This window comes from Streptomyces sp. NPDC001781 (assembly GCF_053596035.1).
On the sequence record NZ_JBSFFI010000022.1, the window covers coordinates 55,486 to 102,707 of the forward strand.

At 73.0% G+C, this 47,222-nt stretch carries 41 protein-coding genes and 2 pseudogenes (1 of these 43 running past the window's edge); 21 read left to right on the plus strand and 22 right to left on the minus strand.

Going from position 1 to position 47,222, the window contains the following annotated elements; all coding sequences use genetic code 11:
• The 7 genes from ACWCV3_RS20555 to ACWCV3_RS20585 all read left to right on the plus strand — a co-directional run.
• A protein-coding gene (locus tag ACWCV3_RS20555; RefSeq protein WP_451225930.1) for a VOC family protein crosses the window boundary here: on the plus strand, positions 1 to 103 show its end. It extends 380 nt beyond the left edge of the window; 103 of the gene's 483 nt are visible here — the last part of the coding sequence; the start codon falls outside the window, past its left edge; the stop codon is at positions 101 to 103.
• A 118-nt stretch (positions 104 to 221) separates the two neighbouring features.
• On the plus strand, positions 222 to 1,016 hold the full coding sequence (locus ACWCV3_RS20560) for a VOC family protein (protein ID WP_451225932.1): 795 nt from the start codon (positions 222 to 224) through the stop codon (positions 1,014 to 1,016).
• 33 nt (positions 1,017 to 1,049) lie between these two features.
• Positions 1,050 to 1,748: a ribonuclease H family protein gene (locus tag ACWCV3_RS20565; protein WP_451225934.1), complete on the plus strand. Its 699-nt coding sequence runs from the start codon at positions 1,050 to 1,052 to the stop codon at positions 1,746 to 1,748.
• A gap of 96 nt (positions 1,749 to 1,844) precedes the next feature.
• Positions 1,845 to 3,056, plus strand: a complete 1,212-nt coding sequence (locus ACWCV3_RS20570; RefSeq protein WP_451226055.1) for an FAD-dependent monooxygenase — start codon at positions 1,845 to 1,847, stop codon at positions 3,054 to 3,056.
• 107 nt (positions 3,057 to 3,163) lie between these two features.
• Positions 3,164 to 4,651: an MFS transporter gene (locus ACWCV3_RS20575; protein ID WP_451225937.1), complete on the plus strand. Its 1,488-nt coding sequence runs from the start codon at positions 3,164 to 3,166 to the stop codon at positions 4,649 to 4,651.
• Positions 4,648 to 5,214 carry a TetR/AcrR family transcriptional regulator gene (locus tag ACWCV3_RS20580; RefSeq protein WP_451225940.1) on the plus strand — a complete coding sequence of 189 codons (567 nt, stop codon included), beginning with the start codon at positions 4,648 to 4,650 and terminating at the stop codon, positions 5,212 to 5,214. Before ACWCV3_RS20575 ends, ACWCV3_RS20580 begins: the two co-directional genes overlap by 4 nt.
• A 355-nt stretch (positions 5,215 to 5,569) precedes the next feature.
• The gene (locus ACWCV3_RS20585) at positions 5,570 to 6,064 is read left to right on the plus strand and encodes a DUF6328 family protein (protein ID WP_451225943.1); all 495 of its coding nucleotides are present in this window, start codon (positions 5,570 to 5,572) and stop codon (positions 6,062 to 6,064) included.
• Between the two features lie 17 nt (positions 6,065 to 6,081).
• Here the strand turns inward: ACWCV3_RS20585 and ACWCV3_RS20590 are convergent.
• The 6 genes and pseudogenes from ACWCV3_RS20590 to ACWCV3_RS20615 form a co-directional block, all read right to left on the minus strand.
• Positions 6,082 to 6,714, minus strand: a pseudogene (locus tag ACWCV3_RS20590) (DUF2238 domain-containing protein); the annotation flags it as partial.
• 81 nt (positions 6,715 to 6,795) lie between these two features.
• Positions 6,796 to 7,044: pseudogene (locus ACWCV3_RS20595) on the minus strand (hypothetical protein); the annotation flags it as partial.
• Positions 7,045 to 7,160: 116 nt separating this feature from the next.
• Positions 7,161 to 8,159, minus strand: coding sequence for a polyprenyl synthetase family protein (locus ACWCV3_RS20600; RefSeq protein ID WP_451225946.1), 999 nt, complete (start codon positions 8,157 to 8,159; stop codon positions 7,161 to 7,163).
• Positions 8,156 to 9,196, minus strand: coding sequence for a tetratricopeptide repeat protein (locus ACWCV3_RS20605; protein ID WP_451225949.1), 1,041 nt, complete (start codon positions 9,194 to 9,196; stop codon positions 8,156 to 8,158). Before ACWCV3_RS20605 ends, ACWCV3_RS20600 begins: the two co-directional genes overlap by 4 nt.
• Positions 9,197 to 9,372: 176 nt before the next feature.
• Positions 9,373 to 10,050, minus strand: a complete 678-nt coding sequence (locus tag ACWCV3_RS20610) for an AIM24 family protein (RefSeq protein WP_451225952.1) — start codon at positions 10,048 to 10,050, stop codon at positions 9,373 to 9,375.
• A gap of 72 nt (positions 10,051 to 10,122) precedes the next feature.
• Entirely contained in the window at positions 10,123 to 11,334 is a 1,212-nt protein-coding gene (locus ACWCV3_RS20615) for a serine hydrolase domain-containing protein (protein WP_451225954.1), read from the minus strand.
• Between the two features lie 314 nt (positions 11,335 to 11,648).
• Here ACWCV3_RS20615 and ACWCV3_RS20620 point away from each other — a divergent pair, with 314 nt between their 5' ends.
• Together ACWCV3_RS20620 and ACWCV3_RS20625 are read left to right on the plus strand one after the other, a co-directional pair.
• The gene (locus ACWCV3_RS20620) at positions 11,649 to 13,445 is read left to right on the plus strand and encodes a M4 family metallopeptidase (RefSeq protein WP_451225957.1); all 1,797 of its coding nucleotides are present in this window, start codon (positions 11,649 to 11,651) and stop codon (positions 13,443 to 13,445) included.
• 227 nt (positions 13,446 to 13,672) lie between these two features.
• A complete protein-coding gene (locus ACWCV3_RS20625; protein ID WP_451225960.1) occupies positions 13,673 to 14,881 on the plus strand; it encodes an SGNH/GDSL hydrolase family protein in 1,209 nt (402 codons plus the stop codon).
• Positions 14,882 to 14,888: 7 nt separating this feature from the next.
• Here the strand turns inward: ACWCV3_RS20625 and ACWCV3_RS20630 are convergent, their stop codons facing one another.
• From ACWCV3_RS20630 to ACWCV3_RS20640, 3 genes are read right to left on the minus strand one after another with little or no spacing between them, the layout of a single operon-like run.
• Positions 14,889 to 15,239 (minus strand): UBP-type zinc finger domain-containing protein, encoded by a 351-nt coding sequence (locus ACWCV3_RS20630; RefSeq protein WP_451225962.1) that lies wholly within the window; start codon positions 15,237 to 15,239, stop codon positions 14,889 to 14,891.
• A complete protein-coding gene (locus ACWCV3_RS20635) occupies positions 15,236 to 16,705 on the minus strand; it encodes an ATP-binding protein (protein WP_451225965.1) in 1,470 nt (489 codons plus the stop codon). The genes ACWCV3_RS20630 and ACWCV3_RS20635 overlap by 4 nt, the downstream gene beginning before the upstream one ends.
• Complete coding sequence (locus ACWCV3_RS20640) at positions 16,702 to 18,378, minus strand: FAD-dependent oxidoreductase (protein WP_451225968.1); 1,677 nt, start codon at positions 18,376 to 18,378, stop codon at positions 16,702 to 16,704. The genes ACWCV3_RS20635 and ACWCV3_RS20640 overlap by 4 nt, the downstream gene beginning before the upstream one ends.
• A gap of 170 nt (positions 18,379 to 18,548) precedes the next feature.
• Between ACWCV3_RS20640 and ACWCV3_RS20645 the strand changes: the two genes are divergently transcribed.
• The gene (locus ACWCV3_RS20645; RefSeq protein ID WP_451225971.1) at positions 18,549 to 19,448 is read left to right on the plus strand and encodes a universal stress protein; all 900 of its coding nucleotides are present in this window, start codon (positions 18,549 to 18,551) and stop codon (positions 19,446 to 19,448) included.
• 3 nt (positions 19,449 to 19,451) lie between these two features.
• Here the strand turns inward: ACWCV3_RS20645 and ACWCV3_RS20650 are convergent, their stop codons facing one another.
• Complete coding sequence (locus ACWCV3_RS20650) at positions 19,452 to 20,198, minus strand: MBL fold metallo-hydrolase (protein ID WP_451225974.1); 747 nt, start codon at positions 20,196 to 20,198, stop codon at positions 19,452 to 19,454.
• 256 nt (positions 20,199 to 20,454) lie between these two features.
• Between ACWCV3_RS20650 and ACWCV3_RS20655 the strand changes: the two genes are divergently transcribed.
• The 3 genes from ACWCV3_RS20655 (at position 20,455) to ACWCV3_RS20665 (ending at position 23,279) form a co-directional block, all read left to right on the plus strand.
• Complete coding sequence (locus ACWCV3_RS20655) at positions 20,455 to 20,727, plus strand: SHOCT domain-containing protein (RefSeq protein WP_451225977.1); 273 nt, start codon at positions 20,455 to 20,457, stop codon at positions 20,725 to 20,727.
• Positions 20,728 to 20,933: 206 nt separating this feature from the next.
• Positions 20,934 to 21,335: a sulfocyanin-like copper-binding protein gene (locus ACWCV3_RS20660; RefSeq protein ID WP_451225980.1), complete on the plus strand. Its 402-nt coding sequence runs from the start codon at positions 20,934 to 20,936 to the stop codon at positions 21,333 to 21,335.
• Positions 21,336 to 21,713: 378 nt separating this feature from the next.
• The gene (locus tag ACWCV3_RS20665) at positions 21,714 to 23,279 is read left to right on the plus strand and encodes an MFS transporter (protein ID WP_451225983.1); all 1,566 of its coding nucleotides are present in this window, start codon (positions 21,714 to 21,716) and stop codon (positions 23,277 to 23,279) included.
• Between the two features lie 150 nt (positions 23,280 to 23,429).
• Here the strand turns inward: ACWCV3_RS20665 and ACWCV3_RS20670 are convergent, their stop codons facing one another.
• Entirely contained in the window at positions 23,430 to 24,965 is a 1,536-nt protein-coding gene (locus ACWCV3_RS20670; RefSeq protein WP_451225986.1) for a DUF1254 domain-containing protein, read from the minus strand.
• A 275-nt stretch (positions 24,966 to 25,240) separates the two neighbouring features.
• On the opposite strand from ACWCV3_RS20670, the gene ACWCV3_RS20675 reads away from it, so the two are divergent.
• The 3 genes from ACWCV3_RS20675 (at position 25,241) to ACWCV3_RS20685 (ending at position 29,147) form a co-directional block, all read left to right on the plus strand.
• On the plus strand, positions 25,241 to 25,855 hold the full coding sequence (locus tag ACWCV3_RS20675) for a TetR/AcrR family transcriptional regulator (RefSeq protein ID WP_451225989.1): 615 nt from the start codon (positions 25,241 to 25,243) through the stop codon (positions 25,853 to 25,855).
• A 26-nt stretch (positions 25,856 to 25,881) separates the two neighbouring features.
• Positions 25,882 to 27,555, plus strand: coding sequence for an FAD-binding dehydrogenase (locus ACWCV3_RS20680; RefSeq protein WP_451225992.1), 1,674 nt, complete (start codon positions 25,882 to 25,884; stop codon positions 27,553 to 27,555).
• Between the two features lie 155 nt (positions 27,556 to 27,710).
• Positions 27,711 to 29,147, plus strand: coding sequence for a M1 family metallopeptidase (locus tag ACWCV3_RS20685; RefSeq protein ID WP_451225999.1), 1,437 nt, complete (start codon positions 27,711 to 27,713; stop codon positions 29,145 to 29,147).
• A gap of 3 nt (positions 29,148 to 29,150) precedes the next feature.
• Here the strand turns inward: ACWCV3_RS20685 and ACWCV3_RS20690 are convergent, their stop codons facing one another.
• Positions 29,151 to 30,371: a saccharopine dehydrogenase family protein gene (locus ACWCV3_RS20690; protein ID WP_451226002.1), complete on the minus strand. Its 1,221-nt coding sequence runs from the start codon at positions 30,369 to 30,371 to the stop codon at positions 29,151 to 29,153.
• Between the two features lie 129 nt (positions 30,372 to 30,500).
• On the opposite strand from ACWCV3_RS20690, the gene ACWCV3_RS20695 reads away from it, so the two are divergent.
• Positions 30,501 to 31,223 carry a TetR/AcrR family transcriptional regulator gene (locus tag ACWCV3_RS20695; RefSeq protein ID WP_451226005.1) on the plus strand — a complete coding sequence of 241 codons (723 nt, stop codon included), beginning with the start codon at positions 30,501 to 30,503 and terminating at the stop codon, positions 31,221 to 31,223.
• Here ACWCV3_RS20695 and ACWCV3_RS20700 read toward each other — a convergent pair.
• Positions 31,189 to 32,073, minus strand: a complete 885-nt coding sequence (locus tag ACWCV3_RS20700; protein ID WP_451226007.1) for a LysR family transcriptional regulator ArgP — start codon at positions 32,071 to 32,073, stop codon at positions 31,189 to 31,191. The two genes, ACWCV3_RS20695 and ACWCV3_RS20700, sit on opposite strands and share 35 nt — an antisense overlap.
• 66 nt (positions 32,074 to 32,139) lie before the next feature.
• On the opposite strand from ACWCV3_RS20700, the gene ACWCV3_RS20705 reads away from it, so the two are divergent.
• The gene (locus tag ACWCV3_RS20705; protein WP_451226010.1) at positions 32,140 to 32,757 is read left to right on the plus strand and encodes a LysE/ArgO family amino acid transporter; all 618 of its coding nucleotides are present in this window, start codon (positions 32,140 to 32,142) and stop codon (positions 32,755 to 32,757) included.
• An 80-nt stretch (positions 32,758 to 32,837) separates the two neighbouring features.
• Positions 32,838 to 34,139 carry an MFS transporter gene (locus ACWCV3_RS20710; RefSeq protein ID WP_451226013.1) on the plus strand — a complete coding sequence of 434 codons (1,302 nt, stop codon included), beginning with the start codon at positions 32,838 to 32,840 and terminating at the stop codon, positions 34,137 to 34,139.
• Positions 34,140 to 34,146: 7 nt separating this feature from the next.
• Here ACWCV3_RS20710 and ACWCV3_RS20715 read toward each other — a convergent pair whose 3' ends face one another.
• Both ACWCV3_RS20715 and ACWCV3_RS20720 read right to left on the minus strand, forming a co-directional pair.
• Positions 34,147 to 34,602: a cyclic nucleotide-binding domain-containing protein gene (locus ACWCV3_RS20715; protein WP_451226016.1), complete on the minus strand. Its 456-nt coding sequence runs from the start codon at positions 34,600 to 34,602 to the stop codon at positions 34,147 to 34,149.
• Between the two features lie 260 nt (positions 34,603 to 34,862).
• Positions 34,863 to 35,120: a hypothetical protein gene (locus tag ACWCV3_RS20720; RefSeq protein ID WP_451226019.1), complete on the minus strand. Its 258-nt coding sequence runs from the start codon at positions 35,118 to 35,120 to the stop codon at positions 34,863 to 34,865.
• A gap of 149 nt (positions 35,121 to 35,269) precedes the next feature.
• Here ACWCV3_RS20720 and ACWCV3_RS20725 point away from each other — a divergent pair, with 149 nt between their 5' ends.
• Positions 35,270 to 35,707 carry an ATP-binding protein gene (locus ACWCV3_RS20725; protein WP_451226022.1) on the plus strand — a complete coding sequence of 146 codons (438 nt, stop codon included), beginning with the start codon at positions 35,270 to 35,272 and terminating at the stop codon, positions 35,705 to 35,707.
• 201 nt (positions 35,708 to 35,908) lie between these two features.
• A complete protein-coding gene (locus tag ACWCV3_RS20730; RefSeq protein ID WP_451226025.1) occupies positions 35,909 to 36,121 on the plus strand; it encodes a hypothetical protein in 213 nt (70 codons plus the stop codon).
• A gap of 340 nt (positions 36,122 to 36,461) precedes the next feature.
• Here ACWCV3_RS20730 and ACWCV3_RS20735 read toward each other — a convergent pair whose 3' ends face one another.
• The 7 genes from ACWCV3_RS20735 to ACWCV3_RS20765 all read right to left on the minus strand — a co-directional run.
• On the minus strand, positions 36,462 to 38,717 hold the full coding sequence (locus tag ACWCV3_RS20735) for an FUSC family protein (protein ID WP_451226028.1): 2,256 nt from the start codon (positions 38,715 to 38,717) through the stop codon (positions 36,462 to 36,464).
• A gap of 190 nt (positions 38,718 to 38,907) precedes the next feature.
• Positions 38,908 to 40,302: an NAD(P)/FAD-dependent oxidoreductase gene (locus ACWCV3_RS20740; protein WP_451226031.1), complete on the minus strand. Its 1,395-nt coding sequence runs from the start codon at positions 40,300 to 40,302 to the stop codon at positions 38,908 to 38,910.
• Positions 40,303 to 40,503: 201 nt separating this feature from the next.
• On the minus strand, positions 40,504 to 40,938 hold the full coding sequence (locus ACWCV3_RS20745; protein WP_451226034.1) for an ATP-binding protein: 435 nt from the start codon (positions 40,936 to 40,938) through the stop codon (positions 40,504 to 40,506).
• Between the two features lie 149 nt (positions 40,939 to 41,087).
• Positions 41,088 to 42,992, minus strand: coding sequence for an AMP-dependent synthetase/ligase (locus tag ACWCV3_RS20750; protein ID WP_451226037.1), 1,905 nt, complete (start codon positions 42,990 to 42,992; stop codon positions 41,088 to 41,090).
• Between the two features lie 254 nt (positions 42,993 to 43,246).
• Entirely contained in the window at positions 43,247 to 45,454 is a 2,208-nt protein-coding gene (gene glgB / locus ACWCV3_RS20755) for a 1,4-alpha-glucan branching protein GlgB (RefSeq protein ID WP_451226040.1), read from the minus strand.
• A gap of 3 nt (positions 45,455 to 45,457) precedes the next feature.
• Positions 45,458 to 46,822, minus strand: a complete 1,365-nt coding sequence (locus ACWCV3_RS20760; protein WP_451226043.1) for a maltokinase N-terminal cap-like domain-containing protein — start codon at positions 46,820 to 46,822, stop codon at positions 45,458 to 45,460.
• 31 nt (positions 46,823 to 46,853) lie between these two features.
• On the minus strand, positions 46,854 to 47,222 hold a 369-nt coding region (locus ACWCV3_RS20765), incomplete at its 5' end, for an alpha-glucosidase C-terminal domain-containing protein (protein ID WP_451226046.1).

Here is a 47,222-nt window from a genome sequence, read left to right on the forward strand (position 1 = left end):
CAACGACCCCGATCCGCAGAAGGCCGCCCGTGCCTTCGGCGCCATGATGAAGATGGGCAAGCTCGACCTCGCGGCCCTGGAGACGGCGTACGCGGGCGAATGAACGGACCCGGCGCGTCCTCGCGGCCGGCCGAGAAGACACACCGCATCCCGGGCGCCCCGCCCGCCCCGTCGCCGGCGTGGCGATCCGGGACCGACCGTCGAACACGAAAGGGCCGACCATGGCCGTGCAATCCGAAGGAACGCCCTGCTGGGCCGACGCGATGTTCACCGACCTGGAGGGCGCCAAGCGGTTCTACGGCGACGTCCTCGGCTGGACGTTCGGCGAATCGTCGTCCGAGTACGGCGACTACACCCAGGCGTACGCGGACGGGAAGGCCGTCGCCGCCGTCGTCCCGCCGATGCCCGGCCAGGAGAGCACCTCGCAGTGGTGCCTCTACTTCGCCTCGCCGGACGCCGCCGTCACCGCCGCGAAGGTCGAGGAGAACGGCGGCGAGGTGCTGATGGAGCCGATGCGGGTCGGTGACTTCGGCACGATGGCGATCGCCCGCGAGCCCAGCGGCGCCGTCTTCGGCATCTGGCAGGGCGACGCCCACGAGGGCTTCGAGGCGGTGGCCGAGCCCGGCGCCTACTGCTGGGCGGAGCTGTTCACCCGCGAGCCCGGGAAGGCGGACCCCTTCCTGGCGGCGGTCTTCCCGTACCGGATGAAGGACATGGCGGACGGGCACGTCGACTTCCGCCTCTTCGACCTGGGCGCCGACGCGGTGCTCGGCCGGATGCGGATGGGGGAGGAGTTCCCGCCCGAGGTCCCCTCCCACATCAACGTCTACTTCACCGTCGAGGACTGCGACGCGGCCGTGGCCCGCGCCGCCGAGCGGGGTGCCGTGCTCCGGTTCGGCCCGATGACCAGCCCCTTCGGCCGGTTCGCCGCCCTCACCGACCCGCAGGGAGCCGCCTTCTCGGTGATCGACGTCACCACGGCGGAGGGCGACATGCCCGAATTCAAGGACGCCTGACCCGGCCGGTCGGACCCCCCGCGCGGCCATGGCATGATCGGGCGCATGCGTGAACGTGTGGTGGCCGCGTGCGACGGGGCTTCGAAGGGAAACCCCGGACCGGCCGGATGGGCATGGGTGGTCTCCGACGACGAGCGGACCCCGGCCCGCTGGGAGTCGGGCCCGCTCGGCCGGGCCACCAACAACGTCGCCGAACTCACCGCGCTCGAACGGCTGCTGACCGCAGTCGAGCCGGACGTGCCGCTGGAGGTCCGGATGGACTCCCAGTACGCCATGAAGGCCGTCACCACCTGGCTGCCCGGCTGGAAGCGCAACGGCTGGAAGACCGCCGCCGGCAAGCCGGTCGCCAACCAGGACCTCGTGGTCCGCATCGACGCACTGCTCGACGGCCGCTCGGTCGAGTTCCGGTACGTCCCCGCCCACCAGGTCGACGGCGACCCGCTGAACGACTTCGCCGACCGCGCCGCCAGCCAGGCCGCCGTGGTGCAGCAGGCCGCGGGCAGCGCCCACGGCTCGCCCGAGCCGCCGCCCTCGCCCGGCACCCCGGCCGCGTCCGCCCGCCGCAAGTCGCCCCGGCGTGCCACCGGTGCCTCCGGGTCCGCCTCCGCGCGGACCATCAAGGCCAAGTTCGCCGGCCGCTGCCTGTGCGGCCGCTCCTACGCGGCGGGCGAGCCCATCGCCAAGAACGGGCAGGGCTGGGGCCACCCGGAGTGCCGTACCGCTGCCGGCTGACCACCCCCGCCGGATGATTCCGGGCCCGGACGTACGTCATCGCTGCTACCCTGCGAGGCCGATCGACTACTTCCGGTGACTTCCAGGGGTGTGCGTGTGAAGGTCGTCTGCGTCGGGGGCGGGCCGGCCGGCCTGTACCTCGCCATCCTGCTCAAGCGGCAGAACCCGTCCCACGACGTCACCGTCCACGAACGCGCCCCCGAGGGCTCCACGTACGGCTGGGGCGTCACCTACTGGCAGGGGCTGATGGAACGCCTCCGCGCCCACGACCCCGAGTCGGCGGACGCCGTCGCGGCCGAATCGGTCCACTGGTCCGAAGGCGTCGCCCACGTGCGGGACCTGACCACCCGTCAGCCCGGGGACCAGGGCTTCGGCATCGGCCGCCACCGCCTGCTCGCACTGCTCGCCGAACGCGCCCGGACCCTGGGCGTACGGCTGGAGTTCAACAGCGAGATCACCGAACCCCCCGCGGGGGCCGACCTGGTGGTGGCCGCCGACGGCATCGGCAGCGCCCTGCGCACCCGGTACGCGGACACGTTCGGCACCCGGGTGACCCACGGCCGCAACCACTTTTTGTGGCTCGGCACCACCAAGGTCTTCGACGCCTTCACCTTCGCCTTCGTCGAGACCGCCCACGGCTGGATCTGGGCCTACGGCTACCCCTACGACACCGGGCACAGCACCTGCGTCATCGAGTGCTCGCCCGAGACCCTCACCGGACTCGGCCTGCACGCCGCCGGCGAGGGCGACGGGCTCGCCGTGCTGGAGCGCCTCTTCGCGGACCTCCTCGACGGCCACCCCCTCATCGGCCGGGCGTCCGACGGCGCCGGCGTCCCCTGGCTGAACTTCCGCACCCTCACCAACCGCACCTGGCACCACGACGGCCTCGTCCTGCTGGGCGACGCCGCCCACACCACCCACTACTCCATCGGAGCCGGCACCACGCTCGCCCTGGAGGACGCCATGTGCCTGGCCACCGCCCTGCGCGAGCATCCCGCCCTCCCCGACGCCCTCGCCGCCTACGAGAAGCGCCGCCGCGCCGAGCTGCTGTCCGCGCAGAGCGCCGCCAGCTACAGCGCCCGGTGGTACGAGAGCCTGCCCCGCTACATCGAACTGCCCCCGCACCGCATGTTCGCCCTGCTCGGCCAGCGCCATTCCCCACTGCTGCCCCATGTGCCGCCCCAGCTCTACTACGGACTCGACAAGGCCGCCGGACAGCTCGAACCACTGCGCCGGCTCAAGCGCTGGCTCGGCCCCCGCGCGGCCCGCGCCCTGCACGCCGCGCGCACCCCCGGCCGCTCCCGCTGACCTCCGCCGCCCCGGCTCGGGGCAGGGCACCTGTTGGTGAATGGCCATTCACCGCATAGAGTGAATGACCATTCACCAGCCACGCACATTCATCCGCAGGAGCGTCCATGGACCCCTCCGCCCCCATACCCGAGCCGTCCGGCACCCTCGCGGCGCCGCCCCGGCTGCGGGAGCGCCTCACCATCCCCGTGCTGGCGTCGGGCGGCATCCTCATGGCCGTCATGCAGACAGTCGTCGTCCCGCTCCTGCCGGACCTGCCCCGGCTCACCGGGTCCTCACCGGCCGCCGTCTCCTGGACGGTCACCGCCACGCTGCTCTCCGGTGCCGTGCTCACCCCGGTCCTCGGTCGCGCGGGTGACATGTACGGCAAGCGCCGGGTGCTGACCTCCGCGCTCGCCCTGATGACCGTCGGCTCGGTGCTGTGCGCGCTGTCCTCGGACATCGCCGTACTCATCGCCGCCCGCGCCCTCCAGGGCGCCGCCGCCTCCGTCGTCCCGCTGTCCATCAGCATCCTGCGCGACGAACTCCCTCACCAGCGGCGGGGATCGGCGGTCGCGCTGATGAGCTCCACCGTCGGCATCGGAGCCGCCCTCGGTCTGCCGCTGGCCGCGCTCGTCGTGCAGTACGCCGACTGGCACACCATGTTCTGGCTGACCAGCGCCCTCGGCGCGCTCGGGGTCGCGGCCACCTGGTGGGCGGTCCGGGAGTCGCCGGTGCGCGAGTCCGGCCGGTTCGACGCCGTCGGGGCGCTCGGCCTGGCCGTCGCGCTGGTCTCCCTGCTGCTCGCCGTCTCCCAGGGCGGCCAGTGGGGGTGGACGAGTCCCGCCGTCCTCGGGCTGTTCGCCGCCTTCGTGGTGGTGCTCGCCCTGTGGTGGCGCCAGCAGCTGCGGACCGCCCGGCCGCTGGTCGACCTGCGGCTGGTGACCCGGCCGCGGGTGGGCCTGTCGCATGTGGCGGCCCTGCTCACCGGCTTCGCCTTCTACGCCAACTCCCTGGTCACCGCCCAGCTCGTGCAGGCGCCCGAGTCCAGCGGCTACGGACTCGGGCTGTCCATCGTCGCCACCGGCCTGTGTCTGCTGCCCGGCGGTGTCACCATGCTGCTCCTCTCGCCGCTGTCCGCGCGGATCTCCGCCCGGCGCGGGCCCAGGATCACCCTCGCGCTCGGCGCCGCCGTCATCGCCTGCGGCTACGCGCTGCGCATCGCCGACAGCCGCGACCTGTGGATGATCATCCTCGGGGCGACCGTGGTCGCCACCGGCACCACCCTCGCCTACTCCGCGCTGCCCACCCTGATCCTGCGCGCCGTACCGGCCGCCCAGACCGCGTCCGCCAACGGCGTCAACGTCCTGATGCGGACCATCGGCCAGGCCGTCTCCAGCGCCGCCGTCGCCGCCGTGCTGGTCCACCACACCAGCCTCGCCGGCGGGCTGCCCGTGCCCACCCTGCACGGCTATCTGCTCGCCTTCGCCATGGCCGGCGCCGTCGCGCTCGCCGCCTGCGCGGCCGCGCTCACCATCCCCGGCGACAGCGCCCCCGGCGGCACCCCCCGCGCCGAGGGCGCCACCCCGGGGGCTCGCGCCCTGGAGGAGGCGTGAGCACCGCGCCCGCTCCCGCGCGCCGGGACGCCGAGGCCACCAAGGCGGCCATCCTCAAGGCCGCCCGGCACCTCCTGGCCCGGCACGCGCACGCCGACATCACCCTCAGGGCCGTCGCGGAGCGGGCCGGGGTCAGCCCGCCGCTGGTGGTGAAGTACTTCGGCAACAAGGACGCCCTGTTCGCCCGTGTCATGTCCTTCGACACCGACGCCGACGACCTCCTCGACGCGCCCCTCGCCGGCCTCGGACGGCACATGGTCCGCCACGTCCTCGCCAGTCAGCGCGAGCGGGGCGCCGACCCGCTGCTGCGCATCGCCTTCGCCCCGCTGCACGGCGACCACGGCGACATCCTGCGCGCCAACTTCCGCGCCCAGGTCACCGATCGCCTCGCCGCCCGCCTCACCGGCCCCGACGCCGGCCTGCGCGCCGAACTTGCCGTCGCCGCGCTCATCGGGGTCGGCGTCATGTACGGCATCGCCCGCGGCCCGCATGTGCGCGAGAGCGGACCGGACCAGGTGGCCGACCGCTACGGGCCGCTGGTGCAGGCTCAGTTGACGCCCTGACTCACCCCTGGGAGCGTCTCGTCGATCACGCCGGGCCGGCCCCCGGTGGCACGCGGCCACCGGCCAGAGCGTGCCGTTCCGGGACCTCAGGGAGGTCGTCGGCCGGTACCCCGACCTGCACGTGGTGGGTGGACCGCCGGAGCGGGCGGGGGAGCACTCCGGGTTCCTCGGCCGGTGTTCGCGGGGTGGACAACCCCACCTCCGGTGCCACGACCCGCGAACGGCTCCGCCGGCGGCCCACCGGGCCGTGTTTCCTGGCCGATCCGGACGAGGATCACCACTTCGAGTGAGCCCGCACAGCAAGACCGATCAAGTGAGCGGTTTGAAAGAACGTTTGCGTGGTTAATTGCACCGCATGACCGAGCAGGCACCGCGCAGGGGGCGGGACGAGACCAGGGAAGAGCGGGCCGATCGCAAGTGGGGGGAGCTGATCCAGGAGGTACGCGTCGCGCAGACCGGCGTGCAGATCCTGTTCGGCTTCCTGCTGACGGTGGTCTTCCAGCCCAAGTACGCCCAACTGTCCAGCACCGACCAGATCATCTACATCGTCACCGTGGTCCTGGGGGCCTGTGCGACCGGCGCCCTCATCGGGCCCGTCTCACTGCACCGCCTGGTCTCCGGACGGCGGGTGAAACCGGAGGCGGTACGGCTGGCAGGGGGACTGACCTTCGTCGGTCTGGTGCTGCTGCTGGCCACCATGGCCTGTTCGCTGCTCCTGATCCTGCGGGTGGCCACCCACAACGGCTACGTGCCCTGGCTGGTCGGCTCCGTCGTCTTCTGGTACCTGCTCTGCTGGTACGGCCTGCCGATGTGGGCCCGCTTCCGGCACACCGACCCCGAGGACCGCTGACGCCCGTTAGGGCTCGCGAGGACCGCCAGCGAGCGGTCGTGGACCCGGCTGAGCAGCAGCAGGGAGAGCACGGAGCCGATCAGGGCGCAGAACATGTCCCACTGGGTGTCCCACACGTCGCCCTGGGTCGCGAGGAACGCGTCGGCTCCGTGCCCGCCGATCACGGCGGCCAGCCACTCCAGCATCTCGAAACAGGCGCTGAAGGCGAGGCAGGCGCAGACCGTCAGCGGGGCCAGCCAGCGGCTGCCGCGCAGCGGCGAGGTGCGGGTGAGCAGCTCCCGTACCAGGATCGCCGGGACGAAGCCCTGCATGAGATGCCCGAACCGGTCGTACGGATTGCGGCTCAGGTGCAGGGTGTCCCGCACCCAGTCGCCCGCCGGTACCTGCGCGTACGTGTAGTGGCCGCCGACCGCCAGGACCAGCGAGTGCGCGGCGAGCAGAGCGCACAGCAGGCCGGTGAGCGGGAAGCGCCGCCGGAGGAGCACCACCAGGGGCAGCCCGATCAGCACCCAGAAGGTCTCCAGGAACCAGGTCGTACGGTCCCGCGCGCCCCACGCGGAGACGGCCAGGCCCGCGGCGGACACGCCCGCGAACACGGCGGGCGGCACCGTGCGGCGGACGATCGGCCGGTCGGGGTGGACTGCGGTCATGGCGGGCTCCAGAGGCTGGACGGTGTCGGTCGCCCCATCGTCCGGCCACCCGGCGCGCGGGGGCATGAGTACCGGTACTCATGCCCAGTAGTGGCGCACGACCCGCTCGGGGGAGCACTCAGCCGGCTCCGCGAACTCCTTCGCGGAGATCCTCGGGGTCTCCCCGGCCGCCTGCCCGCCCGGCCGTACACTGCGCGCCACCATCAGCGCGGGCGCCCAGCCGCCGGTGCGCGCGTACACCCCGAACTCGCGGGCGTCACGCGCCACGAGGTCGGACACGGGCGCCGGAGCGACGGCGGTCGTCTCGGAGGGCTCGACGGCCAGGGTCACGCATGACTCTCCTGTCTGCGGGGGCTCGATGGTGCGGCCACCCGGCGGGCCGCGCGCCGGGGGGCAGCCTGTATGGCCCGACAGGTGATGTTCGGCCCCCGCCGGGGCCGGTTCCCTCAGCGCTCGCGGTCCGCGAGCCCGTCCAGCAGGACACGCAGCCCGGCCGCCGCACCCGGCTCCAGCGGCAGCCCGTCGAGCAGCTCACGGGCGGCGGCCATGTGCGAGCGGGCCTTTGACAGGGCCGCTCGCCGGCCGCCCGCCGCCTCGATCAGCGCCGCCGCCTCCGACGTGCGGTGCCGCCGGAGCAGATCGGGAAGGCACGCTCCCTCGGGGGCGGCGAGGGCGGCCACCACCGGGTACGTCCTCTTGCCCTCGCGCAGGTCGCCCCCCACCGGCTTGCCGGTGACCTCGGGGCGGCCCCATATGCCCAGCACGTCGTCGGCGAGCTGGAAGGCGACCCCGGCGTGCCGCCCGGCCCGGTCCAGCGCGGCGACGACCGGACGCGGCGCCCCGCCCAGCATCGCGCCGAGCGCGAGCGAACAGCCCAGCAGAGCACCGGTCTTGCCCTCCGCCATCACCCGGTACTCCCCGGGTGTCACCGCTTGCGGGCCGGTCCACGGCCGGGAGGCGAACAGCAGGTCGTCGGCCTGCCCCCGCAGCACGTCGGCCAGCGCGCCCGACAGCAGCCGCACCCCGCCGGGAACGTCTGCCAGGACACCGACGGCCAGCGCGAACAGGGCGTCCCCGGCGAGGACGGCGGGACCCGTGCCGTACGCCTTCCACAGCGCCGGGCGACCGCGCCGCACGGCGTCGCCGTCCATGATGTCGTCGTGCAGCAGCGAGAAGGCGTGGACCAGTTCCACCGCGACCGCACCCGGCACCCCCGCCCCGGCGTCCGCGCCGGCCGCCCGCGCCCCGAGCACCGCCAGTGCCTGCCGCACCCCCTTGCCGCCGGCCTCCGCGCCCTCGCGCCAGCCGAAGGAGTACGCGGCCATCTCGGCCAGCCACGGATGCAGCCCGGCGACCGCCTCCCGCAGCGCGGGACGCACCAACTCCCTTGTCCCGGACAGGATGTGGGCCGCCGTGGTCCGCTCCTCGCGGAACACCGCCGTCACCGGGCACCCTCCGCCCCGGGCGCGAACTCGGCCTGCGCGCGGGCCACCATCTCCCGTGCGTGCCGCAGCCCCGAGCGCTCCAGCACGACCGCCAGTTCGGCCAGTTCGGCCGCCGTCTCCTCAGGGTCACGGCCCAGGCGGGCCAGGGACTTGGCCAGGCCCAGCCGGGACAGTGCCTCGCCGCGCGGTTCGTCCATCGTGCGGAACTCGGACAGCGCAAGGACGTACAGGTCCCGCGCCTCCTCGTGACGCCCGGCGCGGTACAGGACGTTGCCGCGCATCTTGTGGTTGTAGGCGAGCGCGCTGGACAGGTTCATCGTCCGGCACGTCTCCTCCGCCCGCGACAGCAGCTCCAGCGCCCGGTCGGTGTCCGAGTCGCGGGCCGAGAGGATGTCGGCGAGCCCGCGCAGCGCCCAGGCGTGCCCGCGCCTGTCGTCGGCGCGCTCCGCTATCCCGGCCGCCTCCTCGAAGAGCGCCCACGCCCGGTCGAAGTCGCCGGTGTTGCGGTGCATCTGGGCGATGCCCTCCAGAGCCCACACCGTGTGCCGGGCCTCTCCCCGACGGCGGGCCTCGGCCAGCAGTTGTTCGTGCAGCCGGCCGACCGCCGCGTAGTCACCCTGGATGCGGCCGGTCTCCGCGAGCCCGGCCAGCGAGTAGCCCCGGACCACGATGTCGCCGCCGCGCTCGCCGAGTTCGGCCGCCAGCCCCAGCAGCCGCCAGGCGAGCGGGAACGCCCCGCGCTGGCGGGCCAGCGTGCCCCCGCTCCACAGCGCCCAGGCCATCGCCCCGGTGTCCCCGGCGGTACGGGCCGCGCGGTAACTCGCCTTCCACGCGCGGTCGGCCTCCACCGTGCTGCCGAGCCGGCGGTTCGCCTCGGCCACCGCGAGACCGCAGCGGGCCACCTCGGCGGCGTGCCCGGCCCGCTCGGCCTCGCGCAGCCGCTCCAGCCCCTCGGCGAGCACGTCGGTCAGCGAGGAATTGACGGACAGGGTGGTCAGGGCGCCCTGGTACTCCGGGGCGAAAGCCTTGCCGTACATGTGAACCCTTCTATACACCACGTGTATACGCGCCGCGTATACCACGCGGGCGAATCGCCCCGGTCCACCGGGGGTCCGGGGCGGGGTCGGTCGTGGGGCAAGACGCGGGTACGGCGACGGGGGTTGCCCGTGCGACGCGGATCACTCCGGGTGGCACGGGCAACCCCCGCATGGAATCAGTGCTGTTGGGTCTTCTGCGGCGTGGCCTCGCTGGGCCGGACCACCACGACGCCCTCGCCCTGGAGCATGAGCTGGACGGCTTCGCCCGAACCGCCCCGCAGCATCGACCCTATGGACTGCGAGCGGTGCAGCGAGGTGCGCAGGTTCGCCGTCCAGCCGACCACCGCGTCCGTGTCGACGTACACCGGCGCCTGCTCGGAGACCGGTATCACCAGCGGTTCGCCCTCGCAGATCAGGCCGAGTCTGCCGTGCCCGCTGAAGACGCTGTTGAACAGCCCGCCGCCCGCGATGCCGGAGCCCTTCACCGTCTTGATCTCGTACGACAGCGATGCGTCGAAACACAGCACGTTGCGGCCGTTGACGGTGAACTGGTCACCCGGCTCCACCTCGACGACGAAGCAGTTCTGCGCCTCGTGCGCGAACCAGGCCTCGCCCCGCCCGCGCACCGACATCAGCGGCAGTCCCTCGCCGGTCACCGCGCGCTTGAGCATGCCGCCCACGCCCTGGCCCTTGCGCTCGAACTGGAGACTGCCCCGGTGGGCGATCATCGCGCCCTGACGGGCGAGCATCTCACCATCCACCGCGTACCTGACGCACTTGCCGTTCTGCATCGTCATTCCCGGCTCGACGGCCGGACGCACCATGTGCCCACTGGAAAAGAGTTCGCCCTTCATGAGCGCATGGTGTCCCGGACGGAACCGTTCCGCCAAGATCACCGCACTGACGGGCCGGCCGGGACGCGGAGTTCAGCGTGCCGGGGCCGGGGCGACGTCCGCGTTGCGCTCCACCAGGGCCGCCCCGCGCCGCTGCTCGGCGCCCTTGCCGCAGAAGGCCGGCTCCAGGGCGCCCGCCAGCGTGTTGAGCACCTTGCCGTTGTTGGAGGTGGTGGCCACCGCCGTCAGCGCCCGCTTGCCGTCCTTCGTGGCGAACGCGTAGGTGTAGTAGCCCTGTACGGCGCCCGTGTGTCCGTACACCGACACCCCGCAGGACAGGTCCCTGCGGCGCAGGCCGAGGCCGTACGCGGTCGTCGCGTCGACCTTGGTGAAGCGCTCCATCTGGGCGAGCCGGGCGGCGGAGAGCAGCTTGCCGCCCAGCAGCGCCGCGTAGAACGTGTTCAGATCCTTGGCGGTGGAGATGACGGCGCCCGCGCTCTGCGCCCAGGACACGGTCTGCTCGGTCGCGTCGACCAGTGGGTCACCGGACCGGTCCGGGGTCAGATAGCCGCGCGCGAACCGGCCGGGGATCCTGGTGTCGGGGTGGACGTAGAAGGTGTCCCGCAGCTTCAGCGGGCCCGTGATCCGCTTCTCGTACGCCTCCTTGACCGGGCGTCCGGTGAGCTTCTCGATGAGCATGCCGGCCACCACGAAGTTGGTGTTGGAGTACGAGTAGGCCGCGCCGGGCGCGTTGACGCGCGGCTTCCTCAGGGAGAGCGCGATCAGCCGGGGGTAGGTGAACACCTTCTTCCGCACGGCCTCGAAGCCGGAGACGCTCTCGGCGAACATGTCGTTGGTGTAGTCGTACAGGCCGCTGCGGTGGCTCAGCACGTGCCGCACGGTGATGGCGTCGCCCGGCAGCAGCTCCGGCAGGTACCGGTTGACCGGTGCGTCGAGGTCCAGCCGCCCCTCGTCGGCGAGTTGGAGCAGGACGACCGAGGAGAAGGTCTTGGTCACGCTGCCGATGCGGAACCGGTCGGCGGTGCTGGCCGCGCGGCCGGTTCCCCGGTCGGCGACACCCCGGCTGATCAGATGGCTGCGGCCCTGGTCGTCGATCCGGGCCAGCGCGGCCGGGGCGCCCTGGGTGCGGACCGCGCGCAGCACCCCGTCCACCCCCGCCGTGTCGGGTGCGGGAAGCGCGGCAGCCGCGCCCCTCTCCCCGGTCGCCGCCCGTGCCGGGACGACGAGCAGCGACAGCGCCACCGCTCCCAGTACCGCGCTCCTGCCCGCCGTTGCCGAGACCATCAGGTCACCACTCCCGTCCACACAGCCGTTGATGCGACGTGCGTCACATTCCGGCCTGGAACCTAGGGGATTGACGGCCCGTCTCCCCAGTCGACACACAGTCGGCCAGGTGGTGATCACTCCGGGGTGTCCTTTGGGTAAAGGATTGTCCCGGAGTGCAGCGAAATAGATCATTCCTTCTTTACGTGGCCATGACTCATCCGAAAGGGTGAACCTTCGGGGCGCGACCCGCCTGCCCCGATGGTCGCCCAACGGCGCCATGTGCCACGACGGCCGGCGTGTCCGGCCGTCGTCGAACGAAGGAACAACCCCTGGTGCGCAGACCGCACATACGCAGTGTGGCCGTCGCCGTCGCGGTGGCGACGGCGGCCACGGGCCTGGCCGGCACGGCCTTCGCCCGCCCCGCGCCCTCGAAGGCCCGCACGGCCGCCGAAGGCGTCCGGACCGCCGCACGGACCGCCCCCGTGGTGAACGCCGCCCGCGCGGCCGCCGTCGCCCACGCCGACGCCTCCGGGGTCGGCACCGGTGACGAACTCCGTGTGCAGGACGTCATGTTCGACCCCGAGGGCGGCCGTCACGTCCGCTTCCAGCGAGCCCACAGCGGCATGCCGGTGCTCGGCGGCGACCTCGTCGTCCACCTCAACCGGCAGCTCGCCTACACCGGCGTGACCACCGCGGCCGGCCGGGCCGTGCAGGCCACCGCCTCCGATGCCCGGATCACCCCCAGGCAGGCAGCCGCCAAGGCGGCCGACGCCGCCGAGGGTGACGCCGGCACCGCCGAACTCGTCGTCGACGCGCGCGACGGCGAGACAGCTCTCGCCTACCGGGTCACCGTGACCGGCAGTGCCCTGGACGGCGCGAGCGGTACCCGCACGGTCGTCGTGGACGCCGTCACCGGCGAGGTCCGCAGCAACGCCCCGGACGCGGACGAGTTCCTCTCGCCCAAGCTCCGCAAGACGCTGCGGGCGCGCGGCGAGACGCTCACCCCGTCCACCTCCGCCCAGAGCGCGCCCGGTCTCCTCACGGGCATCACCTCGGGCGCCTCGGGCTACCCGGCGACCGCCCGCGGCACCGGCAAGACCCTGTTCGCGGGCAGCGTCCCGCTGACCACCACGCAGACCTCGCGCGGCCACTTCCAGCTCAAGGACCCCACCCGGTACAACACCGAGACGCGGGATGCCAAGGGCAAGTACTCCGAGTCCTTCGGCAGCGGCACCGCGATCACGGGTACCAGCAACGTCTGGGGCAACGGCAGCACGGGCAACCGCAACAGCGCGGCCGCCGACGCCCAGTACGGCGTCACCAAGACCCTGGACTTCTACAAGAAGACCTTCAACCGGTCGGGCATCGCCAACAACGGCAAGGCCGCCCGCGCGATGGTCCACTGGGGCCGCGGGGTCGGCAACGCCTTCTGGGACCCGGCGTGCGGCTGCATGCTGTACGGCGACGGCGACGACATGATCAAGAAGCCGCTGGTCGTCCTCGACGTCACCGGTCACGAGCTGACCCACGGGGTCGTCGACGCCACCGCCAAGCTGGAGCCGACCTACGTCGACCGCGACGGCAACCAGTACGGCGAACCGGGCTCGCTCAACGAGTCCCTCGCCGACATCTTCGGCTCCAACGTGGAGTTCTTCGCCGCCAACGCGAAGAACCCCCCGAACTACCTGCTGGGCGAGAAGCTTGGCCTGAAGCAGAAGTTCCTGCGCCGCCTCGACCGCCCCTCCCTGGACAAGCTGGAGGGCACCGTCGACTACTGGTCGAAGGCCACGTACGACACCGAGGTGCACGCCGGTTCCGGCGTCTCCTCGCACGCGTACTACCTCCTGGCCGAGGGCAGCGGCAAGAAGAAGATCGGCGGCGTGTCCTACGACTCGCCGACCTACGACGGCGGCGCCGTCAAGGGCATCGGCCGGGCCAGGGCCACGGCGATCTTCTACCGCGCCCTGACCCGCTACATGGTCTCCACCACCGACTTCCACGACGCCCGCGTGGCGACGCTGAACGCGGCCAGGGACCTGTACGGCGCGACGAGCACCGAGTACCGGACCGTCGACCGGGCCTGGGCCGCGGTCAACGTCAAGGCCGCCAACACCCCGGCGAACCGCTGACGTACACCGGCTCCGGCCGGGCCCCGTCCCGCCTCCGGGCGGGGCGGGGCCCGTGGCGTGCCGGCGAAGGCCCGCGCCCTGCCCACGGCGTCCGGTTCCGCGCACCCATCCGGTCCTACGGACGAGACACCACCCGGTACGCGGGCGGACACGCACCGTACCGAGGTGCGGCGCGCGGATGTCGGCGGGACCATCGCAGGCATGGGCCACACGAAGGAACCAGGCAGGTGAACGGCCGGGGGAGAGCGTGCCGGGCGGCCGCCGTCCTGCTGCTCACCCTCACGGGCCAGGCGACGCCGGCCCTGGCGGTGACCCCGCCCGCCGGAGTCACCGTGCGCGGCTCCGGCGTGGTCACCTGGGCCGCGAGCGCCCAGCGCGTCGGCCAGGGCGCCGACCGGGCCTACCGGCTGATCGTGAAGGTCAGCGCGGGCGGGAGCGACCTGCGCGTCCGGCTGTCCAACGCCTACGGGGACCGCCCGCTCACCGTCGACTCCGCCCACGCGGGCCTCCAGGCCGGCGGGGCGGCCCTGGAACCGGGCAGCAACCGGGCGCTCACCTTCGGCGGCAGGCACGCCGTCACCGTCCCGGCGGGCGGCGCCGTCTGGAGCGATCCGCTGCCCGGCCCGGTCCCCGCCGGAGCCCGCCTCGCCGTCAGCCTCCGCACGCCGGGCGCGCGAGGACCCGCCACCGGCCACGAGATGGCCCTCACCACCTCCTACCTGGGCCGGCACGCGGACCCCGGTGGGGACGGCGGCACCGGGTGGACGCCGGCCACCGGATCCTGGTGGTACCTCGACGCCGTCTCCGTACGCCCCGCACGCCCCCGTACCGGCGCGGTCGTGGCGCTCGGGGACTCCATCACGGACGGGTGGGGGTCCACTCCCGGTCTCGACCGGCGCTGGCCCGACGACCTCGCCCGGCGGCTGCGCGCGGCCGGCACGGGCATCGCCAACGAGGGGATATCCGGCAACCGGATCCTCACCGACAACGACGGCGGCCCGAGCGCCGGGCGCCGGCTGGAGCGCGACGTGCTCTCCCAGCCCGGCGTGCGCACGGTGATCCTCTACGAGGGCGTCAACGACCTCAAGGCGCGGGGCGGCGCGAGCGCGGCCCAGATCGTCGCCGGCTACCGGAAGATCAGCGAGCGGGCCCACGCGGCGGGCCTGTGCGTGGTCGGCGCCACCGTCGCCCCCTTCAAGGGCTGGCTCCAGTGGAACCCGGCCGCCGAGAGGGTACGCCGCGAGGTCAACCGCCAGATGCGCACCGACGGCGGCTTCGACGCCGTCGCCGACGTCGACCGCGTGCTGCGCGACCCAGGTGACCCGGCCCGGCTGCGCCCCGACCTCGACAGCGGCGACCATCTCCACCCCGACGACGACGGCATGCGCGCCATCGCCGGGGCCGTCGACCGCCCGAGCCGGGACTGCCGGCGCTGACGCCGGTTCAGCCCAGCAACCGTGCCCAGTCGGCCGGGACCCGTCCGGCCGGGCCCGGTACCGGCTGGTCGACAGGGTGGCTCTCCGGCGGGGCGAGGGCGGGGCCCGACTCGTACAGCTCCTCCGTGGCGTAGTTCCAGAACCAGACCTCGCCCGGCTCGAAGCTGCGCAGCACCGGATGGCCGGTCTTCCGGTGGTGCGCGGTGGCGTGCTTGCCCAGCGAGTCGTCACAGCACCCGATGTGCCCGCACCGCGCGCAGCGGCGCAGGTGGAACCACCAGCCGCCCGCCTCCTCGCACTCCTCGCACCCCGTACCGCTCGGCGGCACGGACGGGTCGATCGCGGTGTCCTCACTCATGCGCCCTCCAGGGGTTCGCCGGTTCCGCCGGACGTGGTGCCGGCACTCAGGGGGAGACGGACCTGGAAGCGGGTGTCGCCCGGGACCGACTCCAGACGCAGGGTGCCGTGGTGCTTGTCGACGACGATCCGCCGCGAGATGTCCAGCCCGAGACCGGTGCCCGCGCCGACCGGCTTGGTGGTGAAGAACGGATCGAAGATCTGCTCCCGGATCTCCGGCGGCACACCGGGCCCGGTGTCCGCGAACTCCACCAGCGCCCGCTCCCCGTCCCGAGCCGTCCGCACGGTCAGCGTGCCACCGCCGCCGTCCTGGGTCATCGCGGACACCGCGTTGTCGATCAGGTTGGTCCACACCTGGTTCAGCTCCGCCGGATAGCCCGGCAGCGAGGGCAGCGTACGGTCGTAGGAGCGCACCACCTCGATGTGCGGGCCGAGCTTGCCCGACAGCATCAGCAGCGTGCTGTCGAGGAGTTCGTGCACGTCCACCTCGCGGAACGGTGCCCGGTCGAGCTGGGTGTACTGCTTGGCCGCGTCGACCAGCTGGGAGACCCGGGTGGTGGCGTCCTCGATCTCGTTCATCAGCAGCTCGGTCTCGATGGTGTAGTTGAGCCAGCCCACCGCACCGCCCAGGATCTCCCGGTCCACCGTGGAGGCCACCCGCTCCAGCCAGTCGGCGTCCAGCCCGGCCTGCACGAAGACCGGGGCGAGCCGCCACCCGTCCTCGATGCCGTGGTCGCTCATCCAGTCGGCCAGCGCGTCCTCGCGGTCGGCCGCCTCCAGCGGACCGAGCGCCGGCGCCTTGGCGACCTGCTCGGCGGTGCGCTCCTGCATCTCGATCAGGGTCGCCAGCGCGTCGCGGGAGAACGGCCCCTCGGCGATCAGCGCCAGTTTGTGCCGCATCCGCGCCACCCGCTCCCGCAGGGTGGCTGTGGCGCGCACCGCTGCCGCCGCGGGGTTGTTCAGCTCGTGGGTGAGCCCCGCCGACAACGAGCCCAGTGCCAGCAGCCGTTCGCGCTGTCCGATGGCCGCCTGCGTGCTCTTGGAGCCGAAGAACAGCCCCTCCAGCAGATGCACCGCCATCGGGAACCAGTCCCGCATGACCTCCGCGAACACCGCGGCGGGCAGCACGAAGAACCGCGTCGGCTCCGTCACCCGCATCGAGTTGTTGTACAACTGCCGCATCCGGTCGCCGAGATACGCCTGCATCGCGCCGCCGTACACCCCGCGCTGGGAGGTCCGGGACACCTCCACGTCCTCGGCGCCGATCCGCCGCGACAGCACGACCGTGCCCTCGATCAGCACGTAGAAGCAGGTCGCCGGGTCGCCTTCGGTGTACACCGGGCCCGGTTCGAACAGCTCCACCCGGCCCTCGCGGCACAGCCGCCCCAGCTGACCGGGCGACAGCCGCTCGAAGAGGAACAGACTGCCGATCTCGTCGGCGCCGCACGGCAGCGGGCGCCCGCTCACGACTGCTCCAGATAACGGTGGACGAGCATCACGGCCATGGCTCCCTCTCCTACGGCGGACGCGACCCGCTTGGCCGACTCGGCGCGCGCGTCGCCCGCCACGAACACACCGGGCACACTGGTCTCCAGGTGGTACGGCGGCCGGTCCAGCTCCCAGCCCTCCGGCAGCTCCCCGTCCACAGTCAGGTCCGGGCCGGCCAGGATGAACCCCCGCCCGTCCAGGCGCACGGTCCCGTCCAGCCACCCGGTCAGCGGGGCGGCGCCGATGAACACGAACATCCACCGGGCCTCGACCTGGTCGGCCTCACCGGTGTCCACCCGGCGCAGGGTCAGCCGCTCCAGCCGGTCCGAGCCGTGCGCCGCCTCCACCTCCGTGCGGACGCGCACCGCGATGTTCGGTGCCTGGGTGATCTGCTGGACCAGGTAGTGCGACATGGACGCCGACAGGTCGGGCCCACGCACCAGCAGCGTCACCGACCTGGCGAACCTGGACAGGTACACCGCCGCCTGCCCGGCCGAGTTGGCGCCGCCCACGACGAACACGTCGTGACCGAGGCAGGACGGCGCCTCGGTCAGCGCCGACCCGTAGAACACCCCGCAGCCGGTCAGCCCGGCACAGCCCTCGGCCGTGAGACGCCGGTACTGCACCCCCGTCGCCAGGATCACGCTGTGGGCGCCGATCGCGGAGCCGTCGGCGAACCGGACGATCCGTGCCGCGCCGTTGACCTCGAGTCCCGTCACCTCGCGCGCGGTGAGGAGCTCCGCGCCGAACCGGGTCGCCTGGCGGCGGGCGCGGTCGGTGAGCTGGACGCCGGAGACGCCGTCGGGGAAGCCGAGGTAGTTCTCGATACGGGAGCTCTGCCCGGCCTGGCCGCCCGTCGCCGAACGCTCCACCAGCACCGTGCGCAGCCCCTCCGAAGCCCCGTACACCGCCGAGCCGAGCCCGGCCGGACCGCCTCCGATGACCACCAGGTCGTAGAAGTCGGACGTCGGCGTCGTCGCCAGGCCGACCCGCGCGGCCAGTTCCGGGGGCTCGGGCTCGACCAGCACCCCGCCGTCCGGGGTGATCACCAGCGGCAGCCGCAGCCCGTCCTGCCCGGCGGCCGCCAGCAGCCGCCGCCCCTCCGGGTCCTCCACCGAGTACCAGCGGTAGGGCACCTGGTTGCGGGCCAGGAACTCCCGTACGTCCGACGAGCGCGCCGACCAGCGGTGGCCCACCACCCTCATGAACGGCACCGGACGGTGGTCCCCGGTCCGCCAGGCGGCCAGCAGGTCGTCCACCACCGGGTACAGCTTCTCCTCCGGCGGGTCCCAGGGCTTGAGCAGATAGTGGTCGAGGTCGACCACGTTGATCGCGTCGATCGCCGCGCCCGTGTCCGCGTACGCCGTCAGCAGCACCCGCCGGGCACCGGGATAGACGTCCATCGCGCGTTCCAGGAACTCGATGCCGTTCATCACCGGCATCCGGTAGTCCGCCAGCATCACCGCCACGCAGTCCCCGCGCAGCTTCAGCTCGCGCAGCGCCTCCAGCGCCGACTGGCCGGACTCGGCGCGCACCACGCGGTACGACGCGCCGTAGCGGCGCCGCAGATCGCGGGCGACCGCGCGGGACACGCTCGGGTCGTCGTCCACGGTCAGCAGGACGGTCCGTGCGCCGTCGGTCGGCTCTGCCATGCGTTCTCACCCCGGGCGGTCGGGAGCACGGGACGGTCCCGCCCATCGTATGTGTGTTTCTCCCGCTTCGCCCCGGTGTGCTCCTGGCGTCGGATCGCGGACGCACCCGTCCGCTGTGGCAGGGTCATGGCGACGACGGAACACGCCGGACGACGAGGAGACCCGCACGCATGACACGCCCGATCACGGCAGGGGTGGACGGTACCGGGGAGAGCCTGGCGGCGCTGGAGTGGGCGGCACGTGAGGCCGTGCGCCGGGGGCGGACGCTGCGCGTGGTGCACGCCTGGAAGGAGGCCGGGGAGCTGCCCGCCGACCGGGACACGCAGCGCGCCTGGGCCGAGGAGGGCGTCGGCCGCGCCGCCGGCTCCCTCACCGAACGGCACCCCGGTCTGGACGTGACCGTGGAGCTGGCCGAGGACGACGCGGTGGACGCGCTCCTCGCGGCCGGCGCGGACGCCGAGGTGCTGGTCCTCGGCACCCGCGGACACGGCGCGGTCGTCGGCTTCCTGCTCGGCTCGGTCGGCCTCCGGGTCGTCGCGGAGACCACCCGGCCGGTGATCCTGGTGCGCGCAGGGGACCGCCCGGAGGCCGAGTCCGCCGGGCGGGAGATCGTCGTCGGCCAGCACGGCACCCCGGAGGACAGCGCCGCCGCGCTGCGCTTCGCCTTCGAGACAGCGTCCGCCCGCGGCGCCACCCTCCGCGCGGTGCGCGCCTGGACCCTGCCGCCCGTGTTCGCCTACAGCCCCGGCTCGCTCAAGCTGCTGGACGAGTCGGGCGGCCTCGAACCGTACGAGAAGCGGGCGCTGGCCGACGCGCTGCGGCCCTGGCGGGAGCGGTTCCCCGGCGTGCCGGTCGTGGAGCACGTCGAGATGGGCAGCGCCGGACAGGTCCTGGTCTCCCAGGCCACGCGGGCCCAGCTTCTCGTGGTGGGCCGCCGGGCCCGCCGTACGGCGGTAGGCGCCCGGATCGGGTCGGTCGCGCACGGTGTGCTGCACCACGCGGGCAGCCCTGTCGCCGTCGTCCCGCAGGACCGGCCCACCGCCCCGGAGCCGGGTGACGGTCCGGCCTGACGGTCAGGACACCCGGTCGCGGGCCTGCTCGACGGCGGCCCGCACCGGGCCCCGGTACAGCGGACCGTGCCCCGGCAGCAGCAGGTCGCCCTCCAGCGCGCCGATCAGCGCCAGCGAGGCCACCGCCCGGTCTCCCTCGTGGTGGAAGAAGCCGTGCAGCATCTGCGGGCCCCGGACGCGGGAGGTCGCGTGCCCGGTGATCAGAGCGTCCCCGGAGATCACGACGCCCGCCTCCGGCAGGTGGTAGACACAGTGCCCGTCGGTGTGGCCCGGCGTGTGCACGGGCACCGGGCGGCCCGGCAGGTCGAGGGCACCCCCGGCCGCGAACGGCTCGGGCCTCAGCACCGGGTTGCGCCCGGTGCCGCCCGCCTTGACCACCTGCACCGCCCACGGCACCACACCGGGCCGCCAGGCGTTGCGCGCCACGTCACCGAGGGAGCACTGCTGGAGGAAGTCCCTTCGCGCGTGCGGGACTTCGGCCGGATGCAGCAGCACCGGCGTACCGTGGACGTCGCGCAGGTACTCGGCCGAGCCCAGGTGGTCGTTGTGCGCGTGGGTGATCAGTACCGCGGTGACCGCCTCGGGTGAACTGCCCACGGCGGCAAGGGAGTCGAGCAGCAACTGCCGGTCTCCCGGATATCCGGTGTCGATGAGTGCGACGTCCTCGCCGTCCTTCAGGATCACCCAGTTGACGTGGTGGGCCCGCACCAGGTGAACGCCCTCCTCGACCTGCTCTGTCCGTGCCCGCATGTTCCCCTCGGATTCCGGCCGGTGACCTGACCGGCCCAGCCAATCAGACGCCGGAGCCGGCGCACCCCGCCAGGGCGGAACCGGACGCTTGTCCGGCGCCCGGCGGCCCGCGCCGGCTCGTGGACGCCGTGCGGGGGCGGGACGCAGGAGGGGTTGGGTCCTCCGGCCCTCCCATCCGGGAAGTGTGGCCCAGATCGCTCGGGGCCTCACCGGTTGATCCTGGTAGCGGAGCAGTCAGCCGAGGGAAGTGATCGGCATGTGGTACGACGGCGGATGGAGCTGGGGCGGCTGGATCATCATGACGGTGTTCATGGTGCTGTTCTGGGCGGTCCTGATCGTCGGGGTCATCGCACTCGTGCGTTACCTCGCCGGTGCCCGTCATCAGCAGCGGCCCGGCTCACCGCCGCCCGGTGAGGGCGGGTGGCAGGACCGAGGGGCCGAGAGCCTGCTCGCCGAGCGGTTCGCGCGTGGGGAGATCGACGAGGACGAGTACAGACGCCGGCTCACGGTGCTCCGGGAACACCGGTGAACCCGCGTCGTCGCCGAGGGGTCTGGCCGTCGGTCGCCATTGCCGCCGCGGCCTTGGTCCTGGGCGTCGTTACCACGGGTCTGATGGCCGCGTCCGGCGCCTTTCACAGGCCGGGGTCCGCGGCCTGGCATGCGCAGAGCACACGCTGCGGCGCACCGGCCGCGCGGGGCAGCGCGGTCGAGGTGACCGTCCGGGACACCGGACGCATGATGAAAGGCCCGAACCGGACCGCGCCGAACGACGGCCACCCCGGTGGGTACGGCATGGGCATGATGCGTCTGGTGGCGCGCCCCGCGGCCGTTCCGGCGGGAAGGGTCACGGTGCGGGTGGTCAACGCCGGACACCTCACGCACGAGGTGATCGTGTTGCCGCTCGCGGCGGGCCGGGCAGCCGGGGAACGTGCCGTCGGCTCCGACGGCCGGGTATCGGAGGCAGGCAGTCTCGGCGAGGCGTCCCGCACCTGTGGCAGTGGGGCCGGCGAGGGCATCGCCTCGGGTGCGGCGGGCTGGACCACGGTGACTCTGAAGCCGGGCCGCTACGAGCTGCTGTGCAACATCCCGGGCCACTACGCGTCCGGCATGTACACGGAGCTGTACGTCACCCGGTGAGCGGAGAACCGGCGGCTGCCCGAACCGGCGCCGAGGGCGGCACGACGGCCCGACACGGAACGTGGGCCCCTGTCAGCGGCCCGGGTGGCTCCTGATGTCCCGCTCGCGCAACCCGAAGCCGTCGGGCCGGGCGGCCTCCGTGGCCCAGGGGACGCACGACCGCGACGTGCCGGGGAAACGGTCCGTCGTTGGGTTCGTCCAGGCTGGTGACGAGCCTGGACGCACCAGACCCCGCTCACCGGGATCGATCGGCACCGCTGCTTCCCCGCGCCTCGATCCGCCGGACAGGCCCTCGGCCGACCCGAACGCCGGACTTCCGCGCGTGTCGGTCCGGGGCAGCCCGGTGGTACGCGGTGACCCGGGTTAGCGTCGACCGGCATGGCACGCCGGCGCACGGGAGGTATCGCGGTGCCGACGGTCAGGCCACACGCGGACGCCACGACCCTGCCGATCGTCCTCGCCCTCGCCCTCGCTTTCGCGGTCACGGTCGTCGACCCGCTGGTGCTCAGCCTGAACCTGCCCGAGGTGAGCCGGGCCCTTCATGTGCCGCCGCAGGCCCTCGGGCTGCTGAGCGGAGCGGCGACCCTCGTGATGGCCGCCGCCGTCCTCGCCGCGGGCAGCCTCGGGGACATGTTCGGCCTCAGGCGGCTGCTGATGCTGGGACTTGTCGTCGTCGTGGTCGCAGACCTGCTCTCCGTGTTCTCCCCCGGCTACGGCTTCCTGCTGGCGATGCGCTTCCTGGACGGGCTGGGGATGACCGCGCTGCTGGGAGTACCCCTCGCCCTGCTGAAAGTGGTGGTGCCGCCGGAGAGACGGCCGATGAGTATCGGCGTCCTGATGGCGATCACGATGATCCTCTGCGGAGCGGCCCCCGCGTTCGCGGGGTGGATGGTGGCGGCCGTCGGCTGGCGGTCCCTGTTCCTGATCGCCCCCGTCCTGTGCCTCGTCTCGCTCTGGCTGACGGCCCGCCGCGTCCCGGAGTCACCCGTCCAGCGGGGCCGCCGCCTGGACGTCCTCGGTGTGGCGATGATCGGCGCCGCCCTGCTGGCCCTCGTCCTCGGTCTCGCGGCGGCGCAGAACGGCATCTCCCGGCCCGAGACCTGGGTGCCGCTGGTGATCAGCACGGTCGTCGCCGTGCTCTTCGTGCTCCACGAGCGTCGCACCGCTGAGCCCGCCCTGGATCTGGCGCTGTTCTGCAGCAGACCCTTCCGTGTGGCCTTGGCCGCGACCCTCACGCTGAACTTCCTCGCGGCCGGACTCGGCATCGTTCTGGGACAGTTCGGGAGCATCGTCCTGTCGCTGTCCCCAGAGACCATCGGCCTGCTGTACCTGCCCGGCACACTGCTGGTCGCCGGTGCCGTCGTCCTGGCCGGGCGCCTGGTGGGCAAGTACACCCCGCGGCCGGTGATGGTCACCGGACTGGTGCTGATGGCGGCGAGCGGGCTGCTGCTGGCGGGCACGGCGGGCCCGGCGATGGCGGTGTGGCTGCTCGTACTGGCAACGTGGCTGTGCAACCTCGGCTCGCTGGTCACCTCCACCTCGGTGTCCGAGACGGTCCTCTCCCAGGCACCGCCCGGGCATTCCGGCACGGTGGCCTCCGTCCAGATGGCCTTCGCGATGACCGGCTCCGCGTTCGGGCCCACCGTCTACCTCCTCCTCTTCGACGTCTTCTTCAAGCGGCAGTGGCTGGCCGACGCGAAGTCACGCGATCTGTCGGTGAGAGAGGCCGAACAGGCCGTGGACGCCGTACGCGGTGCGATGGCGCAGAATCCGGGTGGCAGCGGATACGACCCGAACCTGTTGCGACAGGCATCGGGACTGGATCTCGCGCTGGACTTCGCCGGGGGTCTGCGGCTCACCATGCTCGCGGTCAGCATCGTGCCGCTCGTCGTGGCTGCGATGGCCCTCTGGCTCATGCCCCGCCGGGAAGGGCCCCGCGCGTAGCGCTCGCCGCTGCCACGGCGGACGCCGGCCTCGGCGCGGGGCCGCACAGTGCGGGAACGGACGTACGGAGCCGAGGCGGCCTGTCACCGCGCACACCGACCGTGGCGCCGGGCGGACTCCAGGCGGCGCCACGGTCGTCCGGCGGTGCCGTCAGGCGACGGGGCTGATCGGTGGGCACTCCCAGCGTGCGTCGATGACCTCGGGACGCGGGAGGTACATCCGCAGTGCGGCGAACCAGATGCCCCGCGCCGGTGTGGGCAGCCAGTTGGACTCCTCGGCAGCTCCCGGGGAATCAGGCTGCAGGCGGATGGTCAGGCTTCCCTCCGCGTCCATGACCAGTCCCCGGGTCCGGTCACCGATGGAGTACCGGCCGATCGGGTTGGGGACCAGGTTCCTGTCCTCGCCGTAGACGGTGAGGGACCAGAACGCGTCGACGGGAGGGAGGCTTCCCGGGTCGAAGCGCAGTTCGTAGCGGCCGGTGGACAGCCTGGCGCCGTCCCCGTCGTGGAAGGCGGCCAGGTACACCGCTTCCTCGGGGTCGTTGGCGGCGACACCGACCAGGGACTGCTCCGCGGCCCGCCGCAGGAAGTCGTCCCCGAAGCGTCCCATCTGCGGTGGCGGGTAGCGCCAGCCGTTGACGACATGGGCCCATTCGCCGCTGAGCAGTTGCTGTTCGAGCATGGGCGCCCCCGTGGCCGCGGCCCGGATCAGGCTCTGCTTGACGGCTTCGGGCTGGGCCTCGACGTCGATCCCGGGCCCGATGCCGATCTCCGCGAACTGCTTGAGCAGGACCTCATGGTGCGGTGGCGGCGGGTTCTCGGCCAGCATCGCGTTCAGGGTCTTCCACGGTCCCAGGGGGTCCCTGGCCGCGTCGATCGGTTCCAGTACGTCGTGCCGCGCCGGGATCTGCGCCCCCTTGCTTCCGAACAGGTGGAGCGGAACCAGCCGGTACCGGTCCTGGAGCGCGTGCACCTTCGAGAGGTCCTGCTCGCCCTCGACGAGCGTCCGGCCGACGATGAGGATCCAGGGGCTGGGCGCGGTGGCCGTGCGCCGTACCCCGTCGGGGAGGTCCCCGCTCCAGCCCGGTCCGACGAGGGCGAAGTCACCGGCGTCCGGGCCAGTGGTGCGTGCGCCGACGTAGTCGTAGTTGTCGGAGGTCACGCCCACCAGTTCGAAGGTGAAGTACCGATCCCCCATGTCCGGGTGCGAGAGGACGACGGGTCCCTCGCTCAGATCCACCCAGGCGAACGAGTACAGCGTGTCGTTGTTGGGACACAGCCCCTGCCGGTCGGAGGCGTCGAAGAGCTTCCGGGCGTGCCAGAAGTGGTTGACGGGGGCGTACGGCGTCGTGTCGGTGCCGGACTCCGGGGTCACCCACCGGTGGCGGAGCCCGGCGTTGTAGATGTAGGGGAACCCGTAGACGAAGGCCTGCTCCCCGAGCGTGTAGGCGTACTCCCGGCGCCAGTCCGTGACGTGGCCGGTCAGCACCGGCCTGACCGACTCCCACATCAGGGGCAGTGCCTGCGACGTCCTGCGGGCGCGCTCGGCCGCGACGCCCGGATGACGCACGGCTTCCGCCGTGGCCCTGCCTGTCACCACCGCGGCCTTGCCGATCGTCGACGCGACCTCGGTGACCTGGTGGCGCAGTCGCTGCCCGGGACGGTTGTTCGTGGCTGGAGAGGCCATGCGGCGCTCCTTTCCAGCACGGAGCCCCGCATCCTCCGGCCGCACGGCAGACCGCCGCCGGCGAGCGATCCCGGCTCTTCCCTCGGGGGCCGACCGTGCCTCGTCTGATGTCGGGCGGGTCGCTCCCTGCGGCCGGACCCACTGCTTCGAGTAGATCACCGCACTCAGGGCCCGGCAACCGCGCTCGGCGCCACGGCCCGGAGATCCACGCGCGCGGGTCTTTTCATACATGGATGTATCGGATACGTTTCTGTATCGAAAGCGAGGTGCGGGCGATGACGGCCGGGGAGAAGGCGCCGCGGGTGACCAGGCGGCGGGCGCGGACGCGGGCCGAACTGCTCGCCGCCGCCTTCGCGGTGTTCGCGGCCAAGGGCTTCGGGCGGGTCTCCATCGAGGAGGTCTGCGAGGCCGCCGGGTACAGCCGGGGAGCCTTCTACTCCAACTTCGCCACGCTCGACGAGCTGTTCTTCGCCCTGTACCGGGAGCGCGCCGACCTCATCGCCTCCCAGGTCGCCGAGGCGCTCGCCGAGGACGGTCCCGCGCTGGACGTGGCCGCTTCGGTGGACCGGGTCGCCGACGTGCTCCTCCTCGACGTGGACTGGCTGCTGGTCAAGACCGACTTCCTGGTCCACGCCGCCCGCGACCCGGCCGTCGCCGAGACCCTGCTCGCCCACCGGGCCCGGCTCCGCGAGGCCGTCGCGGACCGGCTGCGCCGGGCCGAGGCCACCGCCACGCCGCCCGGCGGAGTGGACGCCGCCGCCCGGGCGGTCGTCGCCGCCTACGACGGCGTCACCGTCCAGCTCCTGCTGGACAAGGACGTGGACGCCGCCCGCGACTGGCTGAAGCACCTGCTCACGCCGCTGCTGTCCGGCAGCGGCGACCCGCGGTGAACCCTGGAAGGAAGGACGAGGACTCCATGGACGCGGACGTCATAGTCGTGGGAGCGGGCCTGGCCGGCCTGGTCGCGGCGCACGAACTCACCAGCCGTGGCCGGAAGGTTGCCCTGCTGGACCAGGAGAACGCCGCCAACCTCGGCGGCCAGGCGTTCTGGTCCTTCGGCGGCCTCTTCCTGGTCGACTCGCCCGAACAGCGCCGCCTCGGCGTCAAGGACTCCCTCGACCTCGCCTGGAACGACTGGCAGGGCAGCGCGGGCTTCGACCGCCTGGACGACGAGGACTCCTGGGCGGTGCGCTGGGCCCGCGCGTACGTCGAGTTCGCGGCGGGGGAGAAGCGGTCCTGGCTGCGCGGCCACGGCATCGAGCTGCTGCCCACCGTCGGCTGGGCCGAGCGCGGCGACCTGCGCGCCGACGGCCACGGCAACTCGGTACCCCGCTTCCACGTCGCCTGGGGCACCGGCACCGGCGTGGTCGAGCCCTTCGTGCGGTACGCCCGGCAGGCCGCGCGGGACGGTCTGCTGACCTTCCACCACCGGCACCGCGTCGACGAACTGCTCATCGACGGCGAGACCGCGCGCGGGGTGCGCGGCACCCTGCTCGCCCCCGACGACTCCCCGCGCGGCGTCGCCTCCAGCCGTGACACGGTGGGCGGGTTCGAGCTGACCGCGCAGGCCGTCGTCCTCACCACCGGCGGTATCGGCGCCAACCACGACATCGTCCGCCGCCACTGGCCCGAGCGGCTCGGCACGCCCCCGGCCGACATGGTCACCGGCGTCCCCGCCCACGTCGACGGCCGCATGCTCGACATCAGCGCGGAGGCCGGCGTGCGCCTGGTCAACCGGGACCGCATGTGGCACTACACCGAGGGCCTCGCCAACTGGGACCCGGTCTGGGCCGGCCACGGCATCCGCGTCCTGCCCGGCCCGTCCTCCGTCTGGCTCGACGCCCGCGGCCGCCGTCTGCCCGACCCCTGCCTGCCCGGCTACGACACGATGAGCACCCTGCGTCATCTGCGCACCACCGAGGACATCGCCGGCCACGACCACTCCTGGTTCGTCCTCACCCGGAAGATCATCGAGAAGGAGTTCGCGCTCTCCGGCTCCGAGCAGAACCCCGACATCACCGCCAAGGACCGTAGGGCCGTGCTCCGCGACCGGGTGCTGGGCAAGGGCGCCCCCGGGCCGGTGCAGGCGTTCCTCGACAAGGGCGAGGACTTCGTCACCGCCGGCACGCTGGAGGAACTGGTCCGCAAGATGAACGCCCTCACCGGCAAGGCTCTGCTCGACCCGGCCGAGGTGCGGCGCCAGATCGAGGCGCGCGACCTCCAGATGGCCAACCCGTACAGCAAGGACTCCCAGGTCCAGGGCATCCGCAACGCCCGCCGCTTCATCGGCGACCGGCTCGGCAGGGTCGCCGCTCCGCACCGCATCCTCGATCCCGAGGCGGGTCCGCTGATCGGCGTCCGGCTGCGCGTGCTGACCCGCAAGACGCTCGGCGGCATCCAGACCGACCTCGACTCCCGCGCCCTCGGCCCGGACGGCAGCCCGGTCGACGGGCTCTACGCGGCCGGTGAGGTGGCCGGTTTCGGCGGGGGAGGAGTGCACGGCTACAACGCCCTGGAGGGCACTTTCCTCGGCGGCTGCCTGTTCTCCGGCCGCGCCGCGGGCAGGGCGGCGGCCCGGCAGACCGGCTGAGGCGGCGGCACCGGGCCCCGGCGTCCTGCTCCGGCAGGGTGCCGAGGGCCCGGGGCGGCCGGCTCCCCGCCGAGGTACCCCGGAGCACAGGACAAGCGGGGGTCCGGCGCCCTAATCTGTGCGGAGCGATCATCGCCGTACCCGAAGGAGCGCACGTGACGTCCTCCCGCCGTCCCGCCGCACGACGCCTCACCGCCCTCCTGCGCCGCGAGACGGTCCTCGCCACGGTGCCCCTCGCGGTCGCCGCACTCCTCGGCGCCTCCGCCCCGCTCGGCTCCGGGACGCACGAGACCGTCGGAGCCGCCGGCGCGGGCGATCCGTACTTCCCGCTGAGCGGCAACGGCGGCTACGACGTACGCCACTACGACCTCACGCTCGGCTACGACACCGCCTCGCGGCACCTCGACGGCACCGCCGTGCTCACGGCCCGCGCCACCCAGCGCCTCAGCCGGTTCGACCTGGATCTGAGCGGCCTCACCGTGACCTCCGTGCGCGTCGGCCGCGACGACGCCCGCTTCACCCGCAAGGGCCAGGAACTCGTCGTCACCCCGAAGAGCACCCTGCGCGAGGGCCAGGAGTTCAAGGTCACCGTCCGCTACAAGGGCCGGCCGAATCCGGTCACCGACCCGGACGGCTCGACCGACGGCTGGATCCCCACCGACGACGGGGCCTTCGTCGCGGGTCAGCCGCAGGGCGCCATGACCTGGTACCCGGCCAACAACCACCCGCTGGACAAGGCCTCCTACGACTTCACCATCACCGTCCCCGAGGGCCGCACCGCCGTGGCCAACGGCGTGCTGCGCGGGCAGCGCACCGAGCACGGCCGCACCACCTTCCGCTGGCACCAGGCCGAGCCGATGGCCGCCTACCTCGCCACCGCCACCGTCGGCACCTTCACGGTCCGGCGCAGCACCCTGCCCGGCGGCGTCCAGCTCTACGACGCCGTCGACCCCCGGGAGGCCCGCGCCGCCGACCCGGTGATGAAGAAGCTGCCCTCGGTGCTGAAGTGGGAGGCGGGACTGTTCGGCCCGTACCCCTACCGCGCGGCCGGCTCGATCGTCGACCACGCCCCGGACGTCGGCTACGCCCTGGAGACCCAGACCCGGCCGGTGTACGACTCCGCGCCCGACCTGGACACGCTCGTCCACGAGAGCGCCCACCAGTGGTTCGGCGACTCCGTCTCGCTGACCAAGTGGCAGGACATCTGGCTCAACGAGGGCTTCGCCAGCTACACCGAATGGCTCTACGAGGAGCAGCACGGCGGCGACAGCGCACAGAAGACCTTCGACGGCCTGTACGCCCGCCCCGCCAAGGACGGCCTGTGGGCCTACCCGCCCGGCGACCCCGGCGACGGCAGCAAGATCTTCGGCGACCCCGTCTACGACCGGGGCGCGATGGCCCTGCACCAGGTGCGCAGGACAGTCGGCGACCGCGCCTTCCTCCGCATCCTGCGCGCCTGGGCCACCCAGCACCGCGACGGCCACGGCACGACCGAGCAGTTCACCCGCCTGGCCGAGAAGGAGTCCGGCAGGAAGATCGCCCCGGTCCTGCACACCTGGCTGTACACCAAGGGAAAGCCGAAGAGCGCCTGACGGTCACTGCTCGCGCATCCCCCACGGGGAGCCGTACGCGGTCAGCAGGTCGAGGAAGGGACGGGCGGGGAAGGCCTCCGGGCCCAGCACGCCCGCGCCCGACCAGGCCCCGGTGGCCAGGAGTTCGAGGGCGACGACCGGATTCACGGCCGTCTGCCAGACCACGGCCTGGGAGCCGTACTCGGCCATCGACCACTCGTTGTCGACCACGTGGTAGAGGTACACCTCGCGCGGCGCCCCGTCCTTGGTGCCCCGCACCCAGGTACCCGCGCAGGTCTTGCCGCGCATCCGGTCGCCCAGCGTCGCCGGGTCGGGCAGCCCGGCGGCCACCACGTCGCGCGGCGAGACCGCGACCGGACCGTCCGGGCCCGGCACGGTCACCGGCGCGGTGCGGTCCAGGCCCAGCTGGTGCAGCGTGCGCAGCGTGTCGGTGAACTCCCGGCCCAGCCCGTACTTGAAGGTGACGCGCCGGGCGTCCGTCCAGCGCGGCATCAACAGCACCTCCTCGTGTTCGACGTTCACGCACTCCACCGGGCCGATGCCCTCGGGGAAGTCGAACACCTCCGGCTCGCTGAACGGCTCGGTGGTGAACCAGCCGCGCCCCTCCTCGTAGACCACGGGCGGGTTCAGGCACTCCTCGATCGTGGTCCAGATGCTGAACGAGGGTGCGAAGTCGTAGCCGTCCACGGTGAGGTCGGCGCCGTCACGGACGCCGATCTCCTCGACGGAGTCGAAGAGCTCGTCCGCCGCGTACCGGGCGAACACGTCCGACAGGCCCGGCTCCACGCCCATGCCGACCAGCGCCAGCGCCCCCGCGCGCTCCCAGTCGGCGGCGAGCGCGAACTGCTCGTCGCCGAGCTTCACCCCGCACTCCTCGTACGGGCGCTCCGGGTGCGGCCGGGACAGCGACATCGCCATGTCGACATAGGTCGCCCCGGCCTCACGGGCGGCCCGGAACAGCGGCATCACGAATCTGGGGTCGGTGGCGTTCAGCAGCACGTCGCAGCCGTGCCGGGCGAGCAGCCCGGCGACCGCCGCCTCGTCGGCCGCGTCGACCCGCTCCGCCCGGAACCTGCCGGCGTCCGCGCCGAGGGCCGCGACGGCCGCCTCCGCGCGGGCGGGGTCGTAGTCGGCCACCACCATCAGGTCGAAGAACGGACGGCGGGCCGCGATCCGGGTGACGGCGGTGCCCACACCACCGGCGCCCACGAGCAGTACACGCATGACGGAAACTCCCTGCCTGACACGGACGGGAAACGAGAACGGGACAGGCGCGCCTTGCCCTGAATCCAACGCCCCGCGCCGCGTTAAGGTCAATGGCGTTGGCATAAGGACCGAAGAGAGGGCCTCGCCGTGCCCAAACCCGTCGTCCCCGAGGAGAAGCGCCGCCGGCGCCGGCCCACCCGCAGCGGCACCGTGCTCTCCGAGGAGCTGATCGTCACCACCGCGCTGCGGCTGCTGCGCGAGCACGGCAGCGCCGGACTCACCGCGCGCCGCCTCGGCCTCGCCCTGGACTGCGATCCCAGCACGCTCTACCGGTACTTCCGGGGCATGGACGACCTCACCCTGGCCATCGGGGACGCCCTCATCGGCCAGGCCCTCGACGGCTGGCGCCGCACCGGCCGCTGGCGTACCGACCTGCGCGCCGTCGGCACCCGCATCCACGCCGCCTACGTCGCCCACCCCCAGGCCGCGCTGCTGACCGTCAGCCGGGTCACCGGCCGCGCCCACGAACTCGCCGCCGACGAGGCCGTGCTCGACGTCCTCGCCCGCGCCGGGTTCGCGCTGCCCGAGGCGGTAGGGGTCTACCACGCCTTCATCGACCAGACCCTCGCCTTCGCCGCCCTGGACGCCGCCACCCTGGCCCTGCCCAGCGCCTCCCAGCGGGCCGACGAGGACCAGTGGCAGTCCACCTACGCCCGCCTGCCCCGCTCCACCCACCCGCGCATCGCCGAGGCCGCCCCGCTGCTCGCCCGCCAGATGGTGCACAGTGCCTATCCGACCGCGCTGGAGATGCTGCTGGACAGCGCGGCCGCCCGGCTCAGCGGCGCAGCGCCCGCGCCGCCGTCGCGCTGACGGCCTCGGCCAGAGCCGCCAGCGCCGGGGAGTCCAGCCGCCACTGCTGCCAGTACAGCGCCACGTCCAGCCACCGCTCCGGCGCCAGCGGCACGACCCGGCCCGCCGCCAGCAGCGGCTGCGCCTGCGACTCGGGGACCATGCCCCAGCCGAGCCCCCGCGCCACCGACTCCGCGAACCCCTCCGAAGTCGGCACGTAGTGCCGCACCGGGCCCGCGCCCGTCCCGCCGAGCCCCCTGGCGAAGGCGTCCTGGAGATCGTCCTTGTCGTCGAACACCATCACCGGCAACGCGCCCAGCGCCCCGGCGAGCGGCCCGGCCGGCAGCCGCGCGGCCAGCTCCGGCGCCGCCACCGGCAGGTACCGCAGCCGCCCCAGCGGACGCACCGAGCAACCGGGCACCGGCTGGGCCGAACCCGTGACGGCCGCCATCACCACGCCCTCGCGCAGCAGCGCCGCCGTATGGTCCTCGTCCTCCCGGCGCAGCTCGAAACTGAGCCCCGGCACCTCGGTGAGCGCGTCCAGGAACCATGTCGACAGCGAGTCGGCGTTCACCGCGACCGACACCCGCGTCGGCTCCCCGGCACCGCTCATCCCCAGCTCGTCCCGCGCGTCCCGCTCCAGCCGGGCGAGCTGACGGGCGTACCGCACCAGGACCGCGCCCGAGTCCGTCGGCCGGACCGGCTTGGTGCGCTGGAGCAGTACCCGGCCGGTGCGCTGCTCCAGTGCCTTCACCCGCTGGCTCACCGCCGACGGCGTCACACACAGCGCCGCCGCGGCCGCGTCGAAGGTGCCCTCGTCCACCACCGTCAGCAGCGTCCGCACCTGGTCCAGGGGAAGCTCGTTCATCATGTCGGCTAATGCTACGTAAGAATCTTCAGCTGTACGCGCGGTGATTCGTTGCCTAACGTCGAACGCATGAACCACGCGCTCACCACCGCGGCCGCGGGCTTCGGCACCGGCCTCTCCCTCATCGTCGCCATCGGCGCCCAGAACGCCTTCGTCCTGCGCCAGGGGGTCCGCCGGCACGCCGTCCTCGCCGTGGTGGGCATCTGCGCGCTCTCCGACGCCGTGCTCATCGCCCTCGGCGTCGCCGGCGTCGGCGCGATCGTGGCGGCTCGGCCGGACGCGGTGCGGGCGGTCGGCATCGTCGGCGGCGTCTTCCTGCTCTGCTACGGAGCTCTCGCCGCCCGGCGCGTGCTGCGCCCCGGCACCGGCGGGCTGAGCACCGAGGGCGAGGCGGCCGGGTCGATCCGGCGCGCGGTGCTGACCTGCCTGGCGATGACCTGGCTGAACCCGCACGTCTACCTGGACACCGTCTTCCTGGTCGGCTCCCTGGCCGCCGACCGGGGCCCGCTGCGCTGGACGTTCGGGCTGGGCGCGGCACTGGCCAGCCTGTGCTGGTTCGCCGCGCTCGGCCTAAGCGCCCGGCTGCTCGGCCGGGTCCTGGCCCGGCCCGCCGCCTGGCGGGTGCTCGACGGCCTGGTCGCCGTCACCATGCTGGGCCTCGGGGCGATGCTGCTGACCGGCGTCTGAGCAAAGGGTTCGGTGTTCGGCGCAGTTGCTGCGATAGTGAGGCCCGAAATCGAAAGATGTATCGAGCAACCAGGACCTCCGTGGACACGAGCGAGAGCAGCACCACCGACGCGGGCACGGCCGGGACGCCCGGAGGGGACCGGCCCGTACGCGGCTGGCGCCGCTGGGCGATGGACACCCGTCCCCTGCGCATCCCGGCCTACCGGCGCCTGTGGTCGTCGACCATCGTCACCGCCGTCGGCAGCCAGCTCACCGCGGTGGCCGTGCCCAAGCAGATCTACGACATCACCCGGTCCTCCGCCTGGGTCGGTTACGCCAGCCTCGCCGGGCTCGTTCCCATGGTGGTCTTCGCGCTGTGGGGCGGGGCCGTCGCGGACACCGTGGACCGGCGCAAGCTGCTGCTGGTGACCAACATCGGCATCGCGGTGACCTCGCTGCTGTTCTGGGCCCAGGCCGTCACCGGCCTCGACTCGGTGCCGGTTCTGATGGTCCTGCTCGCCGCCCAGCAGGCGTTCTTCGGTCTCAACCAGCCCGCCCGCAGCGCCTCCGTCGCCCGGCTGGTCCCGGCGGGGGAACTGCCCGCCGCCAACGCGCTCGGCACCACCGTCATGCAGACCGGCCTGGTCGCCGGACCCCTGCTCGCCGGCGTGCTGATCCCGGTCGTCGGACTGCCCGAGCTCTACCTCATCGACGCCGTCGCGCTGACCTTCACCGTGTGGGCCGTCTTCCGGCTGCCCGCCCTGCCCCCGCTGGGCGGACCCGCGGCGCGCCGGGCCGGGGTACGGGAGATCGCAGCCGGGTTCCGGTACATCGCCGGTCACAAGGTGCTGCTGCTGTCCTTCCTCGCGGACATCGTCGCCATGGTCTTCGGCATGCCCCGCGCCCTCTTCCCGGAGCTGGCCGCGCAGACCTACGGCGGCTGGGGCGCGGGATTCGCGCTCGGCGTGCTCTTCGCCGCCATCCCGGTCGGTTCGGTGCTCGGCGGGCTGTTCTCCGGCGTGTTCTCGCGGGCGCGGCGGCACGGCTGGATGGTCATCGGCTCGGTGGTCGGCTGGGGGCTCGCCGTCGTCGGGTTCGGGCTGAGCGGCAACCTCTGGGTGGCCGTCGCCTTCCTCGCCGCCGGAGGCGTGGCCGACATGGTCTCCATGGTCTTCCGGGGCGCCATCCTGCTCTCCGCCGCGACCGACGAGATGCGCGGCCGGATGCAGGGCGTCTTCACCGTGGTCGTCGCGGGCGGACCCCGCCTCGCCGACGTGCTGCACGGCACCGCCGGGTCCGCCTTCGGCCCCCGCGCCGCCGTCGCGGGCGGTGGCGCGCTGGTGGTCGTCGTCATGCTGGCGCTGGCCGCCGTCATGCCCGCGCTGCGCCGCTACCGGATCTGAACCGGGGCTACAGGGGAGCGATCCGCCGGATCGCGTACTGGTCCATCAGCTTGCCGCGTGTCGTCTCCAGCCGGTGGGCCAGGACCTCGGCCACCGTGCGCACCAGCGACAGCCCGAGCAGCGGGTCCTCCACGCACAGCGCGAGCACGGAGGGCCCGTCGAACTCGTAGGCGCGGACGTTGCTGAAGGCCACCGCCCCGAAGTCCCACTCGTACGGGGGGAAGAGCCAGGACCACCCCAGCAGGTCACCGGCGCCGAGCGTGGCCACGGTGATGTACTGCCGGGCGGTCACCTGCTGGTCCAGGGAGACGGCGCCCGAGCGGATCACCCAGAACCTGTCCGCGACGCCACCCGCCTCGAACACGCGGGTGTCCTCCGGGAAGGAGACCTCCCTGGCCAGTTCCATCAGCCGTTCCCGCTGGGCCTGTGGCAGGGCGGTGAGCAATTTGATGGCTTTGGTCATATGCGGGCTCCTCACCGGCGGCCGTTCGGGTGGTTTCCCTAAGCCCATTGGAGCCGCTGCCGCCGCGCGGGGCACCTCGAAGAACCGGCCGGTCACGGGCCCGCCGTGCCGAGGACAGGGAAAAGCCCTGGCTGGACGGGGGAAACCAGCCAGGGCAGTCAAGGCGGAAGCGCGCGGAACACACGGGTACCGGTCCGAATCGCGCCCCGATATGTATGAACGATAAACCACAGGGCGTCCGACCGGTATGGGTTCCGGTATCACGTGACGTGCCTCACTCCCGGCGCTCCCGTCCCACCGGCGTCCGCCGCATGGCTGCCCGGCGCGATGATCTCCGTCAGCACTCCGGCCACCACCTGGTACGTCAGCGCCCGCTCGGTCGCCTCACGGGCCCGGTCCGGATCGGTGGCCGTCAGGGTCTGCGCCCGCTCCAGCCACACCCGCTCCTCCTCGGCGGCCAGATCCCGGCCCCGCCGGATGCGCCGCAACAGTTCGTCCGCGTCCACGACTTCACTCATGCGGGGTTTCTACCCGCCCTGGACCCGGAAAAGGCACGGCTGTCCCGTGTTTGACATCGCCGCCGGCGGTCAGCCGCAAGAAGAGACCCCGGCCGTCCGGGCGACGCCCACGAGAGACCGGGCACCGCGCAGGGAGGGACGACGACAACATGCGTGACCAGTACGCGACCAGCACCCCGGCCATGCCCCGGCAGAGCCGCAGGACCACGGCGTACCGCCCGGCCGACGCCCGCCGGGACGTACGCCGCGCGGTGACCGAACGCTGTCGCGACCGTGCCCTCACCTGCGCCGACGAGACCCTCGAGGACGCCCTCCTGGTCGCCTCCGAACTGACCACCAACGCCATCCTGCACGGCGGTGGCATCACCCGCTTCGAGGTCGACGTCGACACGCACGGCGTACGGCTCTCGGTGAGCGACCGCAGCGACGAACTTCCGGACTTCACCGCACTGTCCGGCACCGGGGCGGACCGCGTCCGCACCGGCGGCCGGGGCTGGCCCATCGTCAGTCTCCTCGCCCGTGACGTACGGGTCGCCGGACTCCCGCGCGGTGGCAAGCGTGTCACCGCGGTCGTGCCCCTGCGCTGAACACGCCCGCTTCCCGGCCGCGCACCCTCCACCGCAACGCGGAGGACCTGCGCCAGGTGGCCGCGCTCGGCCTGGTCAAGGCCATCGACCGCTTGCGACCCGGAACGCGGCGCCTTCGAGAGAGACGCCGTCCCGAGCATCACCGGCGAGGCCAGACGGCACTTCCGCGACCGCACCCGCGCGCTGCGGGTGCCGCGCCGGGTGCGGAAGCCGCGCAACCGGGTCCGCGCCGCCCGCCGCGGGCTCCGCGAGCGGCCCGGCAGCCGGGTGCCCGGCGTCGCCGGCGTCGCCGGGCACACCGGACTCACCGAGTCGGAGGTCACCACCGGGCCTGAGGCGCTGGACAGCTACAGCAACCTCTTCCTGGACGCCGACCCGGCCGGAGAGGGCGGCGCGCTCACCGACAGCCTGTGAGCCGCCTGCCCGAACGCGACCGGGAAATCCTCTCCATGCGCTTCTTCGAGGACCTCTCGCGGAGCCGCACAGCCACCCGCCTCCCGCAGCGCATCTGCGCCCGGATGCGGGACGAGTGGCCGCGTCGTCCGGCTCGATCTCCAGCAGATGGAGCGCCGCAGCGCCCCGATCGCACCGTCCAGGTGGGCCCGTGCGGCCGCCGCGTCGAACGGCGCCGCCGGCGGGTGCGGTGGGCGACCTCAAGATCGTCGAACGGCTCGCGCGGGACTGGGCAGCTCCTCCCGTGTCCACTCCCGCAGCAGCAGACCGTGCGCCGAGATCACCGCGGTGCCCTCGGCCGTCACTTCCTCGCCGCCTCCACCTGCACCGGGACCCCCAGGGGGCGGGCGAGGCCGGAGGCCGCCTCGTCGAGGCGCTGGAGGTGGCGCAGGACGCGGTCGGTGACCCGCCCCCAGCGGGGAGTTGCCAGGGTGCCTGGCTCCAGCATGGACGCGATGCTCGGCCCGGTCTCCAGCGCGGCCGGGGAGTGCGGGTCACGGACGTGGTCGGCGACCGTCCCGATGTTGTGCACGATCCGGCTGCACACCCCCCGCAGCCGGGGATCGGCCGCGATCGACGGGTTGCTCGGCAGCAGCTCCGCCGTCGCCGCCAGCGCCCGCCCGTGGTACGCGCAGGTCTCCAGCAGCGCCACCACGTACCGCGCGGTGTCCCTGCGGGAGCGCAGCGGGGTGACCGGGTGGGTCAGCGGCTTGGTCGCGGTGTGCAGATCCGCCAGCGCCTGGTCCAGCTCACGGGCCTGTTCCACCAGGTCCGTGTGCGGACGCCCGCTGAGCTGGTCCACGGCCGCCCGGGTCAGCTCGGCCAGCTTGTCCAGCACCTTTGCCAGCAGCTCGTCGGTGCGCCGGTCGGTGCGCACCGGCAGCACGACCGCCGCCGTGACCACCCCGCAGGCCGCGCCCAGCGCCGTCTCCTCCACCCGCAGCACCAGCACGGACATGCTGTACGTGTTCAGCAGGGTGTAGAGCAGCCCCAGCGCCGCCGTCACGAAGAACGACATCAGCGTGTACGACAGCGGAGCGGTGTAGAACATGGCGAACACGCAGACCAGTACCAGCGCGAACGCCGTCCACGTGTGGTGTCCCACCGCACCGGCCAGCCCGATACCGGCGACCACCCCGAGGACCGTGCCCAGCAGCCGCCGGCCGCCCTTCACCAGGATCTCCCCGGTGGAGGTGGTGTTGATGAACACGATCCAGCAGGTCAGCACCGCCCAGTACCAGCGCTGGTGGGACAGCAGCTCACCGCCCACGATGGCCAGTGACGCCCCCACCGCCACCTGGATCGCCGCCCGCGTCGTGGGACGCCGGAGCCCGGTCTCCTCGGGCTTGTCCGCTTCGGGCTCCTCGCTGATCTCGATCGCCGCGTCCTCGGCGTCCAGCTCCTCACGGGACCGGCTGGTCGCCGGGCTGTCGTCGGACTCGTCCTGCGGGCCGTCCAGCGCGGTCCGCAGACCCAGCACCGCGCGCGCCGCCTCACCGATGCCGCGGAACACGTCCTGCACGGCCGGGGAAGCCTCGGGAAGGTCGTCCTCCTCGCGGTAGCCGAGCAGCCGGTTGCGCACATGGGCCAGAGCCGTCCCCGACGTCTCGCCCACCGGGCGCAGCACCAGCAGCCGCAGCGCCCGCAGGTCCCGGCGCATCGTCGCCGTCGCGGGATCCCGCACCGGCAGCATCCGGCCGGACGGCACCGCCGCGCCCGGCAGATGCAGGGTGAGGGTGTCGGTCCGTTCGGCGCTGCGCGCGGTGAGCAGCATCAGGCCGAGGCGCTCGGCGGCGATCTCGGCGTCCGCGACACGCCGCTGCACCAGCCGGGCCATCGCCTCGTCGGACGCACCGCTCTCCAGCCGGCCCTGGATCATCAGCGCCGTCTCGTGCAGCCGGGCCGTGCCGGTACGCAGGTCGTCCACGACCTTGTCCACGTCGTCCGGCCCGGCGTCCAGCAGCTCGATCTGCGTGCCGAGCAACTGCCCCAGCCGGGCACGGAAGGCCCGCCGCAGCCGGTCCAGCGTGCCCGCCTCGGTCTGCGGCATCAGCACGAACCGCGCGAACGCGGCGCACCCGACCGCCACCGTGATCACGACGTACAGCGAGGGCAGCATCGCCGGCGTCGCCCCTACGAACAGTGACAGGAAGTAGACCTGGAAGCCGATCAGCCCGAGCCCGGTGGCCCGGTCGCCGAACCGGCGCCCGTAGACGGCCGCGAAGATGATCAGGAGGAAGGAGAGGTCGCTGACCAGCGGCCAGCGGTTCAGCACCGCCCCCGCAGACACCGAGGCCAGCGCCACGGGCAGGGCCAGCGCCACCGTGAGGGCCTGCTTGCCGCGGTCCGTCTCCCGCACGGCGAAGGTCGCCGCCATGGCCGCCATCGCGCCCGCGACCAGGTGGGGGACCGGGAAGTGCAGCGAGGCCAGCAGGATCAGGGTGAGGGCGATCGCGGCCACTGTGCGCAGCCCCGCGATCAGCCGCAGCAGTCCCGGATCGGACGCGGCGAGCCGGTCCCACAGCCGTACCAGAAGCGCCCGTCCCCTTGCCTTCACGCCGCCGCGCTCTCTCTCCCGTGCCGGACCATGATCTACGACCCAGGATGTCACGAGGCCCCGCCCAGCTCGCCCCCGGCCGGGGGACACGGGCCCGGCCCGCCCGCGCCCCGTGCGAACGGCCCCGAGCCGCCGGAGGCCGCCTTCCCCACGACGGGACGGCGGCCTCCGGTACCCCGGCTCACCCGGTTCAGCCCCCGGTCACCTTCCCCCGCGCCCTGCCCTCCGCCTCGGCCTTCCCCACCTCTTCACGGATCTGGTCCGGCGTCAGATAGGAGTCCGTGTACTCGAAGTCCTTGAGCTGGGCGGGCTTGCGGGCCTGGAAGCCCGTACGGACGAAGTCGTCGCCGGCGACGGCGTTCAGCAGCCAGTTCACCATCACCCGCGCCTTGGCGACCCCGGTGCGCAGCGCGGACCAGTGGTAGCCGCGCGCCACGACCTGGGCGAGGATGCCGTGCAGCTCGATGCCGAGCGGCCGGGACACCGCGTCCTTGCCGCCGAGATCCACCACGAGACCGAGATCCTTGTGGACGTACGGCTCCAGCGGCTCGCCGCGCAGCGAGTGGATGATGTTGTCCGCCACCTTGGGGCCCTGCCGCATGGCGTGCTGCGCGGTGGGCGGGCAGATGGCGTCCTTCTCGCCCTTGGCGAGGTCCGGCACGGCCGCCGCGTCGCCGAGCGCGAACACCCCGTCGTGCCCCGGCACGGTCATCTCCGGGGTCACCGCGAGCCGGCCGCGCACCGTCTCGGCCTCCATCGTGCCGATCAGCGGGCTCGCGACCACACCGGCCGTCCAGATCAGGGTGTGCGACGGGATCACCCGGCCGTCGGTGAAGGTGACCTCGTCCTCGGTCACCTTGGCGACCGACACCCCGAGGGAGACGTCGATGCCCCGGTCGCGCAGGATCTTCAGCGCCTGCTTGCCGAGCCGGTCGCCCAGCTCCGGCATCAGCTTGGGCGCGATGTCGATCAGGTGCCAGCGGATCAGGCCCGGGTCCAGCCGCGGATAGCGGCGGACCGCCGCGTGCGTGAGACGCTGCAGGCAGGCCGCCGTCTCCGTGCCCGCGTATCCGCCGCCGACCACCACGAACTGCAGCCGCGCCGCCCGCTCCTCGGGGTCGTCGCTGGCGTCCGCGAGGTCGAGCTGCGAGATGACGTGGTCACGGATGTAGGCCGCCTCCGCGAGCGTCTTCATCCCGAAGGCGTGCTCGGCGAGGCCGGGGATGTCGAAGGTGCGGGTCACGCTGCCCGGGGCCAGCACCAGGTAGTCGTAGGGTTCGTTGACGATCTCGTCGGTGATGGTGCGGATGACGCACACCTTCGCCGCCAGGTCCACCCCGATCGCCCCGCCCGGGATGATCCGGGTGCGGTACTTCTTGCTGCGGCGCAGCGAGACGGCGATCGACTGCGGCGTCAGCACGCCGGAGGCGACCTGGGGCAGCAGCGGAAGGTAGAGCTGGTAGGAGAACGGCGTCACCAGGGCGACGTCCGCCTCGTCGGGGCCGAGTTTGCGCTCCAGCCGGCGGACGCACTCGACTCCGGCGAAGCCTGCGCCGATCACCAGAATCCTGGGTCGTCGTGTCACGGTGTTGTTCCCTTCTGCGGCTCCCGTCGGTCCGGATGGACGCCGTTCGCATGCCCGGGACCACTGCCACCACACCCCGATCCCACCGCGCCCGGAGCCGTTCCGCCAGTCGGAGGCGCCCGGCGGCAACGCGCGGGCGGCGGCCCGCGCCTCCACGCACCGGAGTAACCCGATTCCGCGCCGGTACACCTCCTGGCGCCCTCACCAGGGCAGGAAGGCGTGGATGTCCTTGCCGTCCCCGACCACCACCACGCTGACCTGGTCGCACAGGGTGTGCACCAGATGCCAGCCGATCCCCCCGCCTCCCGAACTCGGCCTGAACGGGCGTGGCTCGGGCACCACCGTGCTGGTGTCGTGCATGATGACGTGCACCCCGTCGAAGGTGCGCCGCATCCGCAGAGCGAACGGGCCCGGCGCGAACTGGATCGCGTTGGCCGCCAGCTCCGTCACCACCAGCAGGATGTCGTCCCAGTACTCCGGCGCACTGGGCGGCGCGTCCCGGGCGAGCCCGCGCAGGAATTCCTCCGCCGCCAGCCGTGCGCCCGTCACGTTCGGAAGTTCACCGGGAAAGCTGTAGGCACGCTCGTGCGCCCTCTTGGAGGGGGGCGTGCCGTCCCAACGCCGCTCTGTCGCCATCTCGCATTCCCCGGCCCGGTCTCCCGGAGCGGGCCCGGGAGTACGGGCCCGCGGTCCGGGGCGGTCATCGTCGCTGGTCAGTTCACCAGGGCGGGTTCCCAGCGCGCCGCGGATTACGCGTGGCCGCGCCACCCGACGGGCGGGAGGGGTCAGCGGAACACGTCGTCGGCCTCGTCCCAGTCCGCCGGTTCCGGGGTCCGTCCGCCCCGCGCGGCACGTGAACGCGCCTTGTACATCGCGTCGATCTCGGCCGCGTAGTGCCGCGCGATGACGTCCCGGCGCAGCTTCAGCGACGGCGTCAGAAGGCCGTTGTCCGGGGCGAACGGCTCCTGCACGACCCGGTAGACCCGGATGGACTCGGCGCGCGACACCATACTGTTGGCCGACGCGACGGCACGTGCCAGCTCCTCGCGCAGCGCGCTCTCCTCCCGGCTCTCCCGCCCCCCGAAGTCGCCCTGCAGCGCCAGGGCGGTCCGCCAGTGCGAGAGGTACTCCGGGTCCAGCGTGATCAGCGCGCCCATGCAGGGCCGGTCCTCGCCGACGACCACCGCCTGATGGATCAGCGGGTGCATCCGCAGCCGCTGCTCCAGCGGGGCGGGCGCCACGCTCTTGCCGCTGGAGGTGACGATGAGGTCCTTCTTGCGGCCGGTGATGGTCAGATACCCCTCCCGGTCCAGCCGCCCGATGTCCCCCGTCGACAGCCAGCCCCCGCGCAGCACGCTCCGGGTACGCGCCTCGTCGCCGATGTAGCCCTGGAACACCGACGGGCCGTGCACCAGGATCTCCCCGTCCCCGGCCACCCGGACCTCGGTGCCCGGCAGCGGCACGCCCACCGTGCCCGACTTCTCCCGGCCCAGCGGCTGCATGGTGATCCCGCCCGAGGTCTCCGTCAGCCCGTACCCGTCGTGGATGTACAGCCCGATGCCCTCGAAGAACAGCGACAGTTCGCGGCTCAGCGAGGACCCGCCCGAGGTGCCCCGCCGGGCCCGCCCGCCGAGCGCGGAGCGCAGCCTGCGGTACACCGTCCGCTCGTACAGGGCGTGCTGGAGCCGCAGATCCAGGCCGGGACCGGTGCCGACGCCCAGCCGGGCGCGTTCCTCGGCCTCCGCGAAGTCCCGCGCGGTCTGCGCCGCACGTTCGAACAGCGCGCCCCGGCCCGCCTGGTGAGCCGTCCTCAGGAACGTCTTGTACAGCTTCTCGAACACCGACGGCACTCCGTAGAGATACGTGGGCCGGAAGGTGCTCAGCGCCGAGGCGAGCGCCTCCTCGGACATCTCCGGCTCGTGCGCCATCAGGATGCCGCCGCGCAGGCACATCGTCTGGACCATGATCCCGTACACGTGCGAGAACGGCAGGAACGCCAGCACCGAGGGCTGTTCGCCCGGCTGCGCCGCCGTGTGGCCCCAGCCGGCCAGCAGGACGTCGCACGGGTAGGCGAGACCGCGGTGGCTCAGCGCGCAGCCCATCGGGCGGCCGGTGGCGCCGGAGGTGTAGGTGACGGCAGCGGTGGAGTCCGGCAGCACGATCCGGCGCAGCGACTCCACGGTGGCCAGCGGGATCCTCGCGCCCCGCTCGGCGAGCTCGGGCAGCGCGCCCGCGTCCAGTTGCCAGACGTGCCTGAGCCGGGGGAGCGCCGCGCACACCGTGCCGACGGTCATCACGCCCAGCTCGTCCTCCACCGCGACGGCCACACAGCCGGCGTCCCGCAGAATCCACTCCACCTGGTCCCGCGAGGACATCGGATGGATCGGGACGAGCTCCGCGCCCACCGTCCACAGCGCGTGCGCCAGCGCCGTCCACTCGTAGCGGTTGCGGGCCATCACAGCGACCCGGTGGCCCGGCGAGATCCCGGCGGCCACCAGTCCCTTGGCCAGCCCGAGCACCTCGTCCCTGAGACGGCCGGCCGTGATGGTCTCCCAGTCGCCGGAGGCTCCCCGCGCGTGCCGGGCGAGCAGCGGGAGTCCGGGGTTCTCCCCGGCTCTGTCGAAGACGGTGTCGGCGAGCCCGCCGGTGAGCGGCGGGAACACTGCCGGAGCGGAGGCGACGTCGCGCATGCGCTGCTCCTGGAAGTACGGAGGGTGACACCGCCGATCGGCTCTGTGTCGGCGGTGCACGAATGTAGCGCGGCGGAGCGGATTCGGTGCCGGGAAGGAGAAAGTCGTGATCCCCCGATGACCTGCGGGCGTCCGGAGGGTCCGGGGTGCCGCCGATCCGTGCGGGTATCGGCGCGGCCGCCCGGGCGCGCCAGGAGGGGCGGCCGGGGGGTCGTCCCCCGGCCGCCCCTCGCCGGACGCCGGCCGCGGCGGGCTCAGCGGGCGGGCGTGAGCCAGACCGTGGCGAGCGGCGGCAGCGTCAGGCGCAGCCGGCCGTCCTGCGGGCAGAGCTTGCCCCCGTCACCCACCTGGACACCGCTGCCGCCGTAGCGCGCCGCGTCGGTGTTGAGCGACTCCTGCCAGGCGGATACCTGCTCGGGCGCCCAGAGCCGGTAGTCCTCCCGCACCACGGGCGAGAAGTTGGAAACGGCCAGCAGGGGAGTGCCGTCCTCGGCGTACCGGACGAAGGCGAAGACGTTGTCGTCGGCCGCGTCGCACACCGACCACTGGAAGCCGCCGGGATCGGTGTCCCGCTGCCACAGCGCCGGGGCGTCCCGGTACACCGTGTTCAGGTCCCGCACCAGGTCCCGCATGCCGCGGTGGTCGGCCGCCGAGTGGTAGTCGTCCGCCAGCAGCCACCATTCGGGCCCGTGCTTCTCCGACCACTCGGCTCCTTGCGCGAACTCCTGTCCCATGAAGAGGAGCTGCTTGCCGGGGTGGGCCCACATGAAACCCAGGTACGCCCGGTGGTTCGCACGCCGCTGCCACCAGTCGCCGGGCATCTTCGACACCAGCGCCTGCTTGCCGTGCACGACCTCGTCGTGCGAGATGGGCAGCACGTAGTTCTCGCTGTACGCGTACACCATCGAGAACGTCATGTCGTGGTGGTGGTACTTGCGGTGCACCGGCTCCTTCTGCACGTACTCCAGCGAGTCGTGCATCCAGCCCATGTTCCACTTCAGCCCGAAGCCGAGACCGCCGCTGTCGGTCGGCCGGGTCACGCCCTCCCACGCCGTCGACTCCTCGGCGATGGTCACCACACCCGGGCAGCGCCGGTACACGGTCGCGTTCATCTCCTGGAGGAAGGCCACCGCGTCGAGGTCCTCGCGCCCGCCGAAGACGTTCGGCGCCCACTGCCCGGAGTCCCGCGAGTAGTCGAGGTAGAGCATCGAGGCGACCGCGTCCACGCGGAGCCCGTCGATGTGGAACTCCTCGCACCAGTACACCGCGTTGGCGACCAGGAAGTTGCGCACCTCGGTCCGGCCGAAGTCGAACTCGTACGTGCCCCAGTCCGGGTGCTCCGCGCGCCGGGAGTCCCCGGGCTCGTACAGCGGGTCCCCGTCGAACCTGGCCAGCGCCCAGTCGTCCTTGGGGAAGTGGGCGGGCACCCAGTCCATGATCACGCCGATGCCCGCCCGGTGCAGCGCGTCCACCAGGAACTTGAAGTCGTCCGGCGACCCCAGACGCGGGGTGGGCGCGTAGTAAGAGGTGACCTGGTAGCCCCACGAGCCGCTGAACGGGTGCCCGGCCACCGGCATCAGCTCCACGTGCGTGAAGCCCAGGTCCCTGACGTAGGCGGGCAGTTCCTCCGCCAGCTCGCGATATGTCAGACCCGGCCGCCAGGACGGCAGATGCACCTCGTACACCGACATCGGCGCCCGGTGCACGGGGGTGTCGCCCCGGTGCGCCATCCACTCGGCGTCCTCCCACGCGTAACGGGAGGAGGTGACGACGGAGGCGGTGTCCGGCGGAACCTCGGTGAGCCGGGCCATCGGGTCCGCCTTCAGGAACCGGTGCCCGTACCGCGAGGTGATCTCGAACTTGTACCTGGCGCCCTCCCCGATCCCCGGCAGGAACACCTCCCACACCCCGGCCGCGCCCAGCGAGCGCATCGGGTACTGCGTGCCGTCCCAGAAGGTGAACTCCCCGGCCAGCCGCACCCCCTGGGCGTTCGGCGCCCAGACGGTGAACCGGGTGCCCCCGACCCCCTCGTGGGTCATCGGCTCGGCACCCAGCGCCTTCCACAGCTCCTCGTGCCGGCCCTCGCGGATCAGGTGCAGATCCAGCTCACCGAGCGCGGGCGCGAAACGGTACGGGTCGTGCACCGTCCGCTCGCCGTCCTCGTAGGCCACCACCAGCTCGTAGGCGGGGATCTCCGGGTACGGCAGGACGGCCGAGAAGAGACCGTCGCCCTCCGGGGCCAGGGTCGAGCGCACCCCGTCGGCCAGGACGCTCACCTCCAGCGCGTTCGGGCGCAGGGTCCGGAACAGCACGCCGCCCGGTACCGGGTGGGCGCCCAGCAGGGAGTGCGGGTCGTGATGCGCGCCGCCGAGCAGACGGTCGCGCTCCTCGCCCCTCAGGGCGGTGCCCGACGTGCGGACGGGGCCCGAGGTCTCGGGCAGCGAAGTGTCGCGCAGTGCCATGGTTCAGCCTCTCCACTCGGCGAGCCGCTCGATGGCCGCCATCGGGACCGGAAGCCAGTCCGGCCGGTGTCTCGCCTCGTACAGCACCTCGTACACCGCCCTGTCCGTCTCGTGCGCGCGCAGCAGCGCGTGCTCCTTGCGTGGATCCCAGCCGGCGCGGGCCGCGTAGCCCGCGCAGAACGCCTCCCGGCAGCGGCTCGCCCACTCGGGCCGCCAGGGGCGGCGCTGCCGGGCCGCGTAGTCGAAGGAGCGCAGCATCCCGGCGATGTCACGCACCGGGGACTGCGCGGTCCGCCGCTCGGCGAGCGGACGGGAGGGCTCGCCCTCGAAGTCGATGACGAACCAGTCGGACCCGGCGCGCAGCACCTGTCCCAGATGCAGATCGCCGTGCACCCGCTGGGCCGCCGGACCCGATTCGCGGGCGGCCAGCGCCCCGAACGCGGCCCTGAGGCCCGGCACATAGGGCCGCAGTCCCGGTACCGCGCGTGCCGCCGCGTCCAGCCGACCGCACATCGCGTCGGCCGTGACAACGTTTTCGTCCCCTCCGCCCGCCGGGAACGCTCCGGCCAGCGCGAGGTGCACCTCGGCCATGGCGCCGCCCAGCTCGCTCGCCTCGGCGGTGAAGTCGTCACCCCGGGCGAGCGCGCCCAGTGCCAGCTCCCAGCCGTCGACCGCGTCCGGCAGGAACGGCTGGAGCACGCCCAGCGTGGCCGGGCGCGGCGCGGTGGTGCAGAACCAGGCGACCGGCGCGGGCACCCGCGCGCATCCTTGCGCGGCCAGAGCCTGCGGCACCTCCAGATCCGGGTTGACGCCCGGCTGGATACGGCGGAACAGCTTCAGGATGTACGCGTCTCCGTACACGATGGACGTGTTGGACTGCTCACTGGTCAGCAGCCGGGGCGCGAGACCGCCGGGCACCCGGGCGGCCTCGTCCACCTCGAAGCGCAGCGGCCCCGCCCTGCCGGGCTGCCGCAGCCGCTCCAGCAGCAGGTGCGCGCAGCGCGGGTCGTGCAGCGCGTCGTACACGGCGAACCCGGCCAGCGGACCCTGCTCGGCGCGCCCGATGCAGGCGCCGTCCAGGCTCGGCGCCGGCCGCTCGCGCAGGCCGAGCAGCAGCTGGTAGCAGTCGCCGGGCGGGTGAGCGCCGCCGGGCGTGGGCACGGGTGCGTGCGAGGCGTTCACCAGCAGGTGCAGGCAGCCCGGGAACAGCTCGGTGACGGACAGCACCGACAGGTCGGTGGCCGGGCGGTCCTTGCCCGCGAACCAGCGCTGCCGCGGCAGCCAATCGCGCAGCAGGCCGCCGAGCGAGGCCAGGAGCCCGTCGGTACCGGTCGCCGCCGGGGGGCTGAGGGTGATGGTCTTCGGCATGATGACGCGTCCTTTCCTCGGCGCCGGGCGCTCAGCGGCGGCGGCCGATGCGGGATGCGGGTCGGGTGAGCCGGAACCAGTAGAAGCCGTGGCCCGCCAGCGTCAGCAGGTACGGCAGTTCGCCGACGGCCGGGAACTTCACCCCGCCGATCAGCTCCACCGGGTGCCGCCCGTCGAAGGCTCGCAGGTCGAGCTCGGTCGGCTGCGCGAACCGGGAGAAGTTGTGCACGCACAGCACCAGGTCGTCGCCGTACTCGCGCAGGAAGGCCAGCACCGCCGGGTTGGACGAGGGGAGTTCGGTGTATGAGCCGAGTCCGAAGGCGGGGTTCTGCTTGCGGATCTCGATCATGCGGCGGGTCCAGTGCAGCAGGCTGGACGGCGAGGACATGGAGGCTTCGAC

Excerpts from the sequence above, each read along its gene's own strand:
- ACWCV3_RS20560 (WP_451225932.1), top strand. The coding sequence starts at position 222 with ATGGCCGTGCAATCCGAAGGAACGCCCTGCTGGGCCGACGCGATGTTC.
- ACWCV3_RS20565 (WP_451225934.1), top strand. The coding sequence starts at position 1,050 with ATGATCGGGCGCATGCGTGAACGTGTGGTGGCCGCGTGCGACGGGGCT.
- ACWCV3_RS20575 (WP_451225937.1), top strand. The coding sequence starts at position 3,164 with ATGGACCCCTCCGCCCCCATACCCGAGCCGTCCGGCACCCTCGCGGCG.
- ACWCV3_RS20585 (WP_451225943.1), top strand. The coding sequence starts at position 5,570 with ATGACCGAGCAGGCACCGCGCAGGGGGCGGGACGAGACCAGGGAAGAG.
- ACWCV3_RS20605 (WP_451225949.1), bottom strand. The coding sequence starts at position 9,196 with ATGTACGGCAAGGCTTTCGCCCCGGAGTACCAGGGCGCCCTGACCACC.
- ACWCV3_RS20610 (WP_451225952.1), bottom strand. The coding sequence starts at position 10,050 with ATGAAGGGCGAACTCTTTTCCAGTGGGCACATGGTGCGTCCGGCCGTC.
- ACWCV3_RS20615 (WP_451225954.1), bottom strand. The coding sequence starts at position 11,334 with ATGGTCTCGGCAACGGCGGGCAGGAGCGCGGTACTGGGAGCGGTGGCG.
- ACWCV3_RS20630 (WP_451225962.1), bottom strand. The coding sequence starts at position 15,239 with ATGAGTGAGGACACCGCGATCGACCCGTCCGTGCCGCCGAGCGGTACG.
- ACWCV3_RS20640 (WP_451225968.1), bottom strand. The coding sequence starts at position 18,378 with ATGGCAGAGCCGACCGACGGCGCACGGACCGTCCTGCTGACCGTGGAC.
- ACWCV3_RS20645 (WP_451225971.1), top strand. The coding sequence starts at position 18,549 with ATGACACGCCCGATCACGGCAGGGGTGGACGGTACCGGGGAGAGCCTG.
- ACWCV3_RS20650 (WP_451225974.1), bottom strand. The coding sequence starts at position 20,198 with ATGCGGGCACGGACAGAGCAGGTCGAGGAGGGCGTTCACCTGGTGCGG.
- ACWCV3_RS20655 (WP_451225977.1), top strand. The coding sequence starts at position 20,455 with ATGTGGTACGACGGCGGATGGAGCTGGGGCGGCTGGATCATCATGACG.
- ACWCV3_RS20660 (WP_451225980.1), top strand. The coding sequence starts at position 20,934 with ATGATGAAAGGCCCGAACCGGACCGCGCCGAACGACGGCCACCCCGGT.
- ACWCV3_RS20665 (WP_451225983.1), top strand. The coding sequence starts at position 21,714 with ATGGCACGCCGGCGCACGGGAGGTATCGCGGTGCCGACGGTCAGGCCA.
- ACWCV3_RS20670 (WP_451225986.1), bottom strand. The coding sequence starts at position 24,965 with ATGGCCTCTCCAGCCACGAACAACCGTCCCGGGCAGCGACTGCGCCAC.
- ACWCV3_RS20675 (WP_451225989.1), top strand. The coding sequence starts at position 25,241 with ATGACGGCCGGGGAGAAGGCGCCGCGGGTGACCAGGCGGCGGGCGCGG.
- ACWCV3_RS20680 (WP_451225992.1), top strand. The coding sequence starts at position 25,882 with ATGGACGCGGACGTCATAGTCGTGGGAGCGGGCCTGGCCGGCCTGGTC.
- ACWCV3_RS20690 (WP_451226002.1), bottom strand. The coding sequence starts at position 30,371 with ATGCGTGTACTGCTCGTGGGCGCCGGTGGTGTGGGCACCGCCGTCACC.
- ACWCV3_RS20700 (WP_451226007.1), bottom strand. The coding sequence starts at position 32,073 with ATGATGAACGAGCTTCCCCTGGACCAGGTGCGGACGCTGCTGACGGTG.
- ACWCV3_RS20705 (WP_451226010.1), top strand. The coding sequence starts at position 32,140 with ATGAACCACGCGCTCACCACCGCGGCCGCGGGCTTCGGCACCGGCCTC.
- ACWCV3_RS20715 (WP_451226016.1), bottom strand. The coding sequence starts at position 34,602 with ATGACCAAAGCCATCAAATTGCTCACCGCCCTGCCACAGGCCCAGCGG.
- ACWCV3_RS20720 (WP_451226019.1), bottom strand. The coding sequence starts at position 35,120 with ATGAGTGAAGTCGTGGACGCGGACGAACTGTTGCGGCGCATCCGGCGG.
- ACWCV3_RS20725 (WP_451226022.1), top strand. The coding sequence starts at position 35,270 with ATGCGTGACCAGTACGCGACCAGCACCCCGGCCATGCCCCGGCAGAGC.
- ACWCV3_RS20745 (WP_451226034.1), bottom strand. The coding sequence starts at position 40,938 with ATGGCGACAGAGCGGCGTTGGGACGGCACGCCCCCCTCCAAGAGGGCG.
- ACWCV3_RS20750 (WP_451226037.1), bottom strand. The coding sequence starts at position 42,992 with ATGCGCGACGTCGCCTCCGCTCCGGCAGTGTTCCCGCCGCTCACCGGC.
- glgB (WP_451226040.1), bottom strand. The coding sequence starts at position 45,454 with ATGGCACTGCGCGACACTTCGCTGCCCGAGACCTCGGGCCCCGTCCGC.
- ACWCV3_RS20760 (WP_451226043.1), bottom strand. The coding sequence starts at position 46,822 with ATGCCGAAGACCATCACCCTCAGCCCCCCGGCGGCGACCGGTACCGAC.